General features: G+C 35.2%; 46 protein-coding genes and 3 tRNA genes (2 of these 49 only partly in view). 19 read left to right on the forward strand and 30 right to left on the reverse strand.

Annotated features, from left to right (window positions below; all coding sequences use genetic code 11):
• Positions 1-657 carry the 5' portion of a ribonuclease D gene (gene rnd, locus ME3_RS03440; RefSeq protein WP_039952537.1) on the reverse strand. Its footprint begins 498 nt before the window's first position, so the window shows 657 of its 1155 coding nt (coding positions 1-657); it begins with the start codon at positions 655-657; its stop codon lies off the left edge, out of view.
• Positions 658-797: 140 nt separating this feature from the next.
• On the opposite strand from rnd, the gene aspS reads away from it, so the two are divergent.
• Together aspS and parC are read left to right on the forward strand one after the other, a co-directional pair.
• Positions 798-2588 carry an aspartate--tRNA ligase gene (aspS, locus tag ME3_RS03445; RefSeq protein WP_007477164.1) on the forward strand — a complete coding sequence of 597 codons (1791 nt, stop codon included), beginning with the start codon at positions 798-800 and terminating at the stop codon, positions 2586-2588.
• Positions 2589-2874: 286 nt separating this feature from the next.
• The gene (parC, locus tag ME3_RS03450; protein ID WP_007477166.1) at positions 2875-5124 is read left to right on the forward strand and encodes a DNA topoisomerase IV subunit A; all 2250 of its coding nucleotides are present in this window, start codon (positions 2875-2877) and stop codon (positions 5122-5124) included.
• A gap of 121 nt (positions 5125-5245) precedes the next feature.
• On the opposite strand, the gene ME3_RS03455 is transcribed toward parC, so the two are convergent.
• From ME3_RS03455 to rpe, 10 genes are all read right to left on the reverse strand, one after another.
• Positions 5246-6490 carry a multidrug effflux MFS transporter gene (locus ME3_RS03455; RefSeq protein ID WP_007477168.1) on the reverse strand — a complete coding sequence of 415 codons (1245 nt, stop codon included), beginning with the start codon at positions 6488-6490 and terminating at the stop codon, positions 5246-5248.
• 75 nt (positions 6491-6565) lie between these two features.
• Positions 6566-6898, reverse strand: coding sequence for a Grx4 family monothiol glutaredoxin (gene grxD / locus ME3_RS03460; protein ID WP_007477170.1), 333 nt, complete (start codon positions 6896-6898; stop codon positions 6566-6568).
• A gap of 99 nt (positions 6899-6997) precedes the next feature.
• A complete protein-coding gene (locus ME3_RS03465; RefSeq protein WP_007477171.1) occupies positions 6998-7234 on the reverse strand; it encodes a BolA/IbaG family iron-sulfur metabolism protein in 237 nt (78 codons plus the stop codon).
• A gap of 48 nt (positions 7235-7282) precedes the next feature.
• The gene (gene purL, locus ME3_RS03470; RefSeq protein ID WP_007477173.1) at positions 7283-9493 is read right to left on the reverse strand and encodes a phosphoribosylformylglycinamidine synthase subunit PurL; all 2211 of its coding nucleotides are present in this window, start codon (positions 9491-9493) and stop codon (positions 7283-7285) included.
• Between the two features lie 103 nt (positions 9494-9596).
• Positions 9597-10265, reverse strand: a complete 669-nt coding sequence (purQ, locus tag ME3_RS03475) for a phosphoribosylformylglycinamidine synthase subunit PurQ (protein ID WP_007477175.1) — start codon at positions 10263-10265, stop codon at positions 9597-9599.
• A 12-nt stretch (positions 10266-10277) separates the two neighbouring features.
• Positions 10278-10517 (reverse strand): phosphoribosylformylglycinamidine synthase subunit PurS, encoded by a 240-nt coding sequence (gene purS, locus ME3_RS03480; RefSeq protein WP_007477177.1) that lies wholly within the window; start codon positions 10515-10517, stop codon positions 10278-10280.
• Between the two features lie 87 nt (positions 10518-10604).
• Entirely contained in the window at positions 10605-11369 is a 765-nt protein-coding gene (purC, locus tag ME3_RS03485; protein ID WP_007477178.1) for a phosphoribosylaminoimidazolesuccinocarboxamide synthase, read from the reverse strand.
• Between the two features lie 297 nt (positions 11370-11666).
• Positions 11667-12218 carry an RBBP9/YdeN family alpha/beta hydrolase gene (locus ME3_RS03490; protein ID WP_007477180.1) on the reverse strand — a complete coding sequence of 184 codons (552 nt, stop codon included), beginning with the start codon at positions 12216-12218 and terminating at the stop codon, positions 11667-11669.
• 75 nt (positions 12219-12293) lie between these two features.
• The gene (gene purB / locus ME3_RS03495; protein ID WP_007477181.1) at positions 12294-13595 is read right to left on the reverse strand and encodes an adenylosuccinate lyase; all 1302 of its coding nucleotides are present in this window, start codon (positions 13593-13595) and stop codon (positions 12294-12296) included.
• A 10-nt stretch (positions 13596-13605) separates the two neighbouring features.
• Positions 13606-14280 (reverse strand): ribulose-phosphate 3-epimerase, encoded by a 675-nt coding sequence (gene rpe / locus ME3_RS03500; RefSeq protein ID WP_007477183.1) that lies wholly within the window; start codon positions 14278-14280, stop codon positions 13606-13608.
• Between the two features lie 155 nt (positions 14281-14435).
• Between rpe and ME3_RS03505 the strand changes: the two genes are divergently transcribed.
• Both ME3_RS03505 and dksA read left to right on the forward strand, forming a co-directional pair.
• Positions 14436-14969, forward strand: coding sequence for a flavin reductase family protein (locus ME3_RS03505; protein WP_039952539.1), 534 nt, complete (start codon positions 14436-14438; stop codon positions 14967-14969).
• 1191 nt (positions 14970-16160) lie between these two features.
• The gene (gene dksA / locus ME3_RS03515; RefSeq protein ID WP_007477187.1) at positions 16161-16577 is read left to right on the forward strand and encodes an RNA polymerase-binding protein DksA; all 417 of its coding nucleotides are present in this window, start codon (positions 16161-16163) and stop codon (positions 16575-16577) included.
• A gap of 39 nt (positions 16578-16616) precedes the next feature.
• On the opposite strand, the gene ME3_RS03520 is transcribed toward dksA, so the two are convergent.
• Complete coding sequence (locus ME3_RS03520; RefSeq protein WP_007477188.1) at positions 16617-17156, reverse strand: flagellar biosynthetic protein FliO; 540 nt, start codon at positions 17154-17156, stop codon at positions 16617-16619.
• Positions 17157-17377: 221 nt separating this feature from the next.
• Between ME3_RS03520 and ME3_RS03525 the strand changes: the two genes are divergently transcribed.
• Positions 17378-19921: a response regulator gene (locus ME3_RS03525; RefSeq protein WP_007477190.1), complete on the forward strand. Its 2544-nt coding sequence runs from the start codon at positions 17378-17380 to the stop codon at positions 19919-19921.
• Between the two features lie 116 nt (positions 19922-20037).
• On the opposite strand, the gene purN is transcribed toward ME3_RS03525, so the two are convergent.
• Both purN and purM read right to left on the reverse strand, forming a co-directional pair.
• Positions 20038-20655 carry a phosphoribosylglycinamide formyltransferase gene (gene purN, locus ME3_RS03530; RefSeq protein WP_007477193.1) on the reverse strand — a complete coding sequence of 206 codons (618 nt, stop codon included), beginning with the start codon at positions 20653-20655 and terminating at the stop codon, positions 20038-20040.
• The gene (purM, locus tag ME3_RS03535; RefSeq protein WP_007477195.1) at positions 20652-21734 is read right to left on the reverse strand and encodes a phosphoribosylformylglycinamidine cyclo-ligase; all 1083 of its coding nucleotides are present in this window, start codon (positions 21732-21734) and stop codon (positions 20652-20654) included. Before purM ends, purN begins: the two co-directional genes overlap by 4 nt.
• Positions 21735-21907: 173 nt before the next feature.
• Between purM and ME3_RS03540 the strand changes: the two genes are divergently transcribed.
• From ME3_RS03540 to ME3_RS03560, 5 genes are all read left to right on the forward strand, one after another.
• Complete coding sequence (locus tag ME3_RS03540; RefSeq protein ID WP_007477197.1) at positions 21908-23119, forward strand: AI-2E family transporter; 1212 nt, start codon at positions 21908-21910, stop codon at positions 23117-23119.
• Positions 23116-23811: a DnaA regulatory inactivator HdaA gene (gene hdaA / locus ME3_RS03545; RefSeq protein WP_007477199.1), complete on the forward strand. Its 696-nt coding sequence runs from the start codon at positions 23116-23118 to the stop codon at positions 23809-23811. The genes ME3_RS03540 and hdaA overlap by 4 nt, the downstream gene beginning before the upstream one ends.
• A gap of 551 nt (positions 23812-24362) precedes the next feature.
• Positions 24363-24439: transfer RNA gene (locus ME3_RS03550), tRNA-Pro, on the forward strand.
• A gap of 88 nt (positions 24440-24527) precedes the next feature.
• On the forward strand, positions 24528-24836 hold the full coding sequence (locus ME3_RS03555; RefSeq protein WP_007477200.1) for an ETC complex I subunit: 309 nt from the start codon (positions 24528-24530) through the stop codon (positions 24834-24836).
• Positions 24837-24883: 47 nt separating this feature from the next.
• Positions 24884-24960: transfer RNA gene (locus ME3_RS03560), tRNA-Arg, on the forward strand.
• A gap of 219 nt (positions 24961-25179) precedes the next feature.
• On the opposite strand, the gene pcsA is transcribed toward ME3_RS03560, so the two are convergent.
• Entirely contained in the window at positions 25180-25956 is a 777-nt protein-coding gene (gene pcsA, locus ME3_RS03565; protein ID WP_007477202.1) for a phosphatidylcholine synthase, read from the reverse strand.
• A 203-nt stretch (positions 25957-26159) separates the two neighbouring features.
• On the opposite strand from pcsA, the gene ME3_RS03570 reads away from it, so the two are divergent.
• From ME3_RS03570 to ME3_RS03580, 3 genes are all read left to right on the forward strand, one after another.
• Positions 26160-27350 carry a UbiH/UbiF family hydroxylase gene (locus ME3_RS03570; RefSeq protein WP_007477203.1) on the forward strand — a complete coding sequence of 397 codons (1191 nt, stop codon included), beginning with the start codon at positions 26160-26162 and terminating at the stop codon, positions 27348-27350.
• Positions 27351-27402: 52 nt separating this feature from the next.
• A complete protein-coding gene (locus ME3_RS03575; RefSeq protein ID WP_007477204.1) occupies positions 27403-27861 on the forward strand; it encodes an NUDIX hydrolase in 459 nt (152 codons plus the stop codon).
• Positions 27862-28710: 849 nt separating this feature from the next.
• Positions 28711-28800 (forward strand) — tRNA-Ser (locus ME3_RS03580).
• Positions 28801-29003: 203 nt separating this feature from the next.
• Here the strand turns inward: ME3_RS03580 and ME3_RS03585 are convergent.
• Positions 29004-30125: an outer membrane protein gene (locus ME3_RS03585; RefSeq protein ID WP_007477205.1), complete on the reverse strand. Its 1122-nt coding sequence runs from the start codon at positions 30123-30125 to the stop codon at positions 29004-29006.
• Between the two features lie 431 nt (positions 30126-30556).
• On the opposite strand from ME3_RS03585, the gene ME3_RS03590 reads away from it, so the two are divergent.
• Entirely contained in the window at positions 30557-31066 is a 510-nt protein-coding gene (locus ME3_RS03590; protein ID WP_007477206.1) for a superoxide dismutase family protein, read from the forward strand.
• A 147-nt stretch (positions 31067-31213) separates the two neighbouring features.
• Here ME3_RS03590 and ME3_RS03595 read toward each other — a convergent pair whose 3' ends face one another.
• The 6 genes from ME3_RS03595 to ME3_RS03620 form a co-directional block, all read right to left on the reverse strand.
• Positions 31214-31615, reverse strand: coding sequence for an SUF system Fe-S cluster assembly protein (locus tag ME3_RS03595; protein WP_007477207.1), 402 nt, complete (start codon positions 31613-31615; stop codon positions 31214-31216).
• Complete coding sequence (locus ME3_RS03600; protein WP_007477208.1) at positions 31608-32852, reverse strand: cysteine desulfurase; 1245 nt, start codon at positions 32850-32852, stop codon at positions 31608-31610. The genes ME3_RS03595 and ME3_RS03600 overlap by 8 nt, the downstream gene beginning before the upstream one ends.
• A gap of 9 nt (positions 32853-32861) precedes the next feature.
• Complete coding sequence (gene sufD, locus ME3_RS03605) at positions 32862-34130, reverse strand: Fe-S cluster assembly protein SufD (RefSeq protein WP_007477209.1); 1269 nt, start codon at positions 34128-34130, stop codon at positions 32862-32864.
• 11 nt (positions 34131-34141) lie between these two features.
• Entirely contained in the window at positions 34142-34897 is a 756-nt protein-coding gene (gene sufC / locus ME3_RS03610; protein ID WP_007477210.1) for a Fe-S cluster assembly ATPase SufC, read from the reverse strand.
• A 64-nt stretch (positions 34898-34961) separates the two neighbouring features.
• A complete protein-coding gene (gene sufB / locus ME3_RS03615) occupies positions 34962-36473 on the reverse strand; it encodes a Fe-S cluster assembly protein SufB (RefSeq protein WP_007477212.1) in 1512 nt (503 codons plus the stop codon).
• 154 nt (positions 36474-36627) lie between these two features.
• Positions 36628-37773 carry a cysteine desulfurase family protein gene (locus tag ME3_RS03620; RefSeq protein WP_007477214.1) on the reverse strand — a complete coding sequence of 382 codons (1146 nt, stop codon included), beginning with the start codon at positions 37771-37773 and terminating at the stop codon, positions 36628-36630.
• A 177-nt stretch (positions 37774-37950) separates the two neighbouring features.
• Here ME3_RS03620 and ME3_RS03625 point away from each other — a divergent pair, with 177 nt between their 5' ends.
• The 3 genes from ME3_RS03625 (at position 37951) to ME3_RS03635 (ending at position 40856) form a co-directional block, all read left to right on the forward strand.
• On the forward strand, positions 37951-38631 hold the full coding sequence (locus ME3_RS03625; RefSeq protein ID WP_007477216.1) for an alpha/beta hydrolase: 681 nt from the start codon (positions 37951-37953) through the stop codon (positions 38629-38631).
• A 293-nt stretch (positions 38632-38924) separates the two neighbouring features.
• Positions 38925-40178 carry a tyrosine--tRNA ligase gene (gene tyrS, locus ME3_RS03630; RefSeq protein WP_007477218.1) on the forward strand — a complete coding sequence of 418 codons (1254 nt, stop codon included), beginning with the start codon at positions 38925-38927 and terminating at the stop codon, positions 40176-40178.
• 204 nt (positions 40179-40382) lie between these two features.
• On the forward strand, positions 40383-40856 hold the full coding sequence (locus ME3_RS03635) for a peroxiredoxin (protein WP_007477220.1): 474 nt from the start codon (positions 40383-40385) through the stop codon (positions 40854-40856).
• A 159-nt stretch (positions 40857-41015) separates the two neighbouring features.
• Here the strand turns inward: ME3_RS03635 and prfB are convergent.
• The 3 genes from prfB to ME3_RS03650 all read right to left on the reverse strand — a co-directional run bounded on the left by prfB (position 41016) and on the right by ME3_RS03650 (position 46156).
• Positions 41016-42138 (reverse strand): peptide chain release factor 2 gene (prfB, locus tag ME3_RS03640; protein WP_156785855.1). Its coding sequence is split into 2 segments (ribosomal slippage): positions 41016-42068 and positions 42070-42138, totalling 1122 coding nucleotides; the frame shifts between segments, so codons are not numbered across the junction.
• A gap of 171 nt (positions 42139-42309) precedes the next feature.
• Positions 42310-44775: a penicillin-binding protein 1A gene (locus tag ME3_RS03645; RefSeq protein WP_007477226.1), complete on the reverse strand. Its 2466-nt coding sequence runs from the start codon at positions 44773-44775 to the stop codon at positions 42310-42312.
• Between the two features lie 151 nt (positions 44776-44926).
• A complete protein-coding gene (locus tag ME3_RS03650; protein ID WP_007477229.1) occupies positions 44927-46156 on the reverse strand; it encodes an N-acetylmuramoyl-L-alanine amidase family protein in 1230 nt (409 codons plus the stop codon).
• A 631-nt stretch (positions 46157-46787) separates the two neighbouring features.
• Here ME3_RS03650 and ME3_RS03655 point away from each other — a divergent pair.
• Positions 46788-49388: an Rne/Rng family ribonuclease gene (locus ME3_RS03655; RefSeq protein WP_007477230.1), complete on the forward strand. Its 2601-nt coding sequence runs from the start codon at positions 46788-46790 to the stop codon at positions 49386-49388.
• 88 nt (positions 49389-49476) lie between these two features.
• Here ME3_RS03655 and ME3_RS03660 read toward each other — a convergent pair whose 3' ends face one another.
• Complete coding sequence (locus tag ME3_RS03660) at positions 49477-50088, reverse strand: invasion associated locus B family protein (protein WP_007477232.1); 612 nt, start codon at positions 50086-50088, stop codon at positions 49477-49479.
• 308 nt (positions 50089-50396) lie between these two features.
• On the opposite strand from ME3_RS03660, the gene ME3_RS03665 reads away from it, so the two are divergent.
• The gene (locus ME3_RS03665) at positions 50397-52214 is read left to right on the forward strand and encodes an extracellular solute-binding protein (RefSeq protein ID WP_007477234.1); all 1818 of its coding nucleotides are present in this window, start codon (positions 50397-50399) and stop codon (positions 52212-52214) included.
• A gap of 636 nt (positions 52215-52850) precedes the next feature.
• Here the strand turns inward: ME3_RS03665 and mfd are convergent.
• From mfd to ME3_RS03685, 4 genes are all read right to left on the reverse strand, one after another.
• Positions 52851-56351 (reverse strand): transcription-repair coupling factor, encoded by a 3501-nt coding sequence (gene mfd, locus ME3_RS03670; protein WP_007477236.1) that lies wholly within the window; start codon positions 56349-56351, stop codon positions 52851-52853.
• A gap of 5 nt (positions 56352-56356) precedes the next feature.
• Entirely contained in the window at positions 56357-56647 is a 291-nt protein-coding gene (locus ME3_RS03675) for an FAD assembly factor SdhE (RefSeq protein ID WP_007477238.1), read from the reverse strand.
• 73 nt (positions 56648-56720) lie between these two features.
• Positions 56721-57401, reverse strand: a complete 681-nt coding sequence (locus tag ME3_RS03680) for an ABC transporter ATP-binding protein (protein WP_007477241.1) — start codon at positions 57399-57401, stop codon at positions 56721-56723.
• On the reverse strand, positions 57401-57671 hold the end of the coding sequence (locus ME3_RS03685) for a lipoprotein-releasing ABC transporter permease subunit (RefSeq protein ID WP_039952559.1). It continues 995 nt past the right edge of the window; the window shows 271 of its 1266 coding nt (coding positions 996-1266); the start codon falls outside the window, past its right edge; it ends in the stop codon at positions 57401-57403. Before ME3_RS03685 ends, ME3_RS03680 begins: the two co-directional genes overlap by 1 nt.

Below are 57671 nucleotides of genomic sequence, written 5' to 3' on the forward strand. Positions count from 1 at the left end.
GACTTTTTGTAACACAGCCAGTTCACGAGGGGCTTTAACTTTTCCTTTCACTTTTTTCCATGCGTCTTCTTCTGGTATATCGTAAGTTGTTGGTGTTAAAAGAATCTCAAGTTCATCATTCATCCAATGGGTTCGTTTGTTTTTTTCTAGTTTCTTTTTCAATAAAAGATAAACATCTCTTAAATAAGTTACATCAGCAAGTGCGTAGAGCAATTGTTTTTCAGAGAGGGGGCGATGGCTCCAGTCTGTAAAGCGAGATGATTTATCAAGATGATGTCCAGTGCAGCGTTTTACAATTTGATCATAGGAGATAGAATCACCAAATCCACAAATTGATCCCGCTATTTGTGTGTCAAATAGAGGGTAAGGGATAATTCCCCCGAGATGATAGATAGTTTCTATATCTTGGCGTGCGGCATGAAAAACTTTAACAATTTTTTTATCTGTCATCAGGTTAAAAAATGATTGTAGATCAATATCTGGTACCATTGGGTCAATAAGCATTGTAACATTTGGAGATGCAAGCTGAATCAGGCACAGTTGAGGCCAAAAGGTTGTTTCGCGGATAAATTCAGTATCTACAGTTACAAAATCAGAATTACTCAAAGCGGCAATTGCAATTTCAAGTTCTGTTGTCTGTGTAATAAGTTTCATCACTTTATTATAGCATAAGTAGGTTAAAATTGTCTTTTACTGTATTTTTTTTCCAGGTTTTTTAGGGGGTGTCTTGACAAGTAGCTGCCAAAAATCGTTTGTAACGCGTATAAAAACAATTTATAATTTAGAGGCAGAAAACTATGCACCGTTATCGCAGTCATAATTGCGCCGCGCTTCGTAAATGCGATGTAGGAATACAAGTCCGTCTTTCAGGGTGGGTTTATCGTGTTCGTGACCATGGCGGAATTCTTTTTATTGATTTACGAGATCATTTTGGAATCACACAGATTGTTGTTGATCCTCATTCACCTGCTTTTAAAACTGTTGAGAAGGTGCGTGCTGAATCAGTTATTCGTGTGGATGGGGAAGTGCGTGCACGTGCTGATGAGGTTATTAATGCCGCTTTACCAACGGGCGAGGTTGAAGTTTTTGCAAGTGAAGTGGAAATTCTTTCAAAATCTGGTGAACTTCCTCTACCAGTTTTTGGTGAACCTGATTACCCAGAAGATATTCGATTGAAATATCGTTTTCTTGATTTGCGTCGAACAACTATGCATAAGAATATAATGCGTCGCACTGAAATTATTGCTTCCATAAGAAAGCACATGCAAGATTGTGCCTTTACAGAATTTACGACACCACTTTTAACGGCATCATCACCAGAAGGAGCACGCGATTTTTTGGTTCCAAGTCGTATACATCAAGGAAAATTTTATGCACTACCTCAAGCGCCTCAGCAGTATAAACAGTTATTAATGGTTTCTGGTTTTGATCGTTATTTTCAAATAGCTCCATGTTTTAGAGATGAAGATCCACGTGCAGATCGTTTGCCAGGTGAGTTTTATCAATTAGATGTTGAAATGAGTTTTGTTGAGCAGGAAGATGTTCTTACAACGATGGAGTCTATTATACGTTCTGTTTTTGAAGAGTTTGCCGATGGAAAGTGTGTTACACAAAATTTCCCTCGTATTTCATACGATGAAGCAATCCAGAAATATGGTTCAGATAAGCCTGATTTACGCAATCCAATTATTATGGAAAGTGTTTCTCAACATTTTTATGATTCTGGTTTTAAGGTTTTTGCTCAGATTTTAGCGAGTGATAAACATGCGCAGGTATGGGCTATTCCCGCTAAAACAGGGGGCAGCCGTTCTTTTTGTGATCGTATGAATGCATGGGCGCAAGGTGAAGGGCAGCCCGGTCTTGGCTATATTTTTTGGCGTCAAGAAAATGGAGTCTTTGAGGGAGCTGGTCCTATTGCTAAAAATATTGGTGAGCAGAGAACTGAAGCTATTCGTGCGCAACTTGGGCTTGAAAGTGGTGATGCTTGTTTTTTTGTTGCAGGAAATCCGAAAAAATTTGCATCTTTCGCTGGTGCTGCACGTACACAAGTAGGAGAAGAGTTAGATCTTATCGATCATAAATGTTTTTCTTTAGCGTGGATTGTTGATTTCCCATTTTTTGAATGGAATGAGGATGAGAAAAAGATTGATTTTGCACATAATCCTTTTTCAATGCCTCAAGGGGGAGAAGAGGCTATTGATTATCAAGATCCTCTCACTATCAAAGCTTTTCAATATGATCTTGTTTGTAATGGTTATGAGATTGCATCAGGTGGAATCCGTAATCATTCACCAGAAATGATGTTGAAGATTTTTAAGCTTGCAGGCCTTTCTGAAGAGGTGGTCGAAGAACGTTTTGGTGGTCTTTATCGTGCATTTCATTATGGCGCTCCACCTCATGGTGGTATGGCTGCTGGTATTGATCGTATCATAATGCTTTTGCAAGGTGTAAAAAATTTACGTGAAATTTCTTTATTTCCTATGAATCAACAAGCACTTGACCTTTTGATGAGTGCTCCATCTGAAGTTTCTGCCGTACAGTTGTCTGATTTAGGAATTCGAATTGTTCGTACTGCCAAAAATGATTGATAAAATTAATTGTTATTTTGATGCTAAATTTATTAAAGGTTATGTTTTAAAATGATAAAAATGAGCTTTATGGGGTAATATTTCACTTTCTCCTATCGACCGATAAAATAAATAGTAAACATTCTTTTCTAAATTTTCAGGATTAATCTATTTCCTTATTATTTTTTACTCACAATAGTTATTTACATAATATAGTTTTTGTAAAATGTTCAGGTACTAAAAATTTGCACTTAATAGGCCTTATGGCGTACTTATTTTTTATTTTGGAAATTTCTATTCACGTATTATGTCAGTTAAAATGAGTCAGCCTTTTGATAAAGAATGTATTGAGCCAGTAGAATTGTGTTCTGCTTTGCAGGAGCGCTATTTGGCTTATGCGCTTTCTACTATTACACACCGTGCATTACCTGATGTACGAGATGGGTTAAAACCAGTACATCGGCGTATTATCCATGCGATGCGTTTATTAAAGCTTAATCCTGGGCAGTCTTATGCTAAATGTGCGCGGATTGTGGGTGATGTGATGGGTAAATTTCATCCTCATGGTGATGCATCTATTTATGATGCGTTAGTACGTTTAGCTCAGGATTTTGCTGTTCGTTACCCATTAATTGATGGGCAGGGCAATTTTGGTAATATTGACGGTGATAATGCTGCAGCCATGCGTTATACAGAAGCACGTATGACTGAAGTTGCAGCATTGTTACTTGAAGGGATTAATGAAAACGCCATTGATTTTCGTTTGACTTATAATGAGGAAGATGAAGAGCCTGTTGTTTTACCAGGTGCTTTTCCTAATCTTTTAGCCAATGGTTCATCAGGTATTGCTGTTGGTATGGCGACATCTATTCCACCACATAATGTTGCTGAATTATGTGATGCAGCATTGCATTTGATTGCTCATCCCAATGCAAATAATGAGGATTTAAATAAGTTTGTACTTGGACCTGATTTTCCAACAGGTGGTATTTTAGTTGAGCCTAAAAAGAGCATTGAAGAATCATATCGTGCAGGGCGTGGATTATTTCGGTTGCGTTCACGTTGGCATCAAGAACAAATTAGCCGCGGTTCTTATGTCATTGTTGTTACTGAAATTCCATATCAAGTACAAAAATCACGTCTTATTGAAAAAACGGCAGAATTATTACTTGCACGGCGTTTGCCAATGCTTGAAGACATTCATGATGAATCTGCAGAAGATATCCGTATTGTTCTTGTTCCCAAAAATCGTACAGTTAATTCTGAGCTCTTAATGGAGTCACTTTTCAAATTGACTGATTTTGAGGTGAGATTTCCTCTTAATCTCAATGTTTTGACTTTAGGTAAAGTACCTAATGTTCTTTCTTTACGTGAAAGTTTACAGCAATGGCTTGAACACCGTAAAGAGGTGCTTGTTCGTCGCTCAAATTATCGACTTAATGAGATTAATCGTCGATTGGAAATTCTTAATGGATATCTTATTGCGTATTTGAATCTTGATGAGGTGATCCAAATTCTTCGTGAAGAAGATGAACCCAAAAAAGAATTAATTGAACATTTTAAATTAACGGATAATCAGGCTGAAGCTATTCTTAATATGCGGCTGCGTTCTTTACGGAAACTTGAAGAGTTTGAAATTCGTAAAGAATTTGAGTCTCTTAAGACTGAAGAAGCGCAATTGCAAGCCTTATTAGCCTCCAATATAAAACAGTGGAAAATGATTTCAGATGAAATCACAAAAGTTCGAAAAATTTTTGGGCCTGAAACTATTTTAGGCAAAAGACGTACAACATTTGAGGATGCCCCAAAGCACGATGTTAATGATATTCAACAAGCAATGATTGAAAAAGAACCGGTAACTATTATTATTTCTGAAAAAGGTTGGATGCGAGCTTTAAAGGGCCATTTGAATGATTACAAAATGCTTTCTTTTAAAGAGGGGGATTGCTTAAAATTAGCATTACCAGCATTTACTACAGATAAAATTGTTGTGGTAAGTACTGGTGGAAAATTTTTTACTATTAGTGCAAATGTTTTACCTGGAGGAAGAGGGCACGGTGAACCAATTCGTATTTTAGTGGATATGGATGGTGAACACGATATTTTAACAGCCTTTGTACATAATGCGCAAGAAAAGCGGCTTTTGGTTTCAGCTTATGGAAATGGTTTTATTGTTTCTGAAAATGAAGTGATTGCCAATACGCGAAAAGGAAAGCAAATTATGCATGTGAAATCTCCTGATAAAGTAAAACTTTGCGTTCCGGTAAATGGTGATTATGTCGCAGTGGTCGGAGAAAACCGCAAAATGCTTATCTTTGCCATAGAGCAAATACCAGAAATAAGCCGCGGTAAAGGTGTTCGTTTACAGCGTTACAAAAGCAGTGGTGTTGTTGATGCCAAAACCTTTAATTTGTCAGAAGGTTTAAGTTGGCAAGATACAGCTGAACGCAGTTTTAATCGCCAGTCTGATGAGCTTATTGAGTGGATGGGAACACGTGCTGGTGTGGGACGCTTGGTTCCAAAAGGATTTCCAAAATCAGGAAAATTTTCTAATTAATATGATGGTAGCATATAAATCATTGGCTTAAAGTGCAATAGCAATAGGCTTTAGGCTCTTTTAAATTTATCGGCAATAGTAATTTAAAGGGATTATTATAAAATCCCTTTGAAAGTTACGTCTATTTAGAGTGATGTTTAAAAAGACTTCCACGCTCAGCCCATATTACAAGAAAGATAGCGATAAGACTGAGAAAAAAAAATCCTGCTGAATTGGGGATCATTGTTTCATCAAAGTGTTGTGCGACGAAAAAACCGAGACCTGTAGCAATAGATGTTTGAAGAAAACCAGATACAGAAGCTGCTGTTCCAGCAATTTTTCCTAAAGGTTCAAGAGCAAGTGTATTGAAATTAGCCATAATACCACCACACGTAAACATGAGTATAGAATACAATAGCATGTAAAAAGAAAAAGAGATGATACCGCCTGTTAAAATTGATGCGATAAACCAGATACATGAAATGGTGCAAAATAGCAGAAGCATACTGTGACCGATGCATCGCATTCCAAGACGATGAACAAGTCGAGAATTTAAGAAAGCTGATACTGCTTGAAATGCAGCACTGGCTGCAAAAGCTACAGGGAATAAAAAACCTAAGTTATAGATTCCTTCATATATTTGTTGCGATGTGTTAACAGCAATAAAAATGCACCCTAACATAATGGAAGTAGCAAGCGTGTAACAAAGTGCAGTCCGGTTTGTAATGACAAGGCATAAACCACTTTTAATAGAAGAAAAAGAAAGAGAGCGCTGGGTATGGAGAGTTTCAGGTAAGCGCAAGTAAATCCAAATCATCAACCCAAAACCAACAAATGCCATGAATATAAAAATAAGTTGCCAATGCTCAAGAAATAAAATTGTCTGTCCTATTATTGGTCCAAGCATTGTTGCAATGAGAAAAACCATCATGACTATGGACATGACTTTTGCCATTTCTCGACCGTTGTAGAGATCTCGTACCATGGAGATTGTAAGCACACGCATTGCAGCACCCCCAATGCCTTGCAAAATACGTAGAATAAGTAACAAGGGAAAACTTGTTACATACGCACAGCCAAGTGCTGTTAATGAATAAAGGGTAAGGCCTATGAGAACAAGTTTATGCCGCCCGAAACGGTCACTTATTGGACCAAAAAATATTTGTGTAACACCAAAGCTGATAAGATAACAAGAAATGATATAATGCTGATCATTTTCGTCAATAATATTAAAGCTGTTTAAAATATTAGGCATAGCTGGCAGCATAATATCAATGGCTATAGAATTAATTGCCATCAATGCTGCAATGATAATGACAAATTCTTTATATCCAATTCTTTTTTTGATTGCATCTATATGCTTTTGTTCGTCAACCGAATATGACATATACACCCTTTAAAATAAAAAAAACTCTGACTGAATAGCAGTTCATTAAGAGGCTGAATAAAATTAAAGTTAATTCTATGATATATTAAAGGTAATGTTTTTTTCTTTGAGTAGTTTTTGTAACTCATCACTTTGAAACATTTCTTTAATAATATCGCAACCGCCAATAAATTCACCTTTGATATAGAGTTGTGGAATTGTTGGCCAATTTGAATAATCTTTTATTCCCTGACGCAATTCATCAGAAGTTAAAACATTAATTCCTTTATAGTGTAACCCTAAATAGTCAAGAATTTGAACAACTTGCCCAGAAAATCCGCATTGCGGAGCATTAGGTATTCCTTTCATGAATAAAACGACATCGTTTGTTTTAATTTCATTATCAATAAAATCATAAGCAGTAGTCATTTTTATTCCTTATATTGGCTACATTTTAGGAAAATTACAGTTGTATTGGTCTTATTTTAAATCGTATTAACAAAATGAATGCAAGAAGAAATTTTTAGATTATTTATTAGGTACACTTGTTTGAAGTGCTAAAGCGTGAAGAGCACTCCCTATATTACCTTTAAGAGCATCATAAACCATTTTATGCTGCTGAACACGACTTTTACCCCGAAAACTTTCCGAAATAACTTCTGCAGCGTAATGTTCACCGTCTCCTGCAAGATCATGGATTGTTACTTTTGCATCGGGGATGCCTTCACGAATAAGAGTTTCAATTGCATGAGCATTCATCGCCATCAGTTATTCTCCTCTATTTATTTTTATATAGCCAATGGGAATAAATCATTATTTATCACCCATAAACTCTGGAAACCAGCTTTCATAAGCTTGTGTCAGTTCAGATACTGGAAGTGTTAGTACATCTTTTATGTCAAGTGCATTGCCTTCAACTATACCAAGCTCCATTAAAGAAACTTCGCTTGTTTGAGCAAATGTTTTAAGGTCATTAAATTTATTGGGATTAACTGCCAACAAGTAACGTCCTTGGTCTTCACCGAAAAGTTCAGCATGATGTGGTAATTTGTTGCTTAATTTTGCTTTAATTCCTTTGTTTGCTTTAATTACCATTTCTGCAAGAGCAATGGCCAATCCTCCATCGGAAATATCATGAGCAGCATGAACAAAACCACAATTAATAACCTCGCGAACAAACTGACCATTCTTTTTTTCAAGCTGTAAATCCACATAAGGTGGTGCGCCAGCCTCAATATTTAAAATATCACGTGCGTAGATTGATTGTCCTAAATGTGAGCCACAAGGCCCAATTAAGACTATGATATCTCCGTTTTGCATATTATTTATTGTAGCCATTTTTGACCAATCATTAAGAATACCAACACCAGCGATTGTAGGTGTAGGAAGAATTTCTTCTCCATTGGTTTCATTATAAAGGGAAACATTTCCTGAAACGATTGGAAAATCGAGTATCCTACAAGCTTCACCTATACCTTTAATGGCAAAAACTAGCTGACCCATAACTTCAGGTTTTTCAGGATTGCCAAAGTTGAGATTATCAGTAGCGGCTAGTGGTGTTGCACCTGTCGCACTAATATTGCGCCAACATTCTGCAACAGCTTGTTTTCCCCCTTCATAGGGATCGGCTTCACAATAGCGAGGTGTTACATCAGAGGAAAAAGCAAGAGCACGTTTGTCGCTACTGTCTATGCGGATAACACCTGCGTCACCTCCTGGGCGAGTGAGGCTGTTACTCTGAATAATTGTATCATACTGTTCATAAATCCATCGCCGTGAACTTTGATTGGCAGAATTTAGTAAGGTAAGCAGTGCATCACCGAGGTTTTCAACTTTTTTAATTTCTTCTGCTCTAAGAATTGGCTTTTTAGGGGGCTCTATCCAAGGGCGATCATAAGCTGGGGCTTCATCTCCAAGTTCTTTAATTGGTAGATTAGCCACTTCTTGCCCTTGGTGCAATACGCGGAAACGTAAATCATTTGTTGTTTTTCCAATGATAGCAAAATGAAGCCCCCATTTATTAAAAATCTCAGATGCTTGCTTTTCGAGTTCTGGTTTAAGAATCATAAGCATACGTTCTTGGCTTTCAGAAAGCATCATTTCATAAGCTGTCATATTTTCTTCACGAATAGGTACATTATCAAGATTTAGCTCTATTCCTAAATCTCCTTTTGCACCCATTTCAACCGCAGAACATGTTAACCCTGCTGCACCCATATCTTGAATGCCAATAACGGCTCCTAATGCCATTAATTCTAAACAAGCTTCAAGCAGGCATTTTTCAGTGAAAGGATCACCCACTTGAATAGTTGGGCGCTTTTCATTGATTGTATCGTCAAATTCAGCAGAAGCCATTGTAGCTCCACCAACACCGTCACGTCCTGTTTTGGCACCAAGATAAACAATAGGAAGTCCTAGACCTTGCGCTTTGGAATAAAAAATAGAATCTGTTTTTGCTATACCAGCCGCGAAAGCGTTAACAAGAATATTGCCATTATAACGCTTGTCAAAATTGACTTCTCCACCAACAGTAGGGACACCAAAAGCGTTGCCATAACCACCAATTCCAGAGACAACACCCGAAACCAGGTAACGTGTTCGGGGATGATCAGGAGATCCAAATCGTAGTGCATTCATACTTGCAACAGGGCGAGCACCCATTGTAAAAATATCACGCAAAATGCCACCAACACCTGTTGCTGCACCTTGATAAGGTTCAATGTAAGAGGGATGGTTATGACTTTCCATTTTGAAAACCACACATTGATTGTTGCCTATATCAACAACGCCAGCATTTTCACCAGGACCTTGAATGACACACTTTCCTTTTGTCGGTAAAGTTTTGAGCCATTTTTTAGAAGATTTATATGAACAATGCTCGTTCCACATTGCAGAAAAAATTCCAAACTCAGTTAGTGTTGGTTCTCTCCCGATTAATTCTAAGATACGTTGGTATTCATCGGGTTTTAAACCATGTTGTGCTATTAATTCTGGTGTAATGGCAATGTTATTGCGAAAGTTCATTAGTATTTCCGTTATATTGATCAGATTTAATGATGTGTATTTGGAATAATATATTTCATTATTGTAAGTGTAGAAATTTGTTTAGTAAGGTTCACTTCATACATTAATTTTTCGATTCTAAAACACTTTGAAACAATAAGCGACCATCATCGCCACCATGCGCAGTTTCAATGAAATTTTCAGGATGAGGCATTATACCAAGAACATTGCCAGTTTTATTGACAATACCGGCAATATCATTAATTGAACCATTGGGATTTGTATTTTCTGCATAACGGAAAACAATTTGCTTATTGTCTTCCATTTGTTTCAATGTATCACTGTCAACGAAATAATTTCCATCGTGATGGGCAACAGGGCAGCGAATAATTTGTCCTTTAGAATAGCACCGAGAAAATTTTGTATCAGCATTAGCGACTTCAAGTTTTATTTCACGACAAACAAATTTTAATGAGGCATTACGCATTAATGCGCCCGGTAACAATCCAGATTCTAGCAAAATTTGAAAACCATTGCATACCCCCATAATCATGACACCTTTTTGTGCTTTTTCACGCACAGCTTGCATAACTGGCATTCGCGCACCAATAGCGCCACATCTTAAATAGTCACCATAGGAAAAACCACCAGGAATAACAATCATATCGACTTGAGGAATTGTTGTTTCCGTTTGCCAAATCTTAAGTGGTTGAATGCCTGTTATTTGATATAATGCCGCAATCATATCTTGATCGCGATTTAATCCGGGTAATTGAATGACAGCACTTTTCATCGAGTGATCCGCTCAAAGAAGTTCTATAGTGTAATTTTCAATGACAGTATTTACAAGCAATTGTTCACACATTTGTTCAAGTTTTTGTTTTGCTGTTTCAGCGGGTATGTTATCGAGAATGATATCAAATACTTTTCCTTGGCGAATAGATTGAATACCGGTAAAAGCTAAGCTATTTAAAGCGCTAGTAATCGCTTCTCCTTGAGGGTCAAGAACGCTGCTTTTAAAGGTAACTATAATGCGTGCTTTCATTTTTATTTCCTGTTATTTAAAACATTTTTTTGAAGAGTAGCCCTCTTTTAGAAAGCAAGGCAATATTGCATTACTTTGTTTCTTATCTTATTTAACTAAAACTGGACCGCTTGGTCGTGGAGGATCATTTTCATTCATAATACCAAGACGCTTTGCAATATCTTGATAAGCATTAATAAGCCCACCCATATCACGACGAAAACGATCTTTATCCATTTTTTCTCGTGTTTGCATATCCCATAAACGAGCGGAATCAGGTGAAATTTCATCAGCAAGGACGATACGCATCGTTTCACCTTCCCATAAACGACCAAATTCTATTTTAAAATCAATCAATTGAATTCCAACGCCTGCAAAAAGCCCAGAGAGAAAATCGTTAATGCGAATTGAAAGTTGCATAATTTCTTCTATTTCTTGCGGAGCAGACCACCCAAAAGCAGTGATATGTTCTTCCGTCACTATTGGGTCATCAAGGGAATCGTTTTTGTAGTAAAACTCGATAATAGATTGTGGAAGAACCGTTCCTTCTTCTAGCCCCAAGCGCTTAGAAAGGGAACCTGCAGCGATATTACGTACAACAACTTCTAGCGGAATAATTTCAACTGCTTTGATAAGCTGTTCACGCATATTGATCCGTTTGATAAAGTGTGTTGGGATACCTAAACGACCAAGTTGGGTAAAAATATACTCTGAAATGCGGTTATTTAAGACTCCTTTACCATCAATAATTTCATGTTTTTTTGCATTAAATGCAGTTGCGTCATCTTTAAAAAATTGAATATAGGTACCCGGTTCAGGCCCTTCATATAGGATTTTGGCCTTACCTTCATAAATGCGGTGACGACGATTCATCATAATTCTCTATTCGTTGAAAAATCTTAATATTATTGATAAAAATAGTATCTTAATTAGCAACAATTCTCAATGAATTGCTATAATATTTACTACAATTTTTATTATTTAAGGCGTATTAAATGAGATTTAAACTTTTATAGTCTGGCAAAAACATTAATGCAATCAGGCAAAGTGAATATTTTTATGTTTTTCAGCATGAACTGTACAGGCAAAAATATTTAAGCTTCTTATAAGATATGTATTATGTATTAAGTAATATAATATGAATTATTCTGAGAATAATTCATATTACCTTTAAAGCTTTGCGAGGAAATGGGAGAAAATTATAAGTCCTTCAGGCCAAGGACCATGGCCAGATTCTACATTAATATGTCCAGACTGTCCAGCATCAACAAAAAAGGCATTCCAGTCTTTTGCAAGATTTTCTGCTACTGAGAATTGGCAGAATTTATCATTGCGACTCGCAATAACCACTGAAGGAAAGGGGAGTTTTTTGCGATGATATGGACCAAATGTCATTAGATGTTTTGGGCGTATTTTTTCATTTTCTACATCTGGTGGGGCAACAAAGAAAGCACCACAAACTTTTTCTGCATTTTGAGCAATTGCGTGAATAACTGTTGGCACTCCCAATGAGTGAGCAATAATAACAACAGGTTTATTGGTTTGTAGTATAATGGCATTTTTTACTTCATTAATCCATTCTTCACACACAGGTTTTGACCAATGGGCTTGTTGAACACGGCGGGCAGTAGATAATTTTTGTTCCCAACGTGTTTGCCAATGATCCGAACCAGATCCTTTATAGCCAGGGACAATAAGAATATCGAGTTGATTTGCTTTCATGAATGTCTTTCTTTATGAAAACGTACTTTGAACTAGAAAAAACAAAAGATTTTTATTTTTTTACAGTTGTTACTATTATCCAAACACACGTCTAAAGATTGTATCAACATGCTTAGTATGGTAAGCAAGGTCAAATTTTTTGCGAAGATCTGCTTCATTTAAAGCTTTTGTGACATCTTCATCTTTTAACAATTCTTCTAAAAAATCTTTTCCTTGTTCCCAGACTTTCATCGCATTTCGTTGAACAATGTGATAAGCATTTTCACGACTTATACCAGCTTGTGTGAGTGCTAGAAGCACACGTTGTGAATGAATAAGACCACGGAATTTATTGAGATTTTTTTGCATATTTTCTGGATAAACAATTAAATTTTCAATCACAGATGTTAATCGAGAAAGAGCAAAATCAAGCGTAATAGTAGCATCAGGGCCAATATAACGTTCAACAGATGAATGTGAAATGTCACGTTCATGCCAAAGCGCAACATTTTCCATAGCAGGTACTGCAAATGCGCGCACCATACGTGCTAGTCCAGTTAAATTTTCTGTTAAAACTGGATTGCGTTTATGAGGCATAGCGGATGAACCTTTTTGCCCAGGTGAGAAATATTCTTCTACTTCAAGAACTTCTGTTCTATGCAGATGACGTATTTCTATGGCTAATCTTTCAATAGATGAAGCAATGACTCCAAGTGTTGCAAAGAACATAGCATGACGATCACGTGGTATTACTTGGGTGGAAACAGGTTCGACACGCATACCTAATGCTTGTGCTACATGTTCTTCAACGCGGGGGTCAATATTCGCAAAAGTGCCAACAGCTCCTGAAATAGCACAAGTGGCAATTTCTTCCCGTGCAGCAAGCAAACGTTTGTGACAACGGAGAAATTCAGCATATGCAAAGGCAAGTTTAGCTCCAAATGTTGTAGGCTCGGCGTGAATACCATGACTACGTCCAATAGTAATCGTCTCTTTATGTTCAAAGGCACGTTTTTTTAACACTTCAAGAAGTTGATTTATGTCTCTCAAAAGAATATCGCTGGCGCGCATTAATTGAACATTGAATGCTGTATCTAACACATCTGATGATGTCATGCCTTGATGAATAAAACGAGCTTCTGGCCCAATAAATTCAGCTAAATGGGTTAAAAATGCTATAACATCATGCTTTGTAGTTGCTTCAATTTCATTAATACGATTAATATCAAATTCAGCAGCTGCGCCTTTTTCCCAAATGATTTTAGCTGATTTTTCTGGAATAACACCAAGCTGAGTTAACGCGTCACAAGCATGTGCTTCAATTTCAAACCAAATACGATATTTAGTTTCTGGTGACCAAATTGCTACCATTTCAGGGCGAGAATAACGCTCGATCATGATTTTTTCCTTATTGTGAAAGTTTTGTTGCTTGGCGCAGTGCGTTAATACGTGTTTTATAAAGATCTTTGTTACCATTTTTATAAATTGCAGATCCTGCAACAAATGCATTTGCACCAGCTTTTGCAGCTATTCCAATTGTATCAACTGTAACGCCACCATCAACTTCAAGATCAATAAGTCGATTGGCAATCATACTTTTTACTCGTTCGATTTTATTTTTCATTTCTGGGATGAAGCTTTGTCCACCAAAACCTGGATTGACAGTCATAATAAGAATGAGATCTAATTGATCAAGCAAATACTCCAGCACGTATTCTGGCGTGCTTGGGTTGATTGAAACTCCAGCCTTTTTTCCCATCGCTTTAATTGTTTGCAGTGAACGATGAATATGAGGACCTGCTTCAGCGTGAATAGTTATAATATCTGAGCCAGCTTGCGCAAAGGCTTCAAGATAAGGATCTACAGGTGCTATCATGAGGTGAACATCAAATATTGCTTTAGTTAATGGGCGTAATGCTTTGACGATATCAGGGCCAAAGGTGATATTGGGAACAAAGTGGCCATCCATAATATCAAAGTGAAGCCAATCTGCACCAGCATCAACAACATCTGATATTTCCTGACCGAGTTTAGAAAAATCAGCAGCCAAAAGTGAGGGTGAAATGAAATGGGGACGGGGCATTAAAATCTCCTGAGTGAGCCCTTTTTAGCGTATAATATTGTGTGATAAAATATACATTTTTGTTGCTCATATATGATATAAAAGAATAAGAATATGTAATAAATCAATTTATTGAAATATTCATTGAATTTTTGAGAGCTATCTAAGTGAAAAATATGCAAAATCATACAAAAAATTTAATGCCTAAATTTCAACAAGTTGCTACAGTTTCTTCACAAGAATATCGCGATACTATGAGTCGTCTAGCAGGAGCTGTGCATATTGTAACGACGAATGGCGCTAAAGGAAGGCGTGGGGTAACAGTTTCGGCTTGTTGTTCTTTATCAGATGATCCTCCAATGCTTCTTGTTTGTTTAATGCGACATAATCCTGAAAATAAGTTATTTATGGAAAATGGAAATTTTTGTGTCAATAGTTTAGCAGGAAAACATCGTTCATTGTCAGAAGTTTTTTCTGGGCGCTGTGGTTTTACGCAAACTGAACGCTTTAATACAGCTCAATGGAATGTCTTACAGACTGGTGCACCTAGCTTATCAGGTGCCTTGGCTTCATTTGACTGCCGTTTGATTTGTTGGCACCAACATGCGACTCATTATATTTTGATTGGTGAAGTTATTGCGATAAACCGTAATCAAGAAAAAGACGCTTTAATGTATTTTAATCGTGACTATCATGTTTTGTCTTTATAATTTCTGCTTTGTTATTGGGTAAGTTTTGGTTATTCATTTCTTTCATGCTTAAGTTTTTAATAATTAGCCTTAGGTTTCTATCAGTTAGAAAAACAAAATAATTATATTTATCAAATGTCTATTTAAAAAAATTGATGTAAAACTTAATGAGTCTTGTTTTTTGTTTATCGCGATAGCGATATGGTTTTGGCTAATTTGAATTAGAAATACTACTATTACTGAGTTTTACGCTATGTATTATATATTTATGCAACTTGATTCTTCTTTAAAAATGTTTTGTTTTTGTGAGTTGAAAAAAATATTAATATAACAATTATCGTTTAATCAGATATAATAGGGTTTTTAGGGGTATTTCTTTCAAAAAATAGATAGCAAAGCACTTTTATATTTCAGGTGCGTTTTTGTCGGGTCTTATCAGGTACTGGAGACTGAATGAAGAATTTTATTTCATAATTTTTATCAAAACTAGTAAATAAAAATATGAATTATACACATAGGATAGATGTTAATTTTGTGTTGCTATCATTTTATGTCAAGTAATATAGGTTGTTCAATATCTTCTACACTAACTCCTTGTTATAGAAGTTTTATATAAAAACAATTAATGCTTTATATAGTGTTCAAATTTTTGTATTATATTAGTATTTGATTTTTGTATGAATAAATAAAGTGTATCAAATTTGTAAGGTCATTTAACCTTAATCTTGCTAAAGGAAAAGTGGGTTAATATACCCATTACTGCAATTCACGTACTTATGTGCGTTGTTTGTGAAAATTGTTTTATTTTCTTTTGAAAAGGAAATGAGACTTAACTGCCAGAACAGAAATTATAAAATTTTGTGCTCAATCTTTAATGATTTAAAAGCAGTTGAAGTTTCATTTTTGAAGATAATGAAAAACCAAAAAACTATCCTTTTATTTCTACAGATTTTTTTTTACATTCAATTGAGAAAATTATTTTCTAGAATTAATATGGCAGATTTTATAGTTTATGCTGAAATAAAAGAATTTATAAAGATTCTTTAAACAAAAAGATTATGAAATTTCAACATATTACACAAAAAATGAGCTAAAAAATTTGAATAATGAATTCAAGATATTCTTATTTTTATAGAAATATGTTTTACACTTGTGTTGATTTTGGATCTACAATATATAGACCTCACATACCATATGTGGAGGCTTTATGGCATGAATAAAGTTGTTAGCGGTCAGTATCGTCCTAGTGAAGATGAGCCTTTTATGAATGAGCGGCAAAAGGCATATTTTCGTGCTAAATTAATTTCTTGGAAATGCGATATATTAAAGGAAACCCGTGAAACTTTAGAGAGTTTACAAAAAGAAAATGCTAATCAATCTGATTTGACTGATCGGGCATCTTATGAAACTGATCGTGCAATCGAATTGCGTGCTCGTGCTCGTCAGAGAAAGCTCATTGCAAAAATAGATGCAGCTTTGGAGCGTATTGATAATGGTACTTACGGGTTTTGTGAAGAAACTGGAGAACCTATTAGTATCAGACGTCTTGAGGCACGACCAATTGCAGTTTTATCATTAGAAGCACAAGAACGCCATGAACGACGAGAAAAGGTCTATCGTGATGATTAAAATCGATTTACGATCAAAAATATCAGAAAATAAAGTACTTTATTTGGGAGTAGGAATAAAGAAAGATGGTTCTTGCCGTTCTTCAATTTCAGCTGTGAGTGCCGAATCTTTTAACTGTTTATTTTTAGAAGAGGGGGAGGAGATGTTATCTTGTGTAGGTTTTATTGTACTGCTGGATAAAGAGGTTTGTTCAGTAAAGGTAGCATTGAAATTAGTTTCTGCCATTTTTGATGTTGGCTGTGTATCTCTTTGTGCTCTGTTATAATTTTCATATGGAGTTTGTGTTTTAACAATATTAGATTCTATAACAATATCTGTTGCTCCACCGATGAGAATTAAATGCTCTACGTCATCGCGACGTATTAGAACAAGGCGGCGTGTACGATCAATAGCGATTGTGTCAGATATGATTAATCGTAATGGATTCTTTTTTTTGTTGAAATTAAATCCTCCTTTATTCAAATAGCGTAAAAGCATTATAACTACAACAATTGCTGCAATTATTATTATAAGAAACACGAGGCTTGTAATTATATTTGCTGCAGATGTTCCTATATAGTTTGATAACCAAATATTCATACTATTTTTTCCTCATTTCATAATGAAATCATTATTTTTTATTATGTAAGTTTATAAATCATTTTAAGAAGTTCAATAAAATGTGAAGTGTTGAGTGATTTCCATTGAGCAAATATACTTATATTATATATATAATAGAAAGATTAAGCATATTCTTCATAATAGTGATTATTGAAGATATCTTAAGCTTCATGAAGCATCTATAATCGAGACAGATAGAGATGAACAAAGGTTTTGATGGCATGGACAAATTATTACCTCCTTCCATGCGGTGGGGAGCTATGGTTTGGGGGCTTTTTTTTGTTATAATTTTTTTGCTCGGTGTAGGGTTTTTGGGCATTTTTTATCCGCAAAGCTATTTTCATCAGGCTTCTTTAATGTCTTTTTTAGTTTTAGCGATTATAGGCATTGCTGTGCTTTTTCTGATAGGAATGGGTATTTTGAGATGTGATATCAGGTCATTGCATAAGAGTTTAGATTTTAGTGTCTTTGATGAGATAGATAATGTAATTGTAATATCTGATTTATCAGGTTTTGTTTATTACTCTAATCAGAATTATCAGAAAATTTTTACTTATAAACCTGAGGCTTCTTGTTATGCAGTTATTGCTGATCTTCCAGGTGCTAGAGCACTTTTATATCGCTTGAAAGTTGCGGCATTTAACAATCTTTCAGCTCAAGAAACATTAAAGATAGATCGGTCAATTTTTATTCATTCTATTCAGAAAAACATTGTATGGTATAATATTTCTGTTCAACCAATACTACAATGGAAAAAAAAGTTTTTATTTTGGCGTATCGCTGATATTTCACATTTAGAAGAATGCCGTGAAACTTTTTGTTTGAATCTTCAAGAAGCTATCAATCATTTAGATCAAGCTCCTGTTGGATTTTTATCTGTTAATGCACAAGGAATTATTATCTATGCAAATGCAGTTTTTGCCGAATGGTTTTCGATCGATTTGGCAAATTTTACTGTTGGTCAATATAGTTTTGATCAGTTCTTTGATGCTTCTGGAGTTAATAGTGTATGGAGTGATGTTTGTTTACAAAGTCACGAACATTACAATTCAAATTGTGCTACACCTTATACGTTTTCTTTGTTTTTAACTTCACAAACTGGTGATAAGAAAATATTGAATTGTTTTATGTGTATCTCTTCTCTCTTAGAAGATGATGCTGTCTATCGCATTGTTATGACGCCGCAGTCAATACAAAAGAAGGAAAGCGATTATCAATTAAAGTTGCCGAATACATTGGTAAAGTATTTTGATGCAAGTCCTTTTGCAATAGCTGTAGTTGACCAGAAAGGGCAGTTTATTCATATCAATAACTCTTTTTTATTGTTGATGGAGTGTTCTGGTAAAACTATCCATTTTTGTGATATTATACCTCACCAAGGTCGTGCTCAACTAGAGCATGCATTTGAGAAGATTGCAAAGAATAAGAATGATCCAATTTCAATAGACATAGTATTAGAAAATAATAAAAAGCGTCATTTTCATCTTCATCTTATGCCTATGATACAATGGTATAATGATGCATTAGAAGATTTGGTGATTGTGTCTGTCATAGAAACGACAGAACAAAAAACACTTGAAGATAAAATGGTACAAAATCAAAAGATGCAAGCCGTTGGGCAGTTAGCTGGTGGTATTGCTCATGATTTTAATAATGTTTTAACAGCAATTTTAATGTCGTGCGATCTTCTTTTAAACACGCACCGCAGTTCTGATCCAGCGCATGCTGATCTTATCAATATTAAAAATAATGCTAATCGTGCCGCTGCACTTGTGCAGCAATTATTAGCTTTTTCTAGAAAGCAAACACTTAAACCTGAGAAAGTTGATTTTACAGAACTTTTATCTGATATTCGCAATCTTATTTTGTCTCTTTTAGGAAATAATATCCAGTTGAAAATTATTCACGGAAGAGATCTGTGGAGCGTTAAAGTTGATCAAGCTTCTTTTCAGCGTGTTATTATGAATTTGGTAATTAATGCGCGTGATGCTATGCAGAATGGAGGCCTGATAACAATTAAAACAAACAATATTACAAAACAACAGAGTACTAAATTTAATTATGTTGGCTTTGTGAGTGATGAATATGTACAATTGACCATTTCGGATACAGGAGAAGGTATATCTGCTTTTGTACAAGAAAAAATGTTTGAGCCGTTTTTTACAACAAAAGAAGTTGGTAAAGGAACAGGGCTTGGGTTATCAATGGTTTATGGCATTGTCAAGCAAACAGGTGGTTATATTTACTGTGATAGCCAAGAAGGAAAAGGAACGACATTTCATATTTTTCTACCTCGTTATATTTCTGATGTCAGCAATGAAATTTCTCCACAAATTGAAAAAGTAGAAGAGCAGGAAAAAAATACAGACTTAACAGGTTTTGCGACTGTTTTATTGGTTGAAGATGAAGATGCTGTTAGAATGAGCGGGGTAAAAGCTCTTCAAATGAGAGGATATACTGTTTTAGAAGCTGCGAGTGGGGTGGAAGCGCTTGCTATACTTGAAGAAAATAAAGGTGCTGTTGATATTATTGTTTCCGATGTAGTTATGCCAGAAATGGATGGGCCGACTTTGCTCAAAGAAGTGCGTAAAAAATATCCTGAGATCAAATTTATTTTTGTTTCAGGGTATGCAAAAGATGCTTTTACTAAGAATCTTTCAAAAGATGCTGTTTTCGGATTTTTATCTAAGCCGTTTACACTCAAACAGCTAGCTTTAGCCGTTAAAGAAACGTTAGCACAGTAAAAAATATTTGCAAAAATATTAATGAAGGTAATAAGTTTTTATATCAAAATTTGTACTCATTAATCTAGAAAATAGATGAGTGAATTTAGAAAAAATATTTAACATAAGAGACTGTTTTAAAATGATAAAAGCTGCTGTTGATAATCTATTATTTTATCGTTATCATTACCTTTAATGAATGCTTTTAAAGCTTGTGGGTAAAGTTTATGCTCAACTTGAAGAACTCTTTGCGCTAACATTTCAGGGGTATCATTAGGGCATACTGGGACAGCAGCTTGAGCAAGAATCTTTCCTTCATCCATTTCTTCTGTAACAAGATGAACTGTACAACCAGTAATTTTAATACCTGCTTGCAGAACTCTTTCATGGGTGTTTAAACCTTTAAATGAAGGTAAAAGGGATGGGTGAATGTTAAGGATCCGTCCTTCATAGGGTTTTATGAAATGCGGTGAAATAAGCCGCATATAACCAGCTAAGCAAATAATATCTGGTTGATATTGGGCTAAAATAGTAAGAATAGATTCTTCATGGGCTTCTTTAGTTGGATAATTTTTACGATCTACAATATGAATAGGCAAGCCATTGGCACGTGCCTTTTCAATACCACCAGCATGGGGTTTGTCGCAAATAACTGCAATGATTTTAGCAGGATAATCAGTTTGTTTGCTTGCTTTAGCGAGGGAAACCATATTGGAACCATTGCCGGAAATAAAAATAATTACTTTTTTTTTCATAAATGAAGCTCACCTTTATAAGCAATTCTTTTATTTTGGTATTTTGTTAAAATACCAAGTGAAGTAACTGTTTCTCCCTGTGATTTGAGTGCTTGTGTAATAGCTTCAAGTGAGTTTTGTGCTACAATAATAACCATGCCAAGACCACAATTGAATGTTCGTAGCATTTCTGTTTCCTGTATTTCACCTTGTTTAGCAATCCATGAAAATACTGGCGGCACATTAATAGCAGAAAGATTAATTTCAGCACAAAGGGAAGGGGGGAGGATGCGTGGAATGTTTTCTGGGAAACCACCACCTGTTATATGGGCAAGAGCTTTAATCCCTTTATAATTTCGTATAATTGGCAATAGTGATTTGATGTAAATGCGAGTTGGCGTGAGAAGTATTTCCCCAAGGTTTATTTTAGGGTTAAAGGGGGCAGGGTCATTCCATTTTAAACCACTTTGTTTAACGATCCGCCTGACGAGAGAAAAACCATTAGAATGAACACCAGATGAACTAAGACCTAAAATAACATCACCTTCTGTAAGATCTTTTGAAGGCAACAATGAATTGCGTTCAACAGCTCCTACAGCAAAACCTGCTAAGTCATAATCTCCGTTTGCATACATTCCAGGCATTTCTGCAGTTTCTCCTCCAATAAGAGCAGCGTTTGCTTGCTGACATCCTATTGCAATGCCTGAAACGATTTCAGCACCTTGTGTAGCATCAAGTTTTCCAGTTGCAAAATAATCTAAGAAAAAAAGAGGTTCAGCACCTTGGACAATTAAATCATTAACGCACATGGCTACAAGATCAATACCAACAGTATTATGAATACCTATTTCAATAGCAATTTTTAGTTTTGTACCCACACCATCATTAGCTGCCACAAGAATGGGGTCTGTAAAGCCTGCTGCTTTTAAGTCAAATAAGCCACCAAAACCGCCGATTTCTGTATCTGCACCTACTCGTTTTGTTGAACGTATATAGGGTTTGATGTTTTCTATCATGGTGTTACCCATATCAATATCAACACCAGCTGCTGCATAAGTAAGGTTATTGGGTTTGTTATTTATTGGATTTTTGTTGCTCATTGGAGCCTTCTTTATGAAAAATCAATTTTAATGTTGTTTACGCAATGCCATGATAATAGCGCTATCTCTGCAAGAAATTTAACATTTAACATCCAGAAATAAATGATTGTTTACCTTGAACCTAAACGAAAGAAGTTGCATAATCTTTTGTAAAGGATTTTTTGAGGATATCGATGAATAAAATATCAGATAGTCATAATAACCCTAATTTACAGTCAATGAAAGAGAAAATCAAAGAAAGCAGCCTTCAAGGCCGTTATACTTCTTATGTTCCAGCTTATACCCAAGTGCCTTTACCAAACAGTATGAAAAAACAAATTTTTTTCTGGCTTGGGACATTGATTTTTTTTGTAATCTTTATGTTTGTTTTTGGATCAGTTTTACTTCCTTTTGTAGCAGGGATTGTGTTGGCTTATTTTCTTAATCCAATTGTACAATTGCTTGAAAAAGTTGGTATTTGTCGCGTTTTTGGGACAATTTTAATTACCTTGTTTATTGTTATCATTTTTGTTGCTGCTTTAACAATTTTAATTCCTATTGTCAGTTGGCAAATACAACAATTTGTGAGTAGTGGTTTACCAATTTATGTTAGTCGCATTCAAAATTTTTTGACAGAATCTAATTTTGATTGGGTAGGGCGTTATTTTGGTAGTGATCCAAATGAATTACAAACCAATATTAAAGTTCTTTTAGGGCAAAGCTCTGATTTTATTACATCTCTTTTAAATTCACTTTTAAGATCAGGAAAATCCATTGTTAATATTGTCAGTCTGCTTGTGGTAGCACCTGTTGTAGCATTTTATATGTTACTGGATTGGCAGCGTATGGTTGAAGCCGTTGATTCTTGGATACCACGAGATCATCTTGAAACTGTCCGCAGTATTTTTTACGAAATGGATAGAGCTATTGCAGGCTTTGTTCGTGGGCAAGGAACGGTTTGTTTAATATTGGGGGGGTATTATGCTATTGGTCTAACTATTACAGAACTTAATTTTGGTCTTTTAATTGGTATGTTTGTTGGTCTCATCAGTTTTATCCCTTATATTGGCACAATGAGTGGTTTTATTTTATCTGGTGGTGTTGCATGGGTCCAGTTTTATCCCGATAATTGGAGCCGTATTGTTCTTGTTATGGCTGTTTTTTTAATTGGCCAATTTATTGAAGGTTATATTCTTCAACCAAAGCTTGTAGGCTCATCAGTGGGGCTTCATCCGGTATGGTTGATGTTTGCGCTTTTTGCTTTTGGTTCGTTATTTGGTTTTACGGGCATGTTGGTTGCTGTTCCTGCTTCTGCAGCCATTGGTGTTTTGGTTCGTTTTGCTCTTCATACTTATCTTAATTCTCAAATGTATTCACAAAGTGGGAATTCGGGGTCAGTAGAATGAATGAACATGAAACACAATTACCTTTAGACTTTTCCTATGAGTCAGTTTTTCGGCGAGATGATTTAGTGGTTACAGATAGTAATCGTATGGCTTTTCAGTTGGTTGATCATTGGCCAAATTGGGTATTACCTATTGCTGTTTTGGTTGGAAAAGAAGGATCTGGAAAAACGCATTTTTCTAGCGTATGGCTACAAAAAGCTAATGCTTTAATTGTTCATCGTGATGAAATTGACCAAGTAATTACTGCAGCTTCTTCAGGTAGATCATTTTTAATTGAGGATATTGATACGGGAAAAATCAATGAAACTGGACTTTTTCATTTGATTAATAGTGTTAAACAAGCAAATCTCAATGTGCATCAAGGTCAAGCTACTTTATTGATGACTGCTCGTACACTACCATCTACATGGGATTTAAAGCTAAATGATCTAAAAAGTCGTCTTAATTCAGTTATGTTAGTTGAGATTGATCAACCTGATGATGCATTGTTAACGGCTATCGCATTTAAACTTTTTTCAGATCGACAGATTACTGTTCATTCAGATATTATCCGTTATCTTGTAAGTCGTTGTGAACGTTCTTTATTTGCATTAAGATGTGTTATTGATTCTGTTGACAAATTAGCATTGCAAAGGAAAAGCAAAATAACACGTGCTGTCATTTGTGAAGTCATTAATATGCAAATACAATAAATATTATTTTGAGTATTGTCTTTATTGTTTAATAAAAATATATGGTTTTGCTATTGGTTTTAAAGTACATAGACAGGAGAAAAATCACTAAGTTTTCTGCCTTTATTAACTGATAATGTTTGTGTTAACAGTAATGCATCATTTGTTTAACGTTGAAAGGTCAAGAATCTAACCCTTTCATATAGAAAGGGGCGAGGAGCTGATTTGTTTTCTTTTTGTAAGAAATTTTTTGTAGTTTAAGTACTGTAAACATTTATTTTAATTGTATATTGAACTGTTATCAATAAGCTGTAAACTTTATTGAGTAGAATTGTTTATAAATGCAAAAATAGGGGGATAATTTTTATTGTATTCAAATTATTTGTGTTTTAAATTACATTAATCTCAGGCATTTTATGGATAAAATACTGCTTATAATATGTCGTTGGCGATAAGAAGTGTTTAAAAAAGTTATTATCCATAAAAAAAGAGAACAAAATTTTAAAAAAATGTGTTTTACACTTGTACTTCTGTTGTGAAAATTTTAGGGAAGGGACATCAAATATAAATCGCGGAGCGTAGCGCAGTCTGGTAGCGCACCTGATTTGGGATCAGGGGGTCGTAGGTTCGAATCCTATCGCTCCGACCATATGTTTTATTTGATGTAAAATAATGGATTCATTGAATAACATACAAGTGTTGTTATTTAAGCGTTGTGTCGTCTAAAGGGAAAGAATATGGTTGCACGTATTTATAGTCCGGCGAAAACATCAATGCAGTCGGGCAAGGCTAATGTTGGTTTTTGGGTTCTGCAGTATGAGCCGGAGCAAGCAAAAATGCTTGAACCTCTTATGGGATATACAGCGACATCGGATATAAATAGTCAGATAAAAATCCGGTTTAAAATGAAAGAAGAAGCCATTGCTTTTGCTCTCAAAAATTCTATTCCTTATCGTGTAGAAAATTCATGTAAGCCTTCTTTTCGACGTGCTATCTCTTATTCTGATAATTTTCGTAGTGATCGACAACAATCTTGGACGCACTAACAAAAAATGTTTTTTAAAAAATGTTTTTTAAAAGGTGATCATCAATTGGTCCCGTAGCTCAGCTGGATAGAGCAACGGCCTTCTAAGCCGTGGGTCACAGGTTCGAATCCTGTCGGGATCACCAAATATCAATAGCTTAAAAATCAATAACTTAGATTATTTCTTGTATTTTAATAAGCTATTTATTCAAGCATTGAAATCTTCTGATAAGCATTCTTGTATAGGTGTTATTTTCCTGCTATATTAATTATTGTTAGTCTAAAAAGTTCCATAATATATATTATGCGATTTTAAGATATTCTGATAGAATGTTCTCTTAAACTTTATTATTAATCACAATTTATTATTTCCGATCATTTTTTTGTGCACCTAATGTAGGAAATAATTGCATGATGGCACCAATACAATAAATATAAATACCGGTGATCGAGATTCCTATTTTAATCCAATGTGGAGCGTTAAGATGATAAAAAAATGCAGCAATACCAAATGAACACCACGCAAGAAAAACTGAAAGATTAAGCATACGTAAGCGAATAACTCTTATTGGGTGGATAAAATAAATTGGTAAAAAAGATAAAATTGCTGATAAGAAAATGATAACGAAGACAACCCATTCCTCAGGTCGCACCACAAAAAGTGTGAAAATCATCATATTCCAAACAACAGGAAACCCTTTAAAGAAATTTTCTTTAGTTTTCATTCCAGTATCTGCATAATAAATAGCTGATGAAATGACGATAATAGCGCTTAATAAGAATGACAACCCTGCCCCCATAAAACCGCTTTGATAAAGTGCAAAGGCCGGAATTAAAACATAAGTCACGTAATCAATAATGTTATCTAGCAGTTCACCAGACCATGTTGGAAGTATAGATTTTACATTAAGTTTACGTGCTATTGGCCCATCAATACCATCAACGAGAAGTGCAAGTCCAAGCCAATAAAACATAGCAATCCATTCTTTTTTAGATGCAGCTATTAAAGAAAGGAATGCTAAAAACGAACCTGAAGCTGTTAACAAATGGACAGAAAAAGCCCTTACTTGTGGCATTGTTACTGTTTTGGAGCGCAATCGATCAGCGTTGGTTTTGATTTTTCTTGTTAACTTATGTCTCAATGTTTTTCTATCCTCACTTTTTAAGCTTTGTTCGTTTTATCTGTGTATCATTTTTCTCTTTATATTGTATGACTAATCTGTAAAAAGAGTACAAGATTACCACTTTTTTGTATCGCAAAATTTATTACATTATGTAATAAGAAAAGAATTTCTTTATTTAAAATCATTAAAGTAATTAGTAAATTAGAAAGATTTAAGCTGTTGTGATATTTGAAAAAAATGAACATAGAGATGTAGCGGTTATTGGTGCAGGTCCTGTTGGTATGTTAGCAGCACTTAGTCTTGCGCATAAAGGTTACACTGTTTTTCTCATTGCTCCCCCTACTCGTGCAGATGAATTACGAACAACTGCTCTTATGATGCCGGCGATTCATGCGCTTCAAAGATTAAATATTTGGGAAACTGTCAAATCTCATGCTGCAGCTTTATCTTTAATGAGAATCATTGATGCAACGTCTAGGGTTGTACGTGCTCCTACTGTAAATTTTTGTTCTTCTGAAATTGGTAAAAAAGCTTTTGGTTATAATATTCCCAATTTAAAACTGAACAATGCTTTAATGAATGCCATTGAGCACACATCAGGCATTATAAGATTTTTTTCTTTAGCAAAATCTTTTCATCATGAACAGGATCATGTAAATATTGCTCTTTCAGATGGCAGAGTTATTCAAGCATCGTTTGTTGTTGCAGCTGACGGTTGTCATTCTCCAACGCGAGCGGCTGCTGGAATTGGAGTTAAACAATGGAATTATCCGCAGACAGCACTTATTTTAAATTTTGCACATAAGTTACCTCATCAAAATATATCAACTGAATTTCACACAGAGGATGGTCCTTTTACACAGGTTCCATTACCAGGAAATACATCTAGTCTTGTATGGGTTACTAATCCCTCACGCGCCAAAGAGCTATTGGATATGCAACCAAAGACAATAGCGAAAGTGATTGAAGGTCAGATGCAATCAATGCTTGGTGAAGTAACAGTAAAAATGGCAATTCAAACGTGCCCTCTTTGGGGTCTTATCCCTCATTGTTTTGCTGCAAACAGAACAATTTTAGTGGGTGAAGCAGCTCATGTTTTTCCCCCTATTGGAGCACAGGGATTAAATTTAGGGTTTCGTGATGTTCAAACTTTGGTTGATATTTTACCTAACCAGATATCCAATTCTAATTTTAAAACAATTGTTGCACAATATAACCGGCGCCGTAAACCTGATGTATTTATTCGCAGTGGATTTGTTCATACACTTAATCATACTTTACTTTCCAATATGTTTCCTGTTCATATTGTACGAAGCGTTGGGCTCGAATTATTACGTAATTTCTCACCGTTACGTAATTTATTGATGCGAGAAGGAATGCATCCTGGTGATGGATTAAAAGCAATAATATAAATTTTTACAATTAATTCTCAGATAACTAACTACGCTGGTATGATAAGAAGAAATGAATGGTGCTGATATAGCTTATAGTAAATATATTTTAGTAGATGGTGCACGTTTTTTACAAGTTGGTGCATTAGTTTATCGCATAAAGAATGGAAATCTTGAATTTCTCCTTATTACCAGCCGAGGATCTGGTCGGTGGATTATACCAAAAGGATGGCCAATTCCAAAGAAGTCTTTTTCACAGGCTGTATTGCAAGAAGCTTTTGAAGAAGCTGGAGTGCGGGGTGTCGTGGGGAGATTTCCTGTAGGCACATATGAATATGAAAAATTAGATTTACCGGTAGAAAAAAACAGTAAGTTCTGTGTCTATGTTTTTGCTGTACTTTATTCTTATCAAGAAAAAAAATGGCCAGAACAAAGTCAGCGTATGTATGAGTGGGTTACAGTATCAGAAGCGGTAAAACGTGTCAATGAACCACAATTAAAGGAAATCTTACTGTGTTATAAACCATGTTAAAAATAGTGCATGGTAATTTGTTTTATACACTATCTTTTTTTATCGATCACTTGCTAATATAAATGCTATAAAATTGTCATTTGAAAAAATAGACAAAAATACAAATTATTTAAAATTGGCGCTCGTATAATTGTGCAACCAAGATAATAAAAAAAGAAAAGTAGTTTGGATAGTAAAGTAATTTAAACTTTAAAAGCCCTATATTCCTTTATTAAGCATAAATATCAAATTAAACATGGATTGGAACTTGTCAGTAATACAAGGATTAATTATTGCGCGCAGAATAGAAAAGAATCGTTTAAATAGATGGTGATAAGATGAGATTAGGTGAAAATTTTAGATTAATTACTTTTCTTGCAATAACGATTTGTATTTCATCTGTAGTTATAGTTTCACCATATAAGATTTTCTATGACCCTTATTATAAACGCCAGAGTCATTGGAAGTTTAAATGATAGTATTTCAGAGGCAATTGCCACAATTCTTGCGACTTGTGGTTATATTGTCCTACCAGGGTTTGGTCCAATCATCGTAATGGATAGGTATAGCGCTTTCTGTTGGTATATTAACTGGTGCAGTAATAGGGTTAATAATAGGTGCTATTATCGGTATAGTTTTTAGTTTTATGAATCATTGGCAATTTTAATTTTTCATTATAATACCAAACCATTAAATAAGGGCAGTGGAATTGTTAGTTTTAATTGAAATAGCTTATAGAAAAGTATATGGCTTAGTAGTTAGAATTAATTAAGTTTAAAGCATTAATTAAAATACTTAAAATCGTATTTAAGTAATTGACCTTTTCGAAGAAGCTTGTAAAAAGTACCTATTAAAAAAGCGTATTTTTTTGGAGGGGTGGTCGAGCGGTTTAAGGCACCGGTCTTGAAAACCGGCGTGCAGGAGACTGTACCGTGGGTTCGAATCCCACCCCCTCCGCCACTAAGGGTTGCACAACCTATAATGTATTTATTTTTAAGGTTATGTAAGTAAGATAACTAAGGTTAGAATCTAAGCAATTTTTTTGTTATAGGTATGACTATAATCGTTCCCCTCCCCTAATCCGAGAAAACACAAACAACAGGTAAAAATAAAAGCTCTATCATATGATGGAGCTTTTTAAATAACTTGAGTTGTACAATAAATTAGAATTTATAAGCGACACCAACCCGAAAATCATTGGTCTGGTAGGCAAGTTCTAATTTATCCTTAGCAAATTTCTGTTTACCAAAATCTGAGTAGCGATATTCCGCACGTAAAATGACATTGTCAACCATCGCAAAATCAACACCGCCACCAAGAGTATAACCTACCATTATTTTTTTATCTGATAAGTTAGAAGAACTTATTTCGTGACCTTCCATTTCAATTGATCGTGAAAAGATATTTTGAATCTGCGCATAAGCAACACCGCCAGCAATATAAGGCACAATACGATCAGCTGCAAAACCTATACGTACTCGTGTAGCACCAGACCATTTTTGTTTTAAAGTGTTACTATAAACTTTAGTAACTTCCGCTGTTTCATCTACTTGCTCTGTTTCCCTTATATGCCTTACGGGCAAAGCTGACCTATTATTTTGTTGTTGTGAATTATGTGACTGTGTTTCTGTAGAATTTTGAACTTGTGATTGTACTGATTCCTCCTGTGTCCGTTTTGTTCTAGCACCCCTCGTACTCCGTCCTGAAGATATATTGCTTGCATTCTTTAACGCAAATGCATGTTCATGTGATTTACGCCTTTCACTTTCTGTGTCTGATCCTTCTTCTATTTCTTCTACCTCTTCTATTTCTTCTAGCTCTAATGCTTCAAATTTTATTTTAGCAACAATTTTTTTATCCTGTTTATTAGACCAAACGATATCTGTATCAACACCTAGAATAAGACTATTCCCTAGATCAACGTTGGCTCCTGTATAAAGACCACCCATGAAACCAGAAAGTTGAGGCAATGTATCTTTCTCAACTGGAGTCCATTCTCTCGTACTGGGACCTTTTTTAGCGTATAAACTGATCCCCGTTTTACCTGAAAAGCCACCAATCTGCCCTCCAAGATAAAAACCACTCCAAGAGAAAGTTGGTGCAGAAATAACTGGTGGAACATCAAAATTAGGACTCATTTCAACAGGTGATGAAATTTGCCTTGATGCTTGAGGAGCTGAAACAACGGGCCTCGACTCTCGAGGTACCATAATATCTGCCGCTTGTGCTACAGAAGCTGTAAATAGAGTGATGATAGATGTGCTGATTAAACATTTTGTGTTCATGAGTTACTCCGAAGATAATGTTGAGAACCACATAATGATACATTATCCTCATTACATAATCTTTTCAAAAAGAGCTATAATAAAAATGACACAATCATAAAAAATAAGTTCTATAGAACTTTAAATAGTGAACTTGCTTATAAGTCAGGAAATTATTGACTACTAGCTTTTAGCAGATTTCGATTATTGATACAGATCAGCTTAGAAATGTGTGAGGATATTTTTTAGCATGCTCAGGAGGTACTTAAAATTAAGGGCTAATAAAGATATATAGTAACGTATTGATTTCACATCAGAAAAATTTTTGTCACAAAATTTACAAAATTATAAAAATATTGTAACAGGTGGAATATGAGCGGGGAAATTAACACGTTAGATTATTAAAAAGAAAACTTTTTTGTTTAATTTAAATTAGATGTGAAAGGTGCTCTATGAATAAAGTTTTTCCCTTATTAACATTACTTATGCTTTTATATTCTAGCATTTTTGCTTTAGCAGAATCAATTCAAGTAACAATTTATAGGCTGGAAGAAAACGATCTAAAGAAACCTATTGGTAAGGTTACAATTCAAGAAAATGAATATGGTTTGATTTTTATACCAGATTTGTCTTCATTGCCAGAAGGTTTTCACGGTTTTCACGTACATATGTATCCTTCATGTGATCCGAAAGATGGTGTAATTGGTGGTGCTGCAGGAGGGCACTATGATCCACAAAATACCAATAAACATCTTGGACCTTACAATATAAATGGCCATCTTGGTGATTTGCCCATGCTTTATGTTGACGCACAAGGTCGAGCAACCATGAGTGTCCTTGTTCCACGTATTAAAAAACTTACTGAAATTAGAAACCGTTCGTTGATGATTCACGTAGGAGAAGACACTTTTTCGTCGTTGGGTGGAGGCGGTGCGCGTTTAGCGTGTGGTGTTATAAAATAATCACAATGTTCTCATTTTAGCTTTCTGCCCATATTTCTTTTAAAAGAAATATGGGTGAAATTATAAAGGTGGTATTTATTCATTTCTTTTAAAGGTAAATTAAAAGAAAAATGCCATCTTTTTTATACTTTAAAGAAGGTGGCATTTTTAGTACCATCCAGTAGCGATTTGTGCTTCTTCTGACATACAATCGGGTGTCCATGGTGGATCAAATGTCATAATCACTTCAACATATGAAACACCTTCAACTGTATTTACAGCATTTTCTACCCACCCTGGCATTTCACCTGCTACAGGGCAACCAGGCGCAGTGAGTGTCATTTCGATTTTTACTGAACGATCGTCTTCAATATCAACGCGATAAATTAGTCCTAGGTCATAGATGTTAGCAGGTATTTCTGGATCATAAATCGTTTTAAGAGCAGAGATGATATCATTCGTCATACGCTTAATTTCAGCTTTTGGAATTGTTGATATACAAGCTTTTTCTTCTTCATTTTTTATGTCGACAGATTCACTAGAGAGACATGCTTCAATTGGTTTAACCATTAAAAAATTTCCTTGCTTTTTCCAATGCTTCTACTAATTGATCAATATCCTCATGATTATTATACATAGCTAATGATGCACGACAAGTAGATGTTAAACCAAAATGCTGCAATAAAGGTTGCGCGCAATGTGTTCCTGCACGTATGGCAACCCCCTGCCGATCAATAAACATCGCGATATCATGTGCGTGAATACCTTCAATTTGAAAAGATATAATAGCACCTTTATTTGGAGAACGGCCATAAATGTGTAATGATTTAACGGTTTCAAGCCCTTCATGTGCATAGGTTGAAAGTGCCATTTCATGCGCGTAAATAGCGTTTCTATCCTTCTCTTGTATATAATCAATGGCAGCTGCTAACCCAATAGCTTCTACTATAGGAGGAGTGCCAGCTTCAAAGCGGTATGGAAGACTATTATAAGAAACTTTATCAATTGTTACTTCGTTAATCATTTCCCCTCCTCCCTGAAAAGGGCGCATTTCTTCTAGCCGACATTTTTTGCCATAAAGAACACCAATACCTGTAGGTCCATAAATTTTATGACCAGTAAAAACATACCAATCACAATCAAGATCTTGCATATCAACCGTTAAATGTACAGCTCCCTGAGAACCATCAATAAGTACAGGAACAGCATTTTGGTGGGCTAGCTTAATCATTTCTTTGATAGGAGGAACAGTCCCTAATATGTTGGACATATGGGTAATCGCAACAAGCCGTGTTTTATCACTTAAAGCTTTTTGGAACTCTTTAATGTGTAAAATACCATTTTTATCAACTGGCACAAAAATAAGTTTAATACCTTTCTGTTCACGGATAAAATGCCAAGGAATAATATTTGAATGATGCTCCATAATTGTGAGAATAATTTCATCACCTTTACTCAATTTAGGCATGCCCCAACCGTAGGCTACAGTATTAATAGCCTCTGTCGCGCTTTTCGTAAAAACAATTTCTTGAGCTGATTGAGCATTTAAAAAAGCACGAACTGTTTCGCGAGCATCTTCATAAGATTGTGTTGCCGTATTTGATAAAAAATGTATTCCTCGATGCACATTGGCGTAATGGCACTGATAGAAATTATTCATTGCATTAAGAACTGATTGAGGTTTTTGAGCAGATGCTCCACTATCCAAATAAGCCAATCGTTTACCGTAAATATCACATTGTAAAATAGGAAAATCACATCGAATTGCTTCTGCATTATAATTCAATGTTTGTCCGTAATTTTCCATTTTTATGCCTTAAATATTCTTTTTTAACCACTCATCAATGATACCACCCAAAATAGCTTGAATATTATCTTGCTTGATGTCATCAATTAATTCAGAAATAAATCCTTTAACTAAAAGCTCACGAGCAATTTTAAGAGGGATACCACGTGCCATAAGATAAAAGAGGTATTCATGATTGATTTTAGCAACTGTCGCGCCATGACCACATGCAACATTATCAGCAAAAATTTCTAGTTCAGGTTTTGCGTTAAATTGTGCATCATCAGAAAGAATGAGGCTATTACAAGCCATGCGTGCATCTGTATTTTGGGCTTTTTGTGCAACATGTATCATCCCTTGGAAAGCACCATACGCCTTATTTGTAACAACATTACGTATAATTTCTGTAGAAGTTGATTTTTTTTCAATATGACGAACAGTCATTGTAAGATCACTGTGCGTTTGCCCAGATAATAAATTTATTGCCCGTAGTTGAAAATTAGATTCTTGCCCTTGCAATTCAATATCAATTTCTTGGCGGTTAAGCTGGCTACCTATATTAACCGCGTAAAGCGATAATTGAACATTTTTATCAAGCACTGCGTGAAATCGACTAAATTGTGTAGAATCGAAGCTCCTATCTCGGATAAGAATCCACGTAACATTACTATATTCTGCAGCATGTAATGAAAATATCGAGCTGGTAAAAGTATCTTTATTGCCACCAATTTGGCGCTCAATTATCATAGTCTGACTGTTTTTGCCAATTTTAATGTCTGAAAAAATATGTGATTGCCCACCCATTTGAATATTTTGCAATTCAATTGGATTATCTAATTTTGTATTTTCAGGAATCTGTAAAAGCCAACCATCTGTAACAAAAGCTGTATTTAATTGTGCAATAAAATCTTTATCTGTCGTGACTTGATTTATTTTTGCATGATTTTCTTTCAATGCATCTGCAAAACTTTCTACTATGACACCTGCTATTTGTGATGATGTACGTATTTTGCCGTTTTCAATAGAAAAGACAATATTTTCTGAAAGTAATGCATCAATCAGTTGCTCATTATTTATTTCTGAAAAGTCACTAATAGATTTTAATAAAGTACGTAGATTAGTATAATGCCAGTTTTCAATTTTACGGGAAGGAAGCCCCGTTTTTTGAAATAATTCAATGGCCTGCTTACGTATTGTTTGCACTGCCCTATTGCCAGGTAAATGATCCATACGTTGGATAAATTTATTGATAATATCCTTTTCGATAGCTGTCAATTTTTGCTGTGAGTCTATACTCATATTCAATGGCCTCAGGCTGTTTTACTGATAATGTCAGCATATCCATTTTGTTCTAGATAAAGCGCTAGTGTTTTATCTCCACTTTTAATAATACGGCCTTGATAAAGGACATGTACTGTATCTGGAACAATATAATCGAGCAAACGCTGATAGTGAGTAATGACCAAAAATGAACGTTCTAAATTGCGGAGTTTATTAACGCCATTGGCAACAATTTTTAATGCATCAATGTCTAAACCAGAATCTGTTTCATCTAGAATACAAAGAGTGGGTTCAAGAAAAGCCATTTGAAGAATTTCAGCTCGTTTTTTTTCTCCACCAGAAAAGCCAACATTCAATGGGCGTTTAAGCATGGCCATATCTATTTCAAGTTTAGAAGCAATTTCTTTTATACGTTTAATAAATTCAGGAATTTTAAGCTCTTCATTACCACGGGCTTTACGCTGAGAGTTTATTGCAACTTTTAAAAATTCCATTGTTGCAACACCAGGTATTTCCATTGGATATTGAAATGCTAAAAAAATACCATACACTGCACGTTCTGCTGGATCCATTTCTAAAATAGATTGTCCATTATAAAGAATATCGCCTTCTGTCACTTCATAATCATTATGACCAGCAAGTACATATGATAAAGTAGATTTTCCTGCTCCATTTTGTCCCATAATGGCTGCAACTTCACCGTTTTGAACAGTTAAATTTAAACCGCGAATAATTTCTGTATTGGTTCCAACAATACGGGCATGCAAATTTTTTATTTCTAACATAATTTAATCCTGGTCTTGCTGTTTTGTAATCTAACTTTCATCAAATTTACCAAATACACGAGAATTAGCCTACACAACCTTCAAGGCTGATAGCGATGAGCTTTTGCGCTTCAACAGCAAATTCCATAGGAAGTTTTTGAATGACTTCTTTTACAAAACCATTAACAATTAATGCGATAGCTTCTTCTTCAGGAATTCCCCTCTGCATCACATAAAAAAGCTGATCATCAGAGATTTTTGATGTTGTTGCTTCATGTTCAAAGTGAGCCGTTGCATTTTTTGCTTCAATATAAGGAACTGTATGAGCACCGCAATTGTTCCCAATTAATAAACTATCGCATTGAGTAAAATTACGTGCATTTTGCGCTTTTCTATGTGCTGTGACTTGCCCTCGGTAAGTATTATTTGAAAAACCGGCAGAAATACCTTTAGAAACAATACGACTTGATGTGTTTTGACCCAGATGGATCATTTTAGTACCAGAATCGATTTGTTGATGACCATTTGCAACAGCAATAGAATAAAATTCTCCACGTGAATTGTCACCACGTAACAAACAAGACGGATACTTCCAAGTAATTGCGGAACCAGTTTCAACTTGTGTCCATGAAATTTTGGAATTGTCTCCCCGACAATCTCCACGTTTAGTTACAAAATTATAAATACCCCCCTTCCCTTCTTTATCACCAGGGTACCAATTTTGTACTGTAGAATATTTAATTTCTGCATTTTTAAATGCAACAAGTTCAACAACAGCAGCGTGAAGCTGATTTTCATCACGTTGAGGTGCTGTACATCCTTCAAGATATGAAACATAAGAATCTTCATCTGCAATAATCAATGTTCGTTCAAATTGGCCTGTATTGCGTTCATTAATCCTAAAATAGGTTGAAAGCTCCATAGGGCAACGAACTCCTTTAGGGATATAAACGAATGAACCATCTGTAAAGACAGCAGAATTTAAAGCAGCATAATAATTATCACCAGCTGGTACAACTGTTCCTAGATATTCTTTAATAAAGGCAGGATGTTCAATAATTGCTTCTGAAATAGAACAAAAAATGACACCGGCACGTGCTAATTCTTTTTTAAATGTCGTCACAATAGAAACAGAGTCAAAGACTGCATCAACAGCCACTTGTCCTGATCCATAAATATTATCATTAAGAGGAGAATGATCAGCTTGTTTTCTTACTCCTGCCAAGATTTCCTGTTCTTTAAGAGGAATACCAAGTTTTTCATACGTTGCTAATAATTCAGGATCAACTTCATCTAAAGATTTTGGTCCCGTATGATTTTTAGGAGCAGCATAATAATAAAATTCTTGAAAATTAATTTTTGGATATTCAACACGCGCCCACTGAGGCTCTTCCATTGTAGTCCAACGATGAAAAGTTTGTAAACGCCAAGCTAGCATCCATTCAGGTTCATTTTTTTTTGCAGAAATGAATCGGATAATATCTTCATTTAAGCCTTTTGGTGCTTTATCCGTTTTAATATTGGTTTTAAAGCCATATTTATATTGATCAACGTCTATCTCACGTACCTGGCGTATCGTCTCTTGTACTGCCGGCATCAGTTTTCTCCATTCTTGCCGGTGTTAAGGACCGGTGATTAAAGATCTTTTTTTACAAGACCAAAGCGAGTACTTCAGTCTTTAAATTATATGCAAAAGAGGAAAATTTCAATCAAGCTTTAAAATTAGCTTGAATTTTTTTTAATGACAAATTTTATTTTTTACTATTATTTATTATTTGAGAAAAGACCAATAAAAAATCATCAATATCTTCAGAAGTTGTGCAGCGCCCTGTTGAAACACGGATTGCACCGTTTGGAATGTGATACCCCATTGCTTCTAAGATTTTACTTTGTTTTACTTTTCCTGAAGAACAAGCAGAACCTGCCGATACAGCAAATCCTGCCAAATCAAAACTAATTTGCATTATTTCGGCTTTTATATTTTGTACAGAAAAATAAGTGGTATTGGGCAAACGCTGGACGTTTTTACCAAAAATTTCAACGTTATTGCTGATTTGTTGGAGGCCATTTTCTAATTTATCGCGTAAATAAAGTAAGTTTTCTATCTCTTCTTGTGTGAAAAGATCACTCATCGCGGCTCCAAAAGAAGCAATAAGTGGTAACGCTTCTGTTCCACCACGCAATCCTTTTTCTTGTCCACCAGCAATAATAAGAGGTTGCGGCATGAGAAGATTCCCGCATGAAACAAAAGCCCCAATCCCTTTAGGTCCGCCAATTTTATGGGCTGATAATATAAAGAAATCACCGCCGAATTGATTGATTTCAATAGGATTTTTATCTACATATTGTACCAAATCAACAATAAGAATACCTCCAGCATCTCGGACAATAGCAGCTATCTCTTTCATTTTTTGAACAACACCAGTTTCAGCATTAGCTGCTTGGATAGCAACAAGGGGTAAGCCTTTTGTATTATCGTGAGAAGCCAGTAAGAGTTTTAGATTATCCTGTTGGATTAAACCATTGTGATCAACTGCGACTGTACTGATCAATTCTTTAGAAAAACGCCCCCCTTGTGCAATAGATGGATGCTCACTTGCACCAATATAAAGGTGGGAAAATTGAACTTTAGAATAGCCCATGTTATAAAAAGGGGTCAATAATGTCATTGCTGCTTCACTTGCGCCAGATGTGAATACAACGTGATTTGGGTTTGCATTAAGTCTACTGGCAATTTGCCGGCGTGCTTTTTGCAATAAAGCTCTAGCAGCACGGCCTTCTGCATGAACAGATGATGGGTTACCAAATGTTTCTAAAGATTCGAATAATGCTATTTTTGCTTTTTTTGTAAGCGGTGTTGTTGCATTATGATCAAAATATCGGCGTTTTACAGCCATTTTAAATCCCAACCAGTAATTTTATCAATTGATTTTAAGAAAAATAATGCAATTTTCTTGAAAAATGCATCTAAAACAGAATATCTAACGATTAATAAAGTAAAATCATATAAATAAATTTTATATGAAAGTTAATCAAGGTTAATAAGAGCCTCTTTATAACTTAAGGAGCAGTGAATGCCAGAAATCATTTTTAACGGTCCTGCAGGCCGTCTTGAAGGACGTTATCAGCCTTCACAACAAAAAAATGCACCAATTGCAATTATTCTGCATCCTCATCCTCAGTTTGGTGGAACAATGAATAATAAAATCGTTTATGATTTATTTTATATGTTTCAGCAGCGTGGATTTATTACTTTACGTTTTAATTTTCGTGGTATTGGTCGCAGTCAAGGCGAATTTGATTATGGAACGGGAGAGCTTTCAGATGCTGCTGCTGCACTTGATTGGGTGCAAACACAACATCCTGATTCTAAAAATTGTTGGGTAGCAGGATATTCGTTTGGTGCGTGGATTGGTATGCAACTTTTAATGCGTCGACCAGAAATTGAGAGCTTTATATCTGTTGCTCCTCAACCTAATATTTACGATTTTTCATTTCTTGCCCCTTGCCCTTCTTCAGGCCTTATAATTCATGGGGATATCGATAAGGTTGCTCCCCCAAAAGATGTTCAAGCTCTTGTAGATAAATTAAAGACGCAAAAAAGCATTACTATTACACAAGAAACACTAGAAGGCGCTAACCACTTTTTTAGTGGATGTCATAAAGAACTTATTGAACGATGTTCACAATATTTGGACAATCATCTTGCAGGCGAGTTGTCAGATTGTCCACGTGAAATATTAGCGCTTTCTTGAAAGTATTAAAAGAAAAAAATCATACTAGTGGCTAAGCGGCGTTTCGTAAGAAATATTTTGAATTTGTAGTGTACTTTTTTATAAATAGAAAGCTATGTTGTGCAATTAATGATATGAACAGAAAATAGTTAGGCAAAATACATTAATGTCATTTTTTGAAGTTTCTTTCATGTATTCTTTATTGGCTTAACATTTTTAGTTTCTTTGTAAATTATGTACGTACCATGTGTATAAAATAGTAATAAGCTTTCAGCTATAAAAACGGATAGTAATATTTATTAGGGAAAAAATCCATGTTTGCCTTTAAATCTGAATTTTTACATATTATGAGCGAACGTGGTTTTATCCATCAAATTTCAGATGAAAAAGGCTTAGATGATCTTTTTTCAAAAGAGATTGTAACTGCTTATATTGGATTTGATCCCACTGCTTTAAGCCTTCATGCTGGAAGTCTTCTTCAAATTATGATGCTTCATTGGCTACAAAAGACAGGTCATCGTCCTATTGTTTTAATGGGGGGTGGAACAGGTGTAATCGGTGATCCCTCTTTTAAAGATGAAACGCGGCGTCTTTTAATACAAGATGATATTGCTAAAAACATCGTTAGTATTGAAAAAGTTTTTGCTAATTATTTAACATTTGGTGACGGAAAAACTGATGCACGCATTGTCAATAATGCTGAATGGTTGTGCGATTTAAAATATCTAGAATTTTTGCGTGATATAGGAAAACATTTTTCAGTCAACCGTATGTTATCATTTGATTCTGTTAAACTCAGACTTGAACGTGAGAATTTTTTATCATTCCTTGAATTTAACTATATGATTTTGCAGGCTTATGATTTTGTTGAACTTAATAAGCGCTATGGATTACGTGTGCAAATGGGTGGTTCAGATCAATGGGGTAATATCATCAACGGCATTGAATTGGGACATCGCTTGGGAGTGCCGCAGTTATATGCATTAACCTCACCACTGCTTACAACTTCCTCTGGTACAAAGATGGGTAAATCATTGAATGGTGCAATATGGCTTAATTCAGATATGCTTTCACCTTATCAATTTTGGCAATATTGGCGTAACACGGAAGATGCTGATGTTATACGATTTTTAAAATTGTATACGACGTTGCCAATGAATGAAATTGCCAGACTTTCCACGTTACAAGGCACTGAAATTAATGAAGCAAAAAAGATTCTTGCAACAGAAATTACAACCATGTTACATGGGAAAGTTCTTGCTAATGCAGCTGTAGAAACTGCACGTAAGACTTTTGAAGAAAAAACACTTGCAGATAATCTCCCAACTATTGAAGTTAACGCTACAGAATTAAAAATAGGTACTGGATTGCTTTCTCTTTTAGTACAAGCAGGATTAGCCAAGTCCAATAGTGAAGCACGCCGATATGTTCAAGGTGGTGGTGTACGTGTGAATGATAAAGTTGTTGAAGATGAAACGCACCTTATTGTGGAAGATGATGTCAGTGAAATAGGAGTAATTAAGCTCTCCTTTGGTAAGAAGAAGCATGTCTTGGTTAAGCCGTTATAAGCTTATCTCTATTCTTAATCTCTTTTTGTAATTTCTTTATTTTATTAAATCATAACAGTTTTAACTTCTTATAGTGATCAGGTTCTCATAATTCATTTTTATTATTTCAATTATGACATAATAATACTATTGTATATAATTGAAGCGTTACTGTGTTATGTAGTCTAAAAATTTGATACTTGTATAAAAAAGAAAGAAAGTGCAATGACAAAACCAACGAAAGGTGATATCGCCCCTAATTTTGATTTGCCACGTGATGGTGGAGGGCAATTACGTCTTTCTGATTTTCGAGGAAAGCCAGTTGTTTTATATTTTTATCCAAAAGATGATACGAGCGGATGTACAAGTGAAGCGATTGATTTTACGCGATTAAAAATAGAGTTTGATAAAATAGGAGTTATCATTATTGGTATATCTCCAGATAATGTTAGCAAACATGATAAATTTAAAGCAAAACATGAACTTGATATCATCCTTGTTTCAGATGAGGAAAAGATTACACTTGAAGCTTATGGTGTTTGGGTTGAAAAAAACATGTATGGGCGTAAATATATGGGGGTTGAGCGGAGCACCTTTCTCATTGATGCAACAGGAAAAATAGCAGAAGAATGGCGCAAAGTTAATGTATCTGGACATGTCGAAAATGTTTTAACCGCTGCGCGTGCATTATCTAATTAATGGTTGCGAATTCAGTTAACATTCTTGATAAGAATCCAATGTTTATTATTTTGAATTTAATTCAGTTTTATCGATTAGTGATTTGATATATAAATTAAAATTAATAGATCGAGTAATAATACTAGTGAAGATTTTAATATGATAGATTGGTATCATCACTCAATCTTCAATTACGGGGTCTTGTTTGTAAACACGTTGGGCAAGCGCTGCTTCTATAAACGCGTCTAAATTACCATTAAGGACAGTTTGTGGATCAGTATTTTCAACACCTGTACGTAAATCTTTAACAAGCTGATAGGGTTGAAGAACATAAGATCTAATTTGATGCCCCCACCCAATTTCCGTTTTAGAAGCCTCAATAGCATTGGTTTCTGCTTCACGCTTTTTAAGCTCTTCTTCATGAAGGCGTGCGCGCAACATGGACCAAGCTGTTGCTCTGTTTTTATGCTGAGAACGCTCTACTTGGCATTGAACAACAATACCCGTTTTTATATGGGTAATACGAACCGCAGAATCTGTTGTATTAACATGTTGTCCTCCAGCTCCTGATGCACGGTAGGTATCAATACGGATATCTGATTCTGAAATATCAATTTCAATATTATCGTCAACAACGGAGTAAACCCAAACACTTGCAAAAGAAGTATGACGCCTTGCATTCGAATCAAAAGGTGAAATACGCACTAAGCGATGAACACCTGATTCTGTTTTTAGCATACCATAAGCATTATGCCCTTTTATGAGAATCGTAGCTGATTTTATACCAGCTTCTTCTCCGTCATGAATTTCTAATACCTCAACTTTCATTTTATGCTGTTCAGCCCAGCGGACGTACATGCGTAAAAGCATAGAAGCCCAATCTTGGCTCTCTGTCCCCCCTGCCCCAGCATGAATCTCTAAATAAGTATCGTTTGAATCTGCTTCTCCTGAAAGAAGCAAATCAATTTGCCGTTTATCTATCTCGCTTTTAAGTTTACGTATTGTATTTTCTGCATCAGTGATAATTTCTTCATCACTTTCTTCTTCACCCATTGCAATTAATTGAATACATTCTTCAAGTATTTGCGTAAATAATCGAATACCATTTATTGAATCTTCAAGACATTGACGCTCACGCATCATATCTTGCGCTTGTTGTGTATCACTCCAAAGTGACGGATCTTCAGCTTTTTGGTTGAGATATTCAAGACGTTTTAATGACTGATCCCAGTCAAAGATGCCTCCTTAGCAATTTAATAGCCTGCTGTATTTCATCAACCAATATTTCTATTTCTGCTCGCACAATTTAACCCCTTAAGTTTTAATTTTTTCGTTACAAATTCTTTTATTTTATATCAATTATAGCAATAAGAATGGATATTATGCTCTCATAAACTTATTTGATTATGGTACAGCATAGAAATAATTGAACATTATTCATAGTTGTCTACCATATCAAAAAATTACTTTTTAATTAATATAATCCACCAGAACCATTCTGAAGGGCTTTATTAACCTGTGGAGAAGTGGTTACTGTTGGAATACCTTCTTGGAAGGAATTAGTTTCACCAATGACCTGATATACATCAGCAGGACCAGTTCCTGGTTTGAATGCTTCCAAAATAACATCATTATCGTCAGCTGTAGCGAGCATACCGGTTTTACGGTTAATTTTCATTAAAATCATACCCTTTGGTATCTTGAATGGTACATTTGGTTTGTCTTTCAGAGCGGCTTGTATAAACTCTCCAAAAATAGGCGCTCCTAATGAACTTCCCGTTCCAGTGCGTCCTAATGAAGCTGGTTGATCATAGCCAATAAAAACACCAACCACAAGATCAGGTGTAAATCCTATAAACCAAGCATCTTTTGATTCGTTAGTCGTACCTGTTTTGCCTGCAATATGCCGGTTAAGATAACGCAAACGTGCAGCGGTTCCACGCTGAACAACTCCTTCCATCATTGATGTAATCTGATAAGCTGTCATAGGATCAAGAACTTGCTCTCGCTCATCAATTAATGTTGGTTCGCTTTGATTATTCCATGATTGAACATTACAATTTTCACAAAGACGATCATCATGATGGTAAATAGTTCTTCCATAACGATCTTGAATTCGATCTATAAAAGAAGGCTTAATCGAATGCCCTCCATTTGCAATAACTGAATAAGCTGTTACCATCCGTAAAACTGTTGTTTCACTAGCTCCTAAAGCCATGGAAAGATAAGATGGTAATTTATCGGTAACTCCAAAACGTTCTGCATATTCAGCAACCAATGGCATTCCCATGTGGTGAGCAAGCCGTACAGTCATAAGGTTACGAGAATGTTCAATACCGTAACGCAATGTTGAAGGTCCTGCAAAAGTACCACCGTAGTTTTTGGGTTGCCAAATTTGACCATTACCTTGAAGAATTTCAACAGGACCATCCAAAACTACTGATGCTGGTGTATATCCATTATCCAGTGCTGCTGCATAAACAAAAGGCTTAAATGCAGAACCAGATTGGCGATAAGCTTGTGTTGCGCGATTAAATTCGGATTCAGAGAAGGAAAAACCACCAACCATTGCAAGAATGCGTCCTGTATGAGGTTCCATAGCAATAATGGCCCCCTCAATCTTTGGTATTTGTTGCAAACGATAGACATTGTCTGTATTTGATATTTTTTCAACAAAAATAACATCACCAACATGTAGAACATCTGATAAATTTTGAGCAGTTGTTCGACGGTTATTTTCACCAATAACATTCAATGCCCATTTCGATTGCTCTATAGATAATACAGCAATTGCTCGTTCTTTTGATAATAAACCTGAATTCTTACGCTGTGGTTGCAAACCTATCTCTATTTTATCAGTGCTAGAAGACAGAACAACTGCTAAATTCCATTCAGGCACGTCACTTAGTCCAGTGATATCTGCAAGTGCTATACCCCAATCATCTGTAGCATCGATATGTTTATAAGCTCCACGCCACCCTCGTGAATGGTCAAATTTAATTAAACCATCTTGCAAAGCACGCCGCGCAATAAGTTGTAAATGCGGATCAAGTGTTGTGCGAACTGAAAGACCACCTTCATAAAGTGTTGTAGCACCGTAGTGATGCATTAAATAACGACGTACTTCTTCAGTAAAATAGTCAGCAGCAAAAACATAACTATCGCTACCACGTACTTTTACTCCCAAGGGTTTTTCTTTAGCCTGTTTACCTTGCTCTGGTGTTACATATCTATTTGCCACCATTCGATCTATAACCCAATTACGTCGCTCAATAGCGCGTTGTGTATTTTTAAATGGGTCATAATTTCCTGGTCCCTTAGGAAGAGCTGCCAGATAAGCGCATTCTTCTAAAGTAAGTTCGTGGACAGATTTATTAAAGTAAGTCAATGAAGCTGCTGCGACACCATAAGTACCACGTCCCAGATAAATTTCATTAAGATAAAGTTCAAGAATATGATCTTTAGAGTAAGTCTTCTCAATACGTATAGCAAGAATAGCTTCTTTTAACTTACGTTCAAGCGTTGCTTCTGAATTTAAAAGGAAATTTTTAGCAACTTGTTGTGTAATGGTTGATGCTCCTTCTGGACGTCGTCCAGAACCGATATTAATGATATTGTTAATTAAAGCCCTAGAAAGACCTTCAGGATCTAAACCAAAATGGTTATAAAAATTTTTATCTTCAGCTGAAATAAAAGCTTCTTTAAGAAGATTTGGAATTGATTCGATTGGTAAATAGAGGCGATGTTTTGTCGCAAATTCTGCCATAAGACGACCATCGGCTGCATGAACACGCGTCATCACAGGTGGTTCATACAATGAGAGGACCTCATAATCAGGAAGTTCATCAGCTTGGCTGCTCGTCATTGCTGACCATACCATAACTCCACAAAATCCAAGAGCTGTGAGGGAACTAAGCAGATATCTAAAAAAAATCATCATTGAAACGAATATCGCTTTCTTTAAAATTGATCAAAGGAAACATATTTTAATTTTATCATTAATAGGTGTTATTAAATTGAAACAAATGCAAGATTAATCTCTATTATTTTGTTGTCAAAATTTAATATCAATACTCTATTTTTTCAAATATTTAAGGAAATTGCATAATTTCCTTCCGATATTGGGCAAATTGACGAATAGAACGGGCAAGAGAAACAACTAGTTGATTGCGCCATTGGGAATTATTTAATAATTTCTCATCTTCTTTATTAGATAAATAGCCTATTTCTATCAACACAGAAGGTACATCTGGAGCTTTTAAAACTTGAAAATCAGCGTATCTATGAGGATTTTTAATTAGATTAATATTATTATTTGACAAATTAAAAATAATAAGATCAGCAAAATTAAGCGAAAGTATATGAGTTTCGCGTCTAGCCAGATCAATCAAAATATCTGTAACTTCATGCGATTCTTCTGCAGGCAATCCATCAAGAAGATCTGCATTATTTTCAACTTCAGCTAAAGTTTTTGCAATTGCATCAGATGCTTTATCAGACAAGGTGTAGATCGTAGCGCCACGAAGAGAAGGAATATTAATACTATCTGCATGGATAGATATAAAAAGATCGGCATTAAAATTTTGCGCTTTTTTAATTCTTTCACTTAACCTTAGAAACACATCGCAATCGCGTGTTAAAGTCACATTAATATCAGAGTCTTTTTCTAACTCGTCTTGTAATGCACGTGCAAAAGCTAATGTTATATTTTTTTCTAAAATTCCAGTAATGCCTTGTGCACCACTGTCAATTCCACCATGACCAGGATCAAGCACAACATGAAAATGATGCTTTGGATTGGATTGTTTTTTTATATTTTGGTCGACTTTTTGTTGTTTTGTCGAAATTTCATTCAATTTTTTCTGTGTATTTTGGGTGATATCAATCAGTACCTGCCATAAACCCTTCTCTAATTTTTGCACTGTACTGTTTTCAATAATAAAAGAAGTTTTGCTTGTCAGAGTGATGTATGAGGTTTGTGTATCGGAAAAACTGTAATGTACATCGGATAGCATACTTGATAGTATATTTTGTTTATTTGAAGACATATTTTGTGTTGAAAAATCAACTGGAGGTAGCTTGATAACCAAACGTGAGGGGTTGTTAGAAATTTCTAAATGAAAATTTGGTTCAGCATTAAAAACTGCAATGATACGTGTAGATGTATTATCACCAATCGTCCGCAGGTTAATAAGTTTTAACGCATCCGCGCCTTGAATATATGTTTGAAATATCAAAAAAAAGGATAAACAGCATATAAAATACCAAATAATATTCCAATAGACTGCTTTTAATATTCTGACGGAGAATCGTTTAATCATTTAAGCAAAACACTTTTTCTGTATTAATAAATTGGTTTTATTGTGTAAAATTACACTGTAAATATAGGTTGTATTATTTCAATAATCGATCTTAGCCTTCTTTCATAAATGTTGAATCTTTTAACCACAACTATCAAAAAAAAATCAAACTAAGAGGATGGACGCACTATAATGGTGCGTATTTATACTTGTTACTTGCCAAAAGCATGATATCAACATAAAAGAATATTTATGCTCTTTAAGCGATATAACCATCTATTATTGACTTCAATTATCAATAATTTTGTTAAGTTATCTTTGAAGGTTTATCGTATATTATGCGTTTAGGCTTTTTATAGGTGATAAGTCTTCATACCTTAAAAAGCAGGATTATGTTATTTTAAATTCGCTGGTTCGGATATCCGAACTATTTTCAAAATTGTTTTGCCGGAGACTTGTAAAAACGTGAGTCATACAACACAGATGGAACTGATGATTGTAAATATCGTAAACGCTGTAACGTGTTTGCGAACGAAAATCCATTATGTTATGTCGGCACCCCCCTTTTACGGCAGACAGCCTTTTATATTTGCAAGTAGTGATAATGCTTGTTTAGATAAAGTTGTGCGTGTCGCCTTTAGGATTTTAACTTATGTCAAACAAAATGCTTATCGATGCCTCCCATCCGGAGGAAACGCGTGTTGTTGTTGTTCACGGCAACAAAATTGAAGAACTTGACTTTGAGTCAGAACATAAAAAACAGCTTAAGGGAAATATTTATCTCGCACGTATTACACGTGTTGAACCATCACTTCAAGCAGCTTTTGTAGAATATGGTGGCAATCGCCATGGTTTTTTAACATTTTCAGAAATTCACCCTGATTATTATCAAATTCCTATTGCTGATCGTCTTGCTCTTCTTGAAGAAGAAGAGAAAGCTGCTATTGATGAAAATCAAGCAGATGATCTTGTTGAGGAAATAAAACAGAATGAAAAAGGTTCAAGAAAAACAAAAAAAAGTAAGAACCATAGCGTTCTTTCTGTAGATAGTGAAAATAATATCATATCCGAATCAATAGCAAGTGATGATGGAGAAGAAGTACTTGATGGAAATGTTTCCGATGACGATATTGAAATGGTTGGTGCGGAAGATGCTCTTGAAGAGCTCCCTACTTATCAGCGTAAACCGGTGCGCCAATATAAAATTCAAGAAGTTATTAAACGGCGTCAAATTTTATTAGTACAAGTGATCAAAGAAGAGCGTGGCAATAAAGGGGCAGCACTTACAACTTATTTATCATTGGCAGGCCGCTATTCAGTTTTAATGCCAAACACGGCACGGGGTGGTGGTATTTCTCGGAAAATTACCAATATACAAGATCGCAAACGGCTCAAAGAAATTGTAAAAGAATTAGCAGTTCCAAAAGGTATGGGTGTTATTCTACGAACTGCTGGAGCTAATAGAACAAAAGTCGAAATTAAACGTGATTATGAATATCTCATGCGGTTATGGGAAACTGTTCGTACTTTAACACTTAAATCAACCGCACCATATTTAGTTTATGAAGAAGGCAATCTAATAAAACGCTCTATTCGCGATCTTTATAATAAAGACATTAATGAAATTCTCGTATCTGGTGATAAAGGATATCGTGAAGCTAAAGATTTTATGCGCATGTTGATGCCAAGTCATGCAAAAGTTGTTCAGCCTTATCGTGATCATATACCAATCTTTACACGTAACAATATTGAAGCTCAGCTAGATAAAATGTTGCAGCCACAAGTTGCTTTAAAATCTGGTGGTTATCTTGTTATCAATCAGACAGAGGCACTTGTCGCTATTGATGTAAACTCTGGTCGTTCTACCAAAGAACATTCTGTTGAAAAAACAGCGCTACAAACCAATCTTGAAGCCGCTGAAGAAATAGCTCGTCAATTGCGTTTACGTGATCTAGCAGGCCTAATCGTGATTGATTTCATTGATATGCTTGAAAATCGTAACATTAAGCTTGTTGAAAAAAAGCTGAAAGATTGTTTAAAAAATGATCGTGCCCGTATTCAAGTTGGTCGTATCTCACATTTTGGTCTTATGGAAATGAGCCGTCAGCGCATTCGTGTATCTGTTCTAGAAAGTACAATGCAACCTTGTCCTCATTGTGCTGGAACTGGACATGTACGCTCAGAATCATCAATTGCCTTGCATGTTATGCGCTCAATTGAAAAATATCTTCTTAGTAATTCGCAATATAATATCATTGTGCGGACATCTGCGGTGATAGCACTTTATGTGCTTAACCATAAACGCAGTATTCTTGTTGATTTAGAAACGCGCTTTAAGCTTAATATTAATATTGAAGCAGACGATAGCGTTGGAGCGCAGCATTTAGTTATTTCCAAAGGGACAATGGCAGAAAAAGATCATTTGTCTCTATTAGCTATTGAAGATAATAATAAAGAGGAAGCCGAAGATACAATCTTGATGAAAAGCGAATTAACTCATGATGAATCCTCTGTTGAAAATAATCAACGACATCGGCGTAAAAATCACCAAAGTGAATTACATGACAACTTTTCTACACCCTCTCATAAAGATGATATTCAAAATAGTGAGGATACCCGCCGTCGTGGACGTCGTCGTGGACATCGTAAAGGGCGGCGTAATCAAAATAACGGTTTTTATCAATCTCGTGTTCCTTATGCCGAACCAGTCGGAGAATTTACCAAGCAGGCTTTAGAAGAAATTAAAGCAGCGCATCGCCGATACTCTATCCCAGCTGCTGAGCCTGTAGGATTTGATGAACAAACCAGTGATGTAAAACACCATATCAGTGTACAACAAAATGCGGTTTTTAAATCTAAAAAAAATCGTAATGCAAATACACGCTCCCGAAAGGTATCTCAAGGCAAAAAAATGCCCGAAAATGATAAAAATGTGACAATATCAACACCTATTGAAGAAAAAAACACTACCAACTCTATTCATAAATCTAAAACAAAAAAAGAGAATAAACTAACTCATGAGATAATTGAGGAAATCTCGACAGATACGAAAAAATCAATACATCAAACGCGAAAAAAGGTTATTACGAAAAAAACAGCTCAAATAACTGAAGTATCAAAAAAAGAGCTTATAACAAAGCAAGCTGTTGAACAAGTTTCTACCGAACCTGTTATTACATCTTCAGTGCCTGAGGGGGAAAATAAAACTGGACGCATTGGATGGTGGAAGCGCAAAGTTTTTTCTAAGAGCTAACAATAAAAAACGCTATAGAATATTCTATAGCGTTTTTAGATGTAAACAAAATATAAAAAAACTTTAAAGTTTTTTATAGTACTTGTTATTATTTTTTCTGAGCCTTTTCTTGCTCAGCCCGCATACGATCTTCAATTTCTTTTTGCTTTGCTTGGATAGTTTGCTGTAACTTCATTTGTTTTTGTTGAAAAGTTTTTTCATCTATACCAGGACCTGCGTATGCAGCTTTAAATCCGCTAAGAGAAAATTCGATGGGATTAGCACCACCACGAATATTAGTTGTAGTTATAACCATTTTAGAACCAGCTTTCATGGCAGAAACTAACTTGTCACTTAAAATATCATTAGCAATACAACTTGTTCCATTACAAACAACGTAAGGAATTTTCATAGAGAAGTCAGTTCCAATTTGGATCTGAACACCTTCTGGTAGAAGACGATTCGTAGGTACTTGAATACCTATACGTTTTTCTTCCTTTTTTCCTTTTACTTCAACTAAATTAACAGCAGTCAGAGGTTGACCAGTCTCTGATATAATATTGTTCATTGTGTTACAAATATTAATATCATCCTGCTTACTGCAAACTTTGTACCAACCTTGAGATAAATTCTCTGCACCTGCTGGAGTATAAGCCATGAGAAAAAAAGTAGTGGCTCCAGCCAATACTGAAATAGCAGTATAGGTATTTTTATGCGACATAATTAAGTTAATCCTTTCAATGTGCTTATATGATGATCTCAATAGAAGGATATTAAGCTGATTTTTAATCAACTGTATTAAAATTAATCAAAAAAATAACACTTCTTTGTGTCTTTCATTATATACAAAGAGAAAAATAAAATCTAGAGAGAGAAAACAATTAAATAATTGATTGAATTTTTGTACAATTTATATGGCTTATTTTCTTTTCAATTGCTTTATTTTTGATAAAATTTATTCATAAAATGCTTCTTATAATGAATAAAACTAAATTTGTATCAACTAATTACTATTGCGCTACTCATTAAATGTTATTCTACAGTTCGTATCGTTTAAAATTTTTTCTTGCTTTTATAATTTTTCTTCTATGCCATGATGTGATTGCAAATGGTATTGCAATGCGTGGAGCACCAAAATTATCAAATAAGTTTGAATATTTTCCTTATGCTTCTTCCAATGCAAATAGTAAAGGCAAAATCACCTATGGCGTTGTTGGAACGTTTGATGGCTTAAACCCATTTGTTATTCGTAGTTTTAGAACAACTGCAAGAGGACTTTTTGCTGATGAGCAACTTTCTGGTCTTGTTTACGAAACAATGATGGTACGTTCTCGTGATGAATCTTTCACACTTTATCCTCTTCTGGCAGAAAAAGTTGAATTAAATGATGAACGTACAGAAATTACTTTTTTTATCAATCCAAAAGCGCGTTTTTCAGATGGGAAACTCATCACAGTTGAAGATGTCTTATTTACGGTTAATCTTCTTAAAGACAAGGGAAGACCTCCATTTGATCGGTACATGAAGCGTATAGAATCTATCGAAGTAATTAATAATCATTGTATAAGGATGCGCTTTCCACAATCACAGGATCGTGAGTTTCCGCTTATTTTAGCAGGTGTAATGCCAATATTACCCAAACATGCTATTAACGTTGATGATTTTGAAAAAAACGGTTTAATTAAAATTCCAGGAAGTGGTCCTTATGTTATTGAACATGCTGATCCTGGTGAACGAATTATCTATAAACGTGATCCCAATTATTGGGGGAGAGATCTTCCCGTTAATAAGGGATTGCATAACTTTGACATTATCCAAATTGAATATTTTCGAAATGATACAGCGCACTTTGAAGCTTTTAAAAAAGGTGTTGTTGATATCTTTATTGAAGAATCTTCTAATCCAAATCGCTGGCGGCTTGCTTATAATTTCCCAGCTATTCGCGAGGAACGCGTTATTAAAGAATCTTTTTCAAAAGGAACACCTGCTGATACTATTGGTTTTGTTTTTAATACGCGTCGTACTATTTTTAACGATAAAAAAGTACGACAAGCATTATCAATGCTTTTCGATTTTGAATGGATTAATCGTTATCTTTTTAATAATATCTATACTAGGACAGAAGGTTATTGGGCAGGATCTATACTTTCATCTGTAGGAAAACCAGCGAGTGAAGAAGAAAAAGCGCTCTTAGCACCTTATTTTAACGCAGTTCTTCCCGAAGTAATGGATGGAAGCTGGCGTCTTCTTAAAACAGATGGTTCAGGTATGGATCGACTTATTATGCAAACAGCTTGGAAACTTTTGCAAGAATCAGGCTTTACCAGAAAAAACAACAAGGTTATTGCTCCAAATGGTTTACCTTTTCAATTTGAAATTATGACTCAAACACTTGATGAAGAAAAAATTGCCCTTGCATTTCAAAGTACATTATCACGTTTTGGTATTAATATTGAGATAAGAACCGTCGATGATACCCAATATCAAAATCGCTTAAGCATATTTGATTATGATATGATTATTGCAAAATTAAAAAATTCTCTATCACCGGGCAATGAACAAATAAACCGCTGGGGTTCTACTTCTAGAAATTTGAAAGGAAGTTTTAATTTTGCGGGAACAGCTGATCCTGCGATAGATGCGATGATAACCGCAATGCTTAATGCACGTTCAGATACTAATTTCATTGCAGCAGTGCGTGCTTTAGATAGAGTTCTTATTTCTGGTAACTATTATATACCATTATACTATTTACCTGAACAACGAGTGGCACGTTGGTCATATATTAAACATCCTATTTATACACCCTTATATGGGTATTATCTTCCAACTTGGTGGCGTGAATAAAAGAAAAACAAATGAAAACAATTTTATAATTGTTTTTTCAAATTTCATTTGTTCATAATTCCATTTAGGTTACAATGCTTATAAAAAGGATTTTATTGTTCAGATTATTTTGGGCTATCTGCTGCTTTGATCATAATTTCAATATAATAATATACCTTTATCGGGTACATAGTAAGACAAGTTACAGAAAATAAAAATCTTTATATAAATCCTAATGCATATAATCGCTTTAAAAGGAGAATATCAGATTTAGTTGCTAGTTTATAAAGTAGTGCCTCACACAATTGGTATTTGCTTGTAGTGTCTAGGAATGTCCGTATAAATTCATGAGAGAGTTACGCAATAAAATATAACAACATTATTTCATGTTATTTCGAGGAAAAATGAAATGTTCTAGTTATAAAATATCTTTACAGTAGGTCTTCAAACTATAAAATGCAGTGTGAATACGATTTTATAAACTTAAAGATAAATGTTATTACGCAAACACATACTAAAAACATTGGAAAGGACTTTGCGCCTTTATCATCAAAAAGTGTTTGTATGAAAAAAGTAAAAAGCAGACTTTTTATAGAATTTGCGCTACAAATTAATCATGGTCATGGTTTTTAAAAAAGCTAGTAAATACCAAAATTGCTAAGTAGGACATTGTTCTGTCATTGTTGCAAGTTGTGTCATAATTGTTTCTGCACCTGAAAGTCTTTCATCAGCTGTGGGCCAATCACGAATAAAAATAATACTTTGATCTGGTCGGATTTTTGCCAGAGAGCCTTGTTCTCCAATCCATTTAATAAGGCCAGCACTGTTTTCAAAATAATTATTACGAAATTGTACAACAATACCCTTTGGGCCAGCATCCAATTTTTCTACATGCGCTTTTTTACATAATGCTTTAATATAAACAATCTTAAGAAGATGTCGAACTTCAGTTGGAAGAGAACCGAAACGATCCACCAATTCAACTCCTAATTGGTTGATTTGTTGCAAATCATCAAGTTCTACTAAACGACGGTAAAGACTCATACGTAATGATAAATCAGGCACAAAACTTTCTGGTATTATTGCTGTTATACCAAGTAAAATTTGGGGTGACCATTGACTATCTTCATTGTGTTTACCATCCTTTAATTTAGCAACTGCTTCTTCAAGCATTTTTTGATAGAGCTCGAATCCAACTTCTTTAACGTGCCCTGATTGCTCTTCTCCTAAAAAATTACCTGAACCACGAATGTCCATGTCATAACTAGCTAATTGGAAACCTGCACCCAATGTGTCGAGAGATTGCAAGACTTTAAAACGGCGATCAGCTGTAGGCGTTAAAACTTTACCAGCAGGAAAAGTAAAAAGTGCATAAGCGCGTTGTTTTGAACGCCCTACTCTGCCACGCAACTGGTAAAGCGAAGAAAGGCCGAACATGTCAGCACGATGCACAATTAATGTATTTGCTGTTGGAATATCGAGACCTGATTCAATGATGGTTGTTGAAAGCAGTACGTCATATTGCCTATCATAAAATGCATTCATAATATCATCAAATTGTATAACTGGCATTTGACCATGAGCCACAGCAAATTTAAGTTCGGGTACGTGTGTTTTAAGATATTCTTTTACATAGGGAAAATCAGAAATACGGGGGCAAACATAAAAACTCTGTCCGCCCCGATAATATTCACGAAGCAATATCTCGCGTATAATAATTGCATCGAAAGGTGAAATAAAAGTTCGAACCGGTGTTCTACCAATGGGTGGAGTTGCTATTAGTGAAAGTTCACGTAATCCTGATAAAGCAAGTCCTAAAGTTCGTGGTATGGGAGTGGCTGAAAGTGTGAGAACATGAATATCACTTTTAATTTCTTTTAAGCGTTCTTTGTGCTTAACACCAAAATGTTGCTCTTCATCAATGATAAGAAGCCCCAACCGTGAAAAATTAATTGATTCACTAAGTAACGCGTGCGTCCCAATGGCAATATCAATTGTACCATTTGAAATATCTTTTTTGACTTGCGCTAATTCTTTAGCTTTTACAAGCCTTGAAACATGACCGATTTTAACAGGTAACCCTTGAAAACGCGAGATAAAGGTCTTGTAATGTTGCCGTGAAAGCAAAGTTGTAGGCACAACAACAGCAACTTGATAACCATTTAATGCAGCAACAAAAGCACTTCGAATGGCAACTTCTGTTTTTCCAAAACCAACATCACCACATATTAAGCGGTCCATCGGTTTTCCTGCTGCTAAATCACCTAAAACTGCATCAATTGCATCTATCTGATCTTCTGTTTCTTCATAAGGAAAGCGTGCAACAAATTCGTCAAACAATCCAATCGGTGGAATTAAAGCAGGCGCAGAGCGTGTGGCGCGTTCTGCAGCTATACGGATCAATTGGCCAGCAATTTTTAACAAATGTTTTTTTAGTCGCGCTTTACGTGTTTGCCAAGCAACACCACCCAGCTTATCTAACGTTATATGTGTGTCTTCTGATCCGTAACGTGATAGAAGTTCGATATTTTCAACAGGTAAAAATAGTCGATCACCTTCAGCATAATTGATTTCAAGACAATCACGTAAAATTCCAGCTGTCATGATAGTTTTGAGACCGATAAACTGTCCAATACCATGGTCAATATGCACAACAATATCACCAGAATTTAATGTAGCAATTTCAGAAATAAAATGCGTATTATGCTTGCGCCGTTTTGATGATCTTATTAATCGATCACCAAGGATATCCTGTTCGGCTATAATAACAAAATCGTCAATTTCAAAACCATGCTCGATTGCTATGATAGCTACCAATACTTGATCATGTGATGTTGCTTTTACAGCTTGTAATGATTTTGCAATTTTTATTTTTTTCAATCCGTATTCATCAAGAATCTGCAACAAGCGATTCATAGATCCTTCACTCCAGCACGCTAAGAGTACCTTTTTGCCAGTTGATTGTAGTGAAAGAATATAATCAACCACATTTGCAAAAACATTTTTTCCCTGCGCATTACGTTCTTTTACAAAATCATATCCCGGTGTAACATTCGTATGAATAACTGTCTGTCCAGAGGTTTGTGGAACATTGAAGGGTATAAAATCAATACGTTGCCCCGATTGTTGTGCACGTGTTAAAACTTGTTCTGGTGTCAAATAAAGTAGGTTAGGCTCTATTGGATGATAAGAAGCATTACTTTCTTCATTGTTTTCTTGCTCTTTACGAACATTATAAAAATCTTCAATAAGACAATAACGTTCAATTAGCACTTCTTCTATAAGGTGCTCAAAAACAGTAGGTACGTTACCACAATAATCAAAGAAATTATCGAGATTCTCATAAAAAAGTGGCAACCAATGTTCCATACCAGCAAAACGCCGCCCTTGAGAAATGGCTTCATACAGCATATCATTTCTTTGTGATACACTAAGTGTACGAATATAATTATTTTTAAATAGATTGATCCGTTCAGGCGTGAGGATAATCTCACTCATTGGTTGTAAAAAAAAATCAGTTTTATTGCTTGTTGTACGTTGCGTAACTGGATCAAATACGCGAATAGCCTCTAGAGTATCACCAAAAAAATCAAGACGCAAAGGTTCACTATCACTAGGAGAAAAAATATCAATAATTCCTCCTCTAATAGCAAATTCACCAACATCGTGCACAATCGCAACGCGTTCAAAACCACTACGCTCTAAATAATGGATTAGATTATCCATATTAACACATTGACCAATCTTCGTATGAATAATTTGATCATCGATTATGGCACGAGGCGGTAATTTTTGAATAATTGCATTTGCTGTTGTCAATATAATTGCAGAACGTGGATTTTTACGCAAATGTGATATATGCGCCAAAGCTGAAAGGCGCCGCGCAGTAATAGCTATTCCAGGCGACACACGATCATAAGGCAAACAATCCCATGCAGGAAACTGAAAAACAGGTAAATTGGGCTCAATAAAATTTAAAACTTGTTGTACATGAGAAATCTTTGTTCCATCACGAACAATGTAAACAAGTGGCTTATCTTGAGCAATTTCTGAGCTTAATTGAGTAAGTGCGAAAGATTCAAAGCCATCAATAATGCCATCAAAAATTATTAAATCTTGCACATCTTTAGGAAGAATAATTTTTTGAAATATGGACATTTTGATTAATTAAAATTTGTGCAAATACGATAATTTGCAATGTCACGAAAAAGCGGGCTATCTACCTCAGATGGTGTAGGAATTTCCCCGGTAATCCACATAAGTAAATCGCGATCTTCAAAAGACATAATATATTCAAGTTCAGAGATTGTTTCATCACTCATTCTAATGATATGCGAATCAACATATTGCCCTAAAATTAAATCCATTTCACGGATGCCTCTATGCCACGCCCGAAAAATCAATCGCCGACGCCGCGTATTTAATTGATTTTTATCAATTACAAAATTTGTCATAAAAACTCTTTAATAGGTGAATATAGGGATACGCTATAGTATTAATTTTCTGTAATAATGGTGTACTGTATTTTTAAGGAAGTTCAATAATTTTTCTCTCTTTCAGTGTAATTCGGCGATGCATCAGTTTGGCCAAACTGTAATTATGTGTTGCAATAAGAGCGGCAAGCCCAGATTGACGAACAAGTGCTGATAAAGCCTGAAATACATAAACTGAAGTTACAGGATCAAGATTTCCTGTAGGTTCATCAGCTAACAGTACAGAAGGAGCATTTGCTATCGCACGTGCAATAGCGACACGCTGTTGTTCGCCACCTGATAATTCTGATGGACGATGTCTAGCACGATGAGAAACCCGAAGGTATGTTAATAATTTAAGTGCACGATTTTCTGCAGTCGATTTTTTAAATCCTGCTATCATTTGGGGTATCATTACATTTTCTAAAGCAGTGAATTCTGGTAACAAATGATGAAATTGATAAACAAAACCGATATTGTTTCGTCTCATAGCTGTTCGTTCACTATCAGAGCATTTTGCACAAGAAATACCATGCAACAAAACATCACCAGCTGTTGGTTTTTCCAGTAACCCAGCAATATGAAGAAGTGTTGATTTTCCAGCACCAGATGGTGCAACAAGTGCTACAAGCTCTCCGCGATTAAGAATAAAATTAGCTTTGTCTAAAATAATTAAAGATTTGTCGTTATCAAAAAAACGTCGCTCAATCTCGACAAGTTCTAAAACAACAGACATTACTCATACCTCAAAGCTTGTACAGGATCTAACTTAGAAGCTTGCCACGCCGGAATAAGTGTTGCAAAAAACGATAAAAGCAAAGCCATTACAGCTACTATAGCAGTTTGTCCCCATTCAATTCGTGCTGGCAATTTTGTTAAGAAATAAAGTTGAGGATTAAAAACATCAACATTGAAAAGCCAAGATACAAAATCCTGAATATAATTGATATTTGTAGCAGCTATGACACCTAAAATTAACCCCAATATTGTTCCAATACATCCAATC

This window comes from Bartonella melophagi K-2C (assembly GCF_000278255.1).
Taxonomy (GTDB): domain Bacteria; phylum Pseudomonadota; class Alphaproteobacteria; order Rhizobiales; family Rhizobiaceae; genus Bartonella; species Bartonella melophagi.

Excerpts from the sequence above, each read along its gene's own strand:
- ME3_RS03555 (WP_007477200.1), top strand. The coding sequence starts at position 24,528 with ATGGTTGCACGTATTTATAGTCCGGCGAAAACATCAATGCAGTCGGGC.
- ME3_RS03585 (WP_007477205.1), bottom strand. The coding sequence starts at position 30,125 with ATGAACACAAAATGTTTAATCAGCACATCTATCATCACTCTATTTACA.
- ME3_RS03660 (WP_007477232.1), bottom strand. The coding sequence starts at position 50,088 with ATGTCGCATAAAAATACCTATACTGCTATTTCAGTATTGGCTGGAGCC.
- dksA (WP_007477187.1), top strand. The coding sequence starts at position 16,161 with ATGAATAAAGTTGTTAGCGGTCAGTATCGTCCTAGTGAAGATGAGCCT.
- purS (WP_007477177.1), bottom strand. The coding sequence starts at position 10,517 with ATGAAAGCACGCATTATAGTTACCTTTAAAAGCAGCGTTCTTGACCCT.
- hdaA (WP_007477199.1), top strand. The coding sequence starts at position 23,116 with ATGAATGAACATGAAACACAATTACCTTTAGACTTTTCCTATGAGTCA.
- ME3_RS03575 (WP_007477204.1), top strand. The coding sequence starts at position 27,403 with ATGAATGGTGCTGATATAGCTTATAGTAAATATATTTTAGTAGATGGT.
- ME3_RS03505 (WP_039952539.1), top strand. The coding sequence starts at position 14,436 with ATGCAAAATCATACAAAAAATTTAATGCCTAAATTTCAACAAGTTGCT.
- ME3_RS03590 (WP_007477206.1), top strand. The coding sequence starts at position 30,557 with ATGAATAAAGTTTTTCCCTTATTAACATTACTTATGCTTTTATATTCT.
- ME3_RS03455 (WP_007477168.1), bottom strand. The coding sequence starts at position 6,490 with ATGTCATATTCGGTTGACGAACAAAAGCATATAGATGCAATCAAAAAA.
- ME3_RS03635 (WP_007477220.1), top strand. The coding sequence starts at position 40,383 with ATGACAAAACCAACGAAAGGTGATATCGCCCCTAATTTTGATTTGCCA.
- sufB (WP_007477212.1), bottom strand. The coding sequence starts at position 36,473 with ATGCCGGCAGTACAAGAGACGATACGCCAGGTACGTGAGATAGACGTT.
- mfd (WP_007477236.1), bottom strand. The coding sequence starts at position 56,351 with ATGTCCATATTTCAAAAAATTATTCTTCCTAAAGATGTGCAAGATTTA.
- purL (WP_007477173.1), bottom strand. The coding sequence starts at position 9,493 with ATGAACTTTCGCAATAACATTGCCATTACACCAGAATTAATAGCACAA.
- aspS (WP_007477164.1), top strand. The coding sequence starts at position 798 with ATGCACCGTTATCGCAGTCATAATTGCGCCGCGCTTCGTAAATGCGAT.
- ME3_RS03625 (WP_007477216.1), top strand. The coding sequence starts at position 37,951 with ATGCCAGAAATCATTTTTAACGGTCCTGCAGGCCGTCTTGAAGGACGT.
- purM (WP_007477195.1), bottom strand. The coding sequence starts at position 21,734 with ATGAGCAACAAAAATCCAATAAATAACAAACCCAATAACCTTACTTAT.
- ME3_RS03595 (WP_007477207.1), bottom strand. The coding sequence starts at position 31,615 with ATGGTTAAACCAATTGAAGCATGTCTCTCTAGTGAATCTGTCGACATA.
- ME3_RS03675 (WP_007477238.1), bottom strand. The coding sequence starts at position 56,647 with ATGACAAATTTTGTAATTGATAAAAATCAATTAAATACGCGGCGTCGG.
- ME3_RS03650 (WP_007477229.1), bottom strand. The coding sequence starts at position 46,156 with ATGATTAAACGATTCTCCGTCAGAATATTAAAAGCAGTCTATTGGAAT.
- purC (WP_007477178.1), bottom strand. The coding sequence starts at position 11,369 with ATGAATCGTCGTCACCGCATTTATGAAGGTAAGGCCAAAATCCTATAT.
- ME3_RS03520 (WP_007477188.1), bottom strand. The coding sequence starts at position 17,156 with ATGAATATTTGGTTATCAAACTATATAGGAACATCTGCAGCAAATATA.
- ME3_RS03490 (WP_007477180.1), bottom strand. The coding sequence starts at position 12,218 with ATGAAAGCAAATCAACTCGATATTCTTATTGTCCCTGGCTATAAAGGA.
- grxD (WP_007477170.1), bottom strand. The coding sequence starts at position 6,898 with ATGACTACTGCTTATGATTTTATTGATAATGAAATTAAAACAAACGAT.
- parC (WP_007477166.1), top strand. The coding sequence starts at position 2,875 with ATGTCAGTTAAAATGAGTCAGCCTTTTGATAAAGAATGTATTGAGCCA.
- rpe (WP_007477183.1), bottom strand. The coding sequence starts at position 14,280 with ATGCCCCGTCCCCATTTCATTTCACCCTCACTTTTGGCTGCTGATTTT.
- ME3_RS03620 (WP_007477214.1), bottom strand. The coding sequence starts at position 37,773 with ATGGCTGTAAAACGCCGATATTTTGATCATAATGCAACAACACCGCTT.
- ME3_RS03680 (WP_007477241.1), bottom strand. The coding sequence starts at position 57,401 with ATGTCTGTTGTTTTAGAACTTGTCGAGATTGAGCGACGTTTTTTTGAT.
- sufD (WP_007477209.1), bottom strand. The coding sequence starts at position 34,130 with ATGAGTATAGACTCACAGCAAAAATTGACAGCTATCGAAAAGGATATT.
- ME3_RS03645 (WP_007477226.1), bottom strand. The coding sequence starts at position 44,775 with ATGATGATTTTTTTTAGATATCTGCTTAGTTCCCTCACAGCTCTTGGA.
- ME3_RS03655 (WP_007477230.1), top strand. The coding sequence starts at position 46,788 with ATGTCAAACAAAATGCTTATCGATGCCTCCCATCCGGAGGAAACGCGT.
- ME3_RS03665 (WP_007477234.1), top strand. The coding sequence starts at position 50,397 with ATGTTATTCTACAGTTCGTATCGTTTAAAATTTTTTCTTGCTTTTATA.
- ME3_RS03465 (WP_007477171.1), bottom strand. The coding sequence starts at position 7,234 with ATGGCGATGAATGCTCATGCAATTGAAACTCTTATTCGTGAAGGCATC.
- purB (WP_007477181.1), bottom strand. The coding sequence starts at position 13,595 with ATGATCGAGCGTTATTCTCGCCCTGAAATGGTAGCAATTTGGTCACCA.
- ME3_RS03525 (WP_007477190.1), top strand. The coding sequence starts at position 17,378 with ATGAACAAAGGTTTTGATGGCATGGACAAATTATTACCTCCTTCCATG.
- sufC (WP_007477210.1), bottom strand. The coding sequence starts at position 34,897 with ATGTTAGAAATAAAAAATTTGCATGCCCGTATTGTTGGAACCAATACA.
- ME3_RS03540 (WP_007477197.1), top strand. The coding sequence starts at position 21,908 with ATGAATAAAATATCAGATAGTCATAATAACCCTAATTTACAGTCAATG.
- ME3_RS03600 (WP_007477208.1), bottom strand. The coding sequence starts at position 32,852 with ATGGAAAATTACGGACAAACATTGAATTATAATGCAGAAGCAATTCGA.
- tyrS (WP_007477218.1), top strand. The coding sequence starts at position 38,925 with ATGTTTGCCTTTAAATCTGAATTTTTACATATTATGAGCGAACGTGGT.
- purQ (WP_007477175.1), bottom strand. The coding sequence starts at position 10,265 with ATGAAAAGTGCTGTCATTCAATTACCCGGATTAAATCGCGATCAAGAT.
- purN (WP_007477193.1), bottom strand. The coding sequence starts at position 20,655 with ATGAAAAAAAAAGTAATTATTTTTATTTCCGGCAATGGTTCCAATATG.